At 62.8% G+C, this 54,199-nt stretch carries 61 protein-coding genes and 1 tRNA gene (2 of these 62 cut by a window edge); 36 read left to right on the forward strand and 26 right to left on the reverse strand.

The genetic code is table 11. The features are described from left to right. Positions 1 to 106, forward strand: partial view of an IclR family transcriptional regulator gene (locus NKI38_RS00870; protein WP_352654008.1) — the final stretch only. The gene continues 686 nt to the left of window position 1, outside the view; only the last 106 of its 792 coding nucleotides appear in the window; its start codon lies off the left edge, out of view; the stop codon is at positions 104 to 106. A 21-nt stretch (positions 107 to 127) separates the two neighbouring features. On the opposite strand, the gene NKI38_RS00875 is transcribed toward NKI38_RS00870, so the two are convergent. Then, a complete protein-coding gene (locus tag NKI38_RS00875) occupies positions 128 to 331 on the reverse strand; it encodes a YdcH family protein (RefSeq protein WP_023757446.1) in 204 nt (67 codons plus the stop codon). A gap of 240 nt (positions 332 to 571) precedes the next feature. Here NKI38_RS00875 and NKI38_RS00880 point away from each other — a divergent pair, with 240 nt between their 5' ends. The 4 genes from NKI38_RS00880 (at position 572) to NKI38_RS00895 (ending at position 4,243) form a co-directional block, all read left to right on the forward strand. Beyond that, a complete protein-coding gene (locus NKI38_RS00880; RefSeq protein WP_013529217.1) occupies positions 572 to 751 on the forward strand; it encodes a YdcH family protein in 180 nt (59 codons plus the stop codon). A gap of 334 nt (positions 752 to 1,085) precedes the next feature. Continuing rightward, complete coding sequence (gene ispG / locus NKI38_RS00885) at positions 1,086 to 2,336, forward strand: flavodoxin-dependent (E)-4-hydroxy-3-methylbut-2-enyl-diphosphate synthase (RefSeq protein ID WP_352654010.1); 1,251 nt, start codon at positions 1,086 to 1,088, stop codon at positions 2,334 to 2,336. A 157-nt stretch (positions 2,337 to 2,493) separates the two neighbouring features. Further along, positions 2,494 to 3,348 (forward strand): lytic transglycosylase domain-containing protein, encoded by an 855-nt coding sequence (locus NKI38_RS00890; protein ID WP_352654012.1) that lies wholly within the window; start codon positions 2,494 to 2,496, stop codon positions 3,346 to 3,348. Between the two features lies 1 nt (position 3,349). Then, positions 3,350 to 4,243 carry a Stf0 family sulfotransferase gene (locus NKI38_RS00895; protein ID WP_352654014.1) on the forward strand — a complete coding sequence of 298 codons (894 nt, stop codon included), beginning with the start codon at positions 3,350 to 3,352 and terminating at the stop codon, positions 4,241 to 4,243. Positions 4,244 to 4,261: 18 nt separating this feature from the next. Here NKI38_RS00895 and NKI38_RS00900 read toward each other — a convergent pair whose 3' ends face one another. From NKI38_RS00900 to NKI38_RS00910, 3 genes are all read right to left on the reverse strand, one after another. Next, complete coding sequence (locus NKI38_RS00900; RefSeq protein WP_352654015.1) at positions 4,262 to 6,592, reverse strand: response regulator; 2,331 nt, start codon at positions 6,590 to 6,592, stop codon at positions 4,262 to 4,264. Between the two features lie 229 nt (positions 6,593 to 6,821). Continuing rightward, entirely contained in the window at positions 6,822 to 7,628 is an 807-nt protein-coding gene (locus NKI38_RS00905; RefSeq protein ID WP_352654017.1) for a class I SAM-dependent methyltransferase, read from the reverse strand. A gap of 160 nt (positions 7,629 to 7,788) precedes the next feature. Continuing rightward, on the reverse strand, positions 7,789 to 8,706 hold the full coding sequence (locus NKI38_RS00910) for a polyprenyl synthetase family protein (RefSeq protein ID WP_352632800.1): 918 nt from the start codon (positions 8,704 to 8,706) through the stop codon (positions 7,789 to 7,791). A 77-nt stretch (positions 8,707 to 8,783) separates the two neighbouring features. Between NKI38_RS00910 and NKI38_RS00915 the strand changes: the two genes are divergently transcribed. The 3 genes from NKI38_RS00915 to NKI38_RS00925 all read left to right on the forward strand — a co-directional run bounded on the left by NKI38_RS00915 (position 8,784) and on the right by NKI38_RS00925 (position 10,516). After that, positions 8,784 to 9,545 (forward strand): biosynthetic peptidoglycan transglycosylase, encoded by a 762-nt coding sequence (locus NKI38_RS00915; RefSeq protein ID WP_352632799.1) that lies wholly within the window; start codon positions 8,784 to 8,786, stop codon positions 9,543 to 9,545. Positions 9,546 to 9,686: 141 nt separating this feature from the next. Further along, a complete protein-coding gene (gene rpmF / locus NKI38_RS00920; protein ID WP_008834724.1) occupies positions 9,687 to 9,869 on the forward strand; it encodes a 50S ribosomal protein L32 in 183 nt (60 codons plus the stop codon). Between the two features lie 245 nt (positions 9,870 to 10,114). Next, a complete protein-coding gene (locus NKI38_RS00925; protein WP_013529226.1) occupies positions 10,115 to 10,516 on the forward strand; it encodes a hypothetical protein in 402 nt (133 codons plus the stop codon). 20 nt (positions 10,517 to 10,536) lie between these two features. On the opposite strand, the gene NKI38_RS00930 is transcribed toward NKI38_RS00925, so the two are convergent. The 3 genes from NKI38_RS00930 to NKI38_RS00940 form a co-directional block, all read right to left on the reverse strand. Then, the gene (locus NKI38_RS00930; protein WP_136618350.1) at positions 10,537 to 10,968 is read right to left on the reverse strand and encodes a GlcG/HbpS family heme-binding protein; all 432 of its coding nucleotides are present in this window, start codon (positions 10,966 to 10,968) and stop codon (positions 10,537 to 10,539) included. Between the two features lie 173 nt (positions 10,969 to 11,141). Further along, positions 11,142 to 11,375 carry a hypothetical protein gene (locus NKI38_RS00935; protein ID WP_127296851.1) on the reverse strand — a complete coding sequence of 78 codons (234 nt, stop codon included), beginning with the start codon at positions 11,373 to 11,375 and terminating at the stop codon, positions 11,142 to 11,144. 78 nt (positions 11,376 to 11,453) lie between these two features. Beyond that, complete coding sequence (locus NKI38_RS00940) at positions 11,454 to 11,975, reverse strand: winged helix-turn-helix transcriptional regulator (RefSeq protein ID WP_352654019.1); 522 nt, start codon at positions 11,973 to 11,975, stop codon at positions 11,454 to 11,456. 99 nt (positions 11,976 to 12,074) lie between these two features. Between NKI38_RS00940 and NKI38_RS00945 the strand changes: the two genes are divergently transcribed. Further along, a complete protein-coding gene (locus NKI38_RS00945; protein ID WP_352654021.1) occupies positions 12,075 to 12,911 on the forward strand; it encodes an alpha/beta fold hydrolase in 837 nt (278 codons plus the stop codon). A 118-nt stretch (positions 12,912 to 13,029) separates the two neighbouring features. Then, positions 13,030 to 13,686, forward strand: coding sequence for a glutathione S-transferase family protein (locus NKI38_RS00950; RefSeq protein WP_352654023.1), 657 nt, complete (start codon positions 13,030 to 13,032; stop codon positions 13,684 to 13,686). 111 nt (positions 13,687 to 13,797) lie between these two features. Here the strand turns inward: NKI38_RS00950 and NKI38_RS00955 are convergent, their stop codons facing one another. The 3 genes from NKI38_RS00955 to NKI38_RS00965 form a co-directional block, all read right to left on the reverse strand. Next, positions 13,798 to 14,061, reverse strand: a complete 264-nt coding sequence (locus NKI38_RS00955; RefSeq protein ID WP_352654025.1) for an ArsR/SmtB family transcription factor — start codon at positions 14,059 to 14,061, stop codon at positions 13,798 to 13,800. Positions 14,062 to 14,093: 32 nt separating this feature from the next. Next, the gene (locus NKI38_RS00960) at positions 14,094 to 15,341 is read right to left on the reverse strand and encodes an MFS transporter (RefSeq protein WP_352654027.1); all 1,248 of its coding nucleotides are present in this window, start codon (positions 15,339 to 15,341) and stop codon (positions 14,094 to 14,096) included. Positions 15,342 to 15,431: 90 nt separating this feature from the next. Continuing rightward, entirely contained in the window at positions 15,432 to 15,623 is a 192-nt protein-coding gene (locus NKI38_RS00965) for a DUF1192 domain-containing protein (RefSeq protein WP_023757432.1), read from the reverse strand. 113 nt (positions 15,624 to 15,736) lie between these two features. Here NKI38_RS00965 and NKI38_RS00970 point away from each other — a divergent pair, with 113 nt between their 5' ends. From NKI38_RS00970 to NKI38_RS00980, 3 genes are all read left to right on the forward strand, one after another. Continuing rightward, positions 15,737 to 16,747, forward strand: a complete 1,011-nt coding sequence (locus tag NKI38_RS00970; protein WP_352654029.1) for an NAD(P)H-quinone oxidoreductase — start codon at positions 15,737 to 15,739, stop codon at positions 16,745 to 16,747. Between the two features lie 180 nt (positions 16,748 to 16,927). Next, entirely contained in the window at positions 16,928 to 17,068 is a 141-nt protein-coding gene (locus tag NKI38_RS00975) for a DUF1127 domain-containing protein (protein ID WP_352654031.1), read from the forward strand. Between the two features lie 497 nt (positions 17,069 to 17,565). Continuing rightward, on the forward strand, positions 17,566 to 18,261 hold the full coding sequence (locus NKI38_RS00980; protein ID WP_023810957.1) for a DUF1013 domain-containing protein: 696 nt from the start codon (positions 17,566 to 17,568) through the stop codon (positions 18,259 to 18,261). 58 nt (positions 18,262 to 18,319) lie between these two features. Here the strand turns inward: NKI38_RS00980 and NKI38_RS00985 are convergent, their stop codons facing one another. The 4 genes from NKI38_RS00985 to NKI38_RS01000 form a co-directional block, all read right to left on the reverse strand. Further along, complete coding sequence (locus tag NKI38_RS00985) at positions 18,320 to 19,039, reverse strand: helix-turn-helix transcriptional regulator (protein ID WP_013529238.1); 720 nt, start codon at positions 19,037 to 19,039, stop codon at positions 18,320 to 18,322. A 150-nt stretch (positions 19,040 to 19,189) separates the two neighbouring features. Then, the gene (locus NKI38_RS00990) at positions 19,190 to 19,384 is read right to left on the reverse strand and encodes a hypothetical protein (RefSeq protein ID WP_352654033.1); all 195 of its coding nucleotides are present in this window, start codon (positions 19,382 to 19,384) and stop codon (positions 19,190 to 19,192) included. Between the two features lie 74 nt (positions 19,385 to 19,458). Further along, positions 19,459 to 20,049 carry a DJ-1/PfpI family protein gene (locus tag NKI38_RS00995; protein ID WP_352654035.1) on the reverse strand — a complete coding sequence of 197 codons (591 nt, stop codon included), beginning with the start codon at positions 20,047 to 20,049 and terminating at the stop codon, positions 19,459 to 19,461. Between the two features lie 96 nt (positions 20,050 to 20,145). After that, positions 20,146 to 20,313, reverse strand: a complete 168-nt coding sequence (locus NKI38_RS01000; RefSeq protein ID WP_352654037.1) for a hypothetical protein — start codon at positions 20,311 to 20,313, stop codon at positions 20,146 to 20,148. Between the two features lie 308 nt (positions 20,314 to 20,621). Between NKI38_RS01000 and NKI38_RS01005 the strand changes: the two genes are divergently transcribed. Together NKI38_RS01005 and NKI38_RS01010 are read left to right on the forward strand one after the other, a co-directional pair. After that, on the forward strand, positions 20,622 to 21,569 hold the full coding sequence (locus NKI38_RS01005) for a ring-cleaving dioxygenase (protein ID WP_352654039.1): 948 nt from the start codon (positions 20,622 to 20,624) through the stop codon (positions 21,567 to 21,569). Positions 21,570 to 21,686: 117 nt separating this feature from the next. Further along, entirely contained in the window at positions 21,687 to 21,848 is a 162-nt protein-coding gene (locus NKI38_RS01010) for a hypothetical protein (RefSeq protein WP_082525434.1), read from the forward strand. A 36-nt stretch (positions 21,849 to 21,884) separates the two neighbouring features. Here the strand turns inward: NKI38_RS01010 and NKI38_RS01015 are convergent, their stop codons facing one another. The 7 genes from NKI38_RS01015 to tkt form a co-directional block, all read right to left on the reverse strand. Then, positions 21,885 to 22,598, reverse strand: coding sequence for an SGNH/GDSL hydrolase family protein (locus NKI38_RS01015; RefSeq protein ID WP_352654041.1), 714 nt, complete (start codon positions 22,596 to 22,598; stop codon positions 21,885 to 21,887). Positions 22,599 to 22,659: 61 nt separating this feature from the next. Next, on the reverse strand, positions 22,660 to 23,400 hold the full coding sequence (locus tag NKI38_RS01020) for a DUF899 domain-containing protein (RefSeq protein ID WP_352654043.1): 741 nt from the start codon (positions 23,398 to 23,400) through the stop codon (positions 22,660 to 22,662). A 257-nt stretch (positions 23,401 to 23,657) separates the two neighbouring features. Beyond that, positions 23,658 to 24,683 carry a class I fructose-bisphosphate aldolase gene (locus tag NKI38_RS01025; protein WP_352654045.1) on the reverse strand — a complete coding sequence of 342 codons (1,026 nt, stop codon included), beginning with the start codon at positions 24,681 to 24,683 and terminating at the stop codon, positions 23,658 to 23,660. A gap of 161 nt (positions 24,684 to 24,844) precedes the next feature. Further along, entirely contained in the window at positions 24,845 to 26,041 is a 1,197-nt protein-coding gene (locus NKI38_RS01030; protein ID WP_352654047.1) for a phosphoglycerate kinase, read from the reverse strand. A 147-nt stretch (positions 26,042 to 26,188) separates the two neighbouring features. Beyond that, positions 26,189 to 28,078: a potassium/proton antiporter gene (locus NKI38_RS01035; RefSeq protein WP_352654049.1), complete on the reverse strand. Its 1,890-nt coding sequence runs from the start codon at positions 28,076 to 28,078 to the stop codon at positions 26,189 to 26,191. A 216-nt stretch (positions 28,079 to 28,294) separates the two neighbouring features. Next, complete coding sequence (gene gap, locus NKI38_RS01040; protein WP_352654051.1) at positions 28,295 to 29,305, reverse strand: type I glyceraldehyde-3-phosphate dehydrogenase; 1,011 nt, start codon at positions 29,303 to 29,305, stop codon at positions 28,295 to 28,297. 154 nt (positions 29,306 to 29,459) lie between these two features. After that, complete coding sequence (tkt, locus tag NKI38_RS01045) at positions 29,460 to 31,451, reverse strand: transketolase (RefSeq protein WP_352654053.1); 1,992 nt, start codon at positions 31,449 to 31,451, stop codon at positions 29,460 to 29,462. 263 nt (positions 31,452 to 31,714) lie between these two features. Between tkt and NKI38_RS01050 the strand changes: the two genes are divergently transcribed. The 4 genes from NKI38_RS01050 (at position 31,715) to NKI38_RS01065 (ending at position 34,279) form a co-directional block, all read left to right on the forward strand. Then, complete coding sequence (locus NKI38_RS01050; RefSeq protein WP_013529251.1) at positions 31,715 to 31,987, forward strand: DUF4164 domain-containing protein; 273 nt, start codon at positions 31,715 to 31,717, stop codon at positions 31,985 to 31,987. Positions 31,988 to 32,007: 20 nt separating this feature from the next. Beyond that, positions 32,008 to 32,373, forward strand: coding sequence for a cell division protein ZapA (locus NKI38_RS01055; RefSeq protein WP_352632778.1), 366 nt, complete (start codon positions 32,008 to 32,010; stop codon positions 32,371 to 32,373). Between the two features lie 220 nt (positions 32,374 to 32,593). Beyond that, the gene (locus NKI38_RS01060) at positions 32,594 to 33,253 is read left to right on the forward strand and encodes a peroxiredoxin (protein WP_352654055.1); all 660 of its coding nucleotides are present in this window, start codon (positions 32,594 to 32,596) and stop codon (positions 33,251 to 33,253) included. A 153-nt stretch (positions 33,254 to 33,406) separates the two neighbouring features. After that, entirely contained in the window at positions 33,407 to 34,279 is an 873-nt protein-coding gene (locus tag NKI38_RS01065) for an MBL fold metallo-hydrolase (RefSeq protein ID WP_352654057.1), read from the forward strand. Between the two features lie 340 nt (positions 34,280 to 34,619). Here the strand turns inward: NKI38_RS01065 and rpoH are convergent, their stop codons facing one another. Next, positions 34,620 to 35,531, reverse strand: a complete 912-nt coding sequence (gene rpoH, locus NKI38_RS01070) for an RNA polymerase sigma factor RpoH (protein ID WP_013529255.1) — start codon at positions 35,529 to 35,531, stop codon at positions 34,620 to 34,622. Between the two features lie 189 nt (positions 35,532 to 35,720). Beyond that, positions 35,721 to 36,761, reverse strand: a complete 1,041-nt coding sequence (locus NKI38_RS01075) for an RluA family pseudouridine synthase (RefSeq protein ID WP_352654059.1) — start codon at positions 36,759 to 36,761, stop codon at positions 35,721 to 35,723. Positions 36,762 to 36,788: 27 nt separating this feature from the next. Between NKI38_RS01075 and NKI38_RS01080 the strand changes: the two genes are divergently transcribed. The 8 genes from NKI38_RS01080 (at position 36,789) to tolA (ending at position 40,966) form a co-directional block, all read left to right on the forward strand. Then, on the forward strand, positions 36,789 to 37,166 hold the full coding sequence (locus NKI38_RS01080) for a fimbrial protein (protein ID WP_352654061.1): 378 nt from the start codon (positions 36,789 to 36,791) through the stop codon (positions 37,164 to 37,166). Further along, the gene (locus NKI38_RS01085) at positions 37,163 to 37,570 is read left to right on the forward strand and encodes a VOC family protein (protein ID WP_352654063.1); all 408 of its coding nucleotides are present in this window, start codon (positions 37,163 to 37,165) and stop codon (positions 37,568 to 37,570) included. The genes NKI38_RS01080 and NKI38_RS01085 overlap by 4 nt, the downstream gene beginning before the upstream one ends. Before the next feature lie 91 nt (positions 37,571 to 37,661). Then, positions 37,662 to 37,736 (forward strand) — tRNA-Glu (locus NKI38_RS01090). A gap of 212 nt (positions 37,737 to 37,948) precedes the next feature. Then, on the forward strand, positions 37,949 to 38,125 hold the full coding sequence (locus NKI38_RS01095) for a Flp family type IVb pilin (protein ID WP_352633422.1): 177 nt from the start codon (positions 37,949 to 37,951) through the stop codon (positions 38,123 to 38,125). Positions 38,126 to 38,262: 137 nt separating this feature from the next. Then, the gene (locus tag NKI38_RS01100; protein WP_352654065.1) at positions 38,263 to 38,595 is read left to right on the forward strand and encodes a hypothetical protein; all 333 of its coding nucleotides are present in this window, start codon (positions 38,263 to 38,265) and stop codon (positions 38,593 to 38,595) included. Between the two features lie 239 nt (positions 38,596 to 38,834). Continuing rightward, positions 38,835 to 39,416 (forward strand): VOC family protein, encoded by a 582-nt coding sequence (locus NKI38_RS01105; protein WP_352654067.1) that lies wholly within the window; start codon positions 38,835 to 38,837, stop codon positions 39,414 to 39,416. 22 nt (positions 39,417 to 39,438) lie between these two features. After that, a complete protein-coding gene (locus NKI38_RS01110; RefSeq protein ID WP_352654069.1) occupies positions 39,439 to 40,296 on the forward strand; it encodes a glutathione S-transferase family protein in 858 nt (285 codons plus the stop codon). A 301-nt stretch (positions 40,297 to 40,597) separates the two neighbouring features. Further along, the gene (gene tolA, locus NKI38_RS01115; protein ID WP_352654071.1) at positions 40,598 to 40,966 is read left to right on the forward strand and encodes a cell envelope integrity protein TolA; all 369 of its coding nucleotides are present in this window, start codon (positions 40,598 to 40,600) and stop codon (positions 40,964 to 40,966) included. 61 nt (positions 40,967 to 41,027) lie between these two features. Here the strand turns inward: tolA and NKI38_RS01120 are convergent, their stop codons facing one another. Then, positions 41,028 to 41,243: a hypothetical protein gene (locus NKI38_RS01120; protein ID WP_352654073.1), complete on the reverse strand. Its 216-nt coding sequence runs from the start codon at positions 41,241 to 41,243 to the stop codon at positions 41,028 to 41,030. 314 nt (positions 41,244 to 41,557) lie between these two features. Here NKI38_RS01120 and NKI38_RS01125 point away from each other — a divergent pair, with 314 nt between their 5' ends. Together NKI38_RS01125 and NKI38_RS01130 are read left to right on the forward strand one after the other, a co-directional pair. Beyond that, a complete protein-coding gene (locus tag NKI38_RS01125) occupies positions 41,558 to 42,472 on the forward strand; it encodes a DUF2865 domain-containing protein (RefSeq protein WP_352654075.1) in 915 nt (304 codons plus the stop codon). A gap of 117 nt (positions 42,473 to 42,589) precedes the next feature. Beyond that, complete coding sequence (locus tag NKI38_RS01130) at positions 42,590 to 42,826, forward strand: hypothetical protein (protein ID WP_352633406.1); 237 nt, start codon at positions 42,590 to 42,592, stop codon at positions 42,824 to 42,826. Between the two features lie 44 nt (positions 42,827 to 42,870). Here the strand turns inward: NKI38_RS01130 and NKI38_RS01135 are convergent, their stop codons facing one another. Further along, entirely contained in the window at positions 42,871 to 43,221 is a 351-nt protein-coding gene (locus NKI38_RS01135; protein ID WP_352654077.1) for a hypothetical protein, read from the reverse strand. Between the two features lie 187 nt (positions 43,222 to 43,408). On the opposite strand from NKI38_RS01135, the gene NKI38_RS01140 reads away from it, so the two are divergent. From NKI38_RS01140 to phoB, 7 genes are all read left to right on the forward strand, one after another. Continuing rightward, positions 43,409 to 47,977 carry a PAS domain-containing protein gene (locus NKI38_RS01140; protein WP_352654079.1) on the forward strand — a complete coding sequence of 1,523 codons (4,569 nt, stop codon included), beginning with the start codon at positions 43,409 to 43,411 and terminating at the stop codon, positions 47,975 to 47,977. A 568-nt stretch (positions 47,978 to 48,545) separates the two neighbouring features. Then, entirely contained in the window at positions 48,546 to 49,601 is a 1,056-nt protein-coding gene (gene pstS, locus NKI38_RS01145) for a phosphate ABC transporter substrate-binding protein PstS (protein WP_352654081.1), read from the forward strand. A gap of 64 nt (positions 49,602 to 49,665) precedes the next feature. Then, positions 49,666 to 50,649, forward strand: coding sequence for a phosphate ABC transporter permease subunit PstC (gene pstC / locus NKI38_RS01150; RefSeq protein WP_352633398.1), 984 nt, complete (start codon positions 49,666 to 49,668; stop codon positions 50,647 to 50,649). 3 nt (positions 50,650 to 50,652) lie between these two features. Then, positions 50,653 to 51,504, forward strand: a complete 852-nt coding sequence (gene pstA, locus NKI38_RS01155; protein WP_352633396.1) for a phosphate ABC transporter permease PstA — start codon at positions 50,653 to 50,655, stop codon at positions 51,502 to 51,504. Then, positions 51,501 to 52,304, forward strand: a complete 804-nt coding sequence (gene pstB, locus NKI38_RS01160; protein WP_126070813.1) for a phosphate ABC transporter ATP-binding protein PstB — start codon at positions 51,501 to 51,503, stop codon at positions 52,302 to 52,304. The genes pstA and pstB overlap by 4 nt, the downstream gene beginning before the upstream one ends. Before the next feature lie 25 nt (positions 52,305 to 52,329). Beyond that, positions 52,330 to 53,037, forward strand: coding sequence for a phosphate signaling complex protein PhoU (gene phoU, locus NKI38_RS01165; RefSeq protein ID WP_352654083.1), 708 nt, complete (start codon positions 52,330 to 52,332; stop codon positions 53,035 to 53,037). 16 nt (positions 53,038 to 53,053) lie between these two features. After that, entirely contained in the window at positions 53,054 to 53,743 is a 690-nt protein-coding gene (gene phoB, locus NKI38_RS01170; protein ID WP_140509737.1) for a phosphate regulon transcriptional regulator PhoB, read from the forward strand. Between the two features lie 104 nt (positions 53,744 to 53,847). On the opposite strand, the gene NKI38_RS01175 is transcribed toward phoB, so the two are convergent. Beyond that, positions 53,848 to 54,199, reverse strand: the end of a protein-coding gene (locus NKI38_RS01175) for an IS3 family transposase (RefSeq protein ID WP_352654222.1). 386 nt of this gene lie beyond the right edge of the window; 352 of the gene's 738 nt are visible here — the last part of the coding sequence; its start codon lies off the right edge, out of view; its stop codon occupies positions 53,848 to 53,850.

The raw sequence follows: 54,199 nt of genomic DNA on the forward strand, positions 1-54,199 counted from the left end.
GACGATGTGCCTGGTGGTCCCCATCGATACGTCCGAGGAGCGGACCGGCGAGCTCATCGGCCTGCTGCGTGATCGTGCCGCGAAGCTTTCAATCGCCGCCGGATAGCGCTCGAAAGCGTACGCGCCTTCAGGCAATGATGTCGGGAATGATCTTGTCTTCCAGCGCCATCAGCCGGTCCTTGAGGAACAGCTTTTTCTTCTTCATGCGCTGGATCTGCAGTGGATCGCAGGCCATGGCGATCATGGCGTTGATGGCCGCATCGAAATCGGCGTGTTCCTGCTTCAGCCGGGAATATTCGAGCCGGATATCAGCCTGTTCCTGATCGGACATTATCTACCGTCTGCACGTCTGCGGCGCCCAAAAATGGGCCTGATTGGGCGGGGCCGGTGGAATTTTGCAACCGGCGCGCAGCCCATATCACATTTCACATTGTCGTGGAATGCTACCACGGATCATTCGACATCGCTGCCGGAAGGTGACACACTGTCATCATGCCGTCACAGAAGCGAACCTGCGGTGGACGCGCCATGACGGCTGCAATCGAGGAAACCATGAAAGGGAGAACCAATCATGTCTCTTGCATCCCATCTTGATGAGTTGCAGCGGAAACACGGCGACATCGAACGTGAAATCGATGACGCGATGAACCATCCATCGGTCGATGACCTCGAAATCGTGAATCTCAAGCGACGCAAGTTGGCACTCAAGGACGAGATTGAAAAACTGAGAGGGAAACCGACCACGCATTGATGTCCTCCTGACATAGTCGCTTACCATCCGCGGCCTCTTTTTCCCGGCGGCACCTGCCGCCGGCGCGATGGGTTTTGATTTCCAGCACTGGCCACCAGCCTGAGCCGGACTTCCGCCCGGCTTTAATTTCCGCTCGGCTGTCGCCAGATTTCGCCAGATCATCGATTGTTTCTGGCCCCTGGCGGCGGGCCGATTCCGGCCAGTGGCGACCTGTCGCCATTGACAAGCCATCTTTGCTCCTCCACCTCATGCCCGGACTTTAGCGCATCGGCCCGGAGCGCACTTTGTGCGTTCAAGTGGACGCATGGCGCTCCAAAGACAAAAGGCTGCCGGCATGACCGGATATTTTTCCTCTCCTTTCCCCCGCCGCACCTCGGTCGGCGTCGATGTGGGCGGCGTGGTCGTCGGCGGCGGCGCGCCCGTTGTCGTGCAGTCGATGACCAACACCGACACGGCCGATATCGACCAGACCGTTGCGCAAGTTGCAGCACTCCACCGTGCCGGCTCCGAGATCGTGCGCATCACCGTTGATCGCGACGAGAGCGCTGCCGCCGTGCCGCGCATTCATGAGCGGCTTCAGCGGCTCGGCATCAACGTGCCGCTGGTCGGCGATTTCCACTATATCGGCCATAAGCTTTTGGCGGACCATCCGGCCTGCGCCGAGGCGCTGGCCAAATATCGGATTAACCCCGGCAATGTCGGCTTCAAGGACAAGAAGGACCGGCAGTTCGCTGATATCGTCGAGATGGCGATCAGGCATGACAAGCCGGTGCGCATCGGTGTCAATTGGGGCTCGCTCGACCAGGAGCTTTTGACCCGGCTGATGGACGACAACCAGGACAAGGGTTTTCCGCTGACGGCGCAAGAGGTGATGCGCGAGGCGATCGTACAGTCGGCGATCCTGTCGGCCGAGATGGCGGAAGAGATCGGCCTTGGCCGCGAGAAAATCATCCTGTCGGCAAAGGTCAGCGGCGTGCAGGACCTGATCGCCGTCTATGCCGAACTCGCCACCCGCTCCAACCATGCGCTGCATCTCGGCCTGACCGAAGCCGGCATGGGTTCGAAAGGCATCGTCGCTTCGTCGGCCGCCATGGGCATCCTGCTCCAGCAAGGCATCGGCGATACCATCCGCATCTCGCTGACGCCGGAGCCGAACGGCGATCGCACTCGCGAGGTGCAGGTGTCGCAGGAATTGCTGCAGACCATGGGGTTCAGGCAGTTCGTGCCGATCGTCGCCGCTTGCCCCGGCTGCGGCCGCACAACCTCCACCGTGTTCCAGGAACTCGCCCAGAACATCCAGGCGGATCTGCGCAAGAACATGCCGGTGTGGCGCGAAAAATATCCCGGCGTCGAGAACCTGAAGGTCGCCGTGATGGGCTGCATCGTCAACGGTCCGGGCGAGTCCAAGCACGCCGATATCGGCATTTCGCTGCCCGGCACCGGCGAGACGCCGACGGCGCCTGTCTTCGTCGACGGCAAGAAGGCGGCGACGCTGCGCGGGCCGTCGATCGCGGCGGATTTCGAGAAAATGGTCGCCGACTATATCGAGCAGAGGTTTGGTCGCGGCAAGGCCGCGGCCGAGTGAGCCCATGCCGAAACTCTACTCCGGCGGCCATCTGAAGGCGTCTTCTGCGCTTCCGGTGCTCACGGATCAAATGTCTGCTGCGCGCGTCGCGGGGGCGACCCCGAAGCCACCAGCATCTGGGTCGCCGGAGCGACCTTCGGCACGGGCTCGGCGTTCGATGCAGCGTTTCCTCTGGGCGACGCTGATCCTGTTGTGCGGGCTGGGTTGGTCGACGCTCGCTCAGGCAGATCCGCCGCAATCCGCCAAGCAAAGGCTGATCGACAAGGTCTGCAGCCTGATCCAGGCGCATGCCGACCAGAACGGTCTGCCCAGGGATTTCTTCGCCCGGCTGATCTGGAAGGAAAGCCGTTTCGATCCCAACGCCGTCAGCCCGGTCGGCGCCGAAGGCATCGCCCAGTTCATGCCGGGCACCGCCAAGATGCGCGGGCTGGCCAATTCCTTCGACATCAACCAGGCGATCCCGGCATCGGCGAAATATCTCGCCGAAATGAAAACCGGCTACGGCAATCTCGGGCTGGCAGCGGCCGCCTACAATGCCGGCGAAAGCCGAGTGTCGCGCTGGCTCAGTTCCGGCGGCTTCCTGCCGATGGAGACCGAGAGCTATGTCTTCGACATCATGGGCGAGCCGGCCGACAAGTTCACCGACCGGGCCTATGCCGGAAAGATCGAGCCGCTCGACACAAAGTCGGATTTTGCCATCGCCTGCCGCAGGTTGCCGGTGATCATGTCGCGGACCGTGGCGATGGCCTCGATCAACATAAAGCCGTGGGGCATCCAGGTGGCCGGCAACTTCCGCCGCAGTGCCGCGATCAACCAGTGGCTCAGGGTAAGAAGCCGGTTTCCGGCCTTGCTCGGTGGACATGATCCGGTAGTCAGCCGGGTGCGCACACCAATCGGCCGGCGCGGTATCTACGCGGTCCGGATCGGGGTCGACCGCCGCGCCGATGCCAACGTCATCTGCCAGAGATTGCAAAGTGTCGGTGGGGCGTGCGTGGTGGTGCGCAACCGGTAATTTGGCCGCTGCCGACAGGGTGTTTCGTCCGAGAGACTTTGAAGGCGACGGCCAGGACGTCGCATCCAGCAAAGATTTCAGCTATAGCGGCGGCCATCATTTAGCCGCGGGCCCCGCCTCCGGCGAGCGGCACGGGCGTTACATGTTTGACGGCTACATTCTCTGCGGCACGCCGAGGACCGGGAGCACTTTGCTGTGCAAGCTCCTGGCGTCCACGAAGACGGCCGGCGATCCTCACTCGTTCTATCGGCGACAGGACGTGCCGGAGTGGGCCGAAGAGTGGAACCTGCCTGACCGTGACACGATGAGCGAACTCGACTTCAATGTCGCCTATCTCAATGCGGCAATCGCTGCCGGCAAGGGTGGCACAAGCATTTTCGGCCTTCGTCTGATGCGCGAAAATCTGGATGAGCTTTCGGCAATCCTCGACCGGATTTTCCCAAAGCTGCCATCTGACAGAGCGCGGTTCGAAAGAGCATTCGGCAATGTTCTCTACATACACCTCTCGCGGGAGGACAAGCTTGCGCAGGCTGTCTCCCTGATCAAGGCAGAGCAGACCGGTCTTTGGCATATCGCTCCCGACGGCACCGAGATCGAAAGAGTCGCACCACCGAAAGAGCCCCAATATGATTTCGAGCGTATCAAACGAGAGGTCACGGAACTTGAGACCTATGACGCAGCCTGGAACATTTGGTTCGAGGACCAAGGCATAATCCCGCTTCGAATTGGCTATGAACGCCTTTCAGCCAATCCGGCTATGACCTTGGTGTCCATCTGCGAAGCCCTCGGCGTTCAGCCACCCAATGCCGGTGATGTAAGGCCTGGCGTTGCAAAGCTCTCCGACGCCACAAGCCTCGATTGGATGCGCCGCTATCAACTGGACGCGGCCGTCTGAGGCATTGGCGGATGCAGGCTACGCCGTCTTCGCCACCACCGTTTCGCTGAGCCAGGTGCCGATCTTGGTGCCGAGGCGGTCAGGCGAAACCGGCTTCGGCAGATAGTCGTCCATACCGGCTTCGATGCACTTGTCGCGATCGCCCTTCAGCGCATGCGCGGTGACGCCGATGATCGGTATGTGGGTGCCCGTCGAGACCTCCATGGCCCGGATGGCGCGGGTTGCTTCGTAGCCGTTCATCTCCGGCATCGAGACATCCATCAGGATCAGCTTGGGGCGCAGCGCCCGGTACATCTCGACCGCCGTGCGGCCGTTGCCGGCGATGCGGTAGCTGAGGCCCAGCCCGTTGAGGATCTGGCCGAACACCAGCTGGTTGACGTCATTGTCCTCGGCAATGAGGATGTCGATTGGACCATTCGGCGTGGCCGTCGATTCCGGCACCAACGCGACCGGCATCGCCGGACCGCGAATGACGGTGAAGGCAGGCGGCGCTGCCGGCGGAGCCGGTTCGCGGACGAACTGGGCCTTGCCGACCTGCGAACGGGCCTTCTGGACGACCGAGATGACGGTGCCGAGCAGGACCGCGGAGCGCGCCGGCTTGGTCAGGTGCGCGGCAATACCGAAGTCGATGATCATCTTGCCGAAATCGACCTGGTCGACCGAGGTCAGCAATACGACCGGGATGGAAGACAGCCGGCTGTCGGAAGCAATGGCCCTGGCGACATCGGCGCCGTTCATGCCCGGCATCTGGTAGTCGAGGATGATGCAGTCGACGGCGGCTCCCAGCTGGCAGGCGCGATCGAGGAAGGCCAGCCCCACGGCGCCGCTTTCGGCGGCGGCGCAATCGAAGCTCCAGCTTCTGAGCTGCTCGAGCAGGATTTCGCGGTTGACCGGATTGTCGTCGATGACCAGCACGCGCGCGCCGGTGACGTCGACCGGCACGATCTCGTCGCGAGCTGCTGCCTGATGCGCCGGCAGCGGCACCGCGAACCAGAAAACCGAACCGCGGCCGATCTCGCTCTCGACGCCGATCTTGCCTGCCATCAGGTCGACGAGGCGGGCGGCGATGGCGAGGCCAAGGCCGGTGCCCTCGTGGCGGCGGGTCGACGAGCCGTCGACCTGGGCGAATTTTTCGAACACGTTCTGCAGCTTTTCGGCCGGGATGCCGATGCCGGTGTCTTCGACGCGGACCTTGAGCTGGACCACGTCATTGACGATCTCGCCGCCGACATCGATCAGCACATGACCTTTTTCGGTGAACTTCACCGCGTTGCCGAGCAGGTTGGTGATGATCTGCCGGAACCGGCCGGCGTCGCCGACGACATGGGCCGGCAGGCGCGGGTCGACACGCACGATCAGTTCGAGGTTCTTTTCGGCGACGCGCGCCGAGACCAGCGTCGCCACATCCTCGACCGCCTCGGAGAGACGGAAGGGAGCAGGATCGAGGGTGAGTTGCCCGGCATTGATCTTCGAGAAATCGAGAATGTCGTTGATGATGGTGAGCAGCGCGTTGCCGGATTTGACGATGACGTCGGTGAAGGTCTTCTGACGCGCCGTCAAATCGGTCTTGGCCAGCAGTTCGGCCATGCCGAGCACACCGTTCATCGGCGTGCGGATTTCATGGCTCATATTGGCCAGGAATTCCGACTTGGCGCGGTCGGCGGCCTCGGCCTTGAACAGGGATTCGGCGGATTCGGCAAAGGCGCGGCGGATCGCCACTTCCATCGGCCGGAAGATCCAGAAGGCGACGATGGCAAGGGCTGCGAACAGGATGCCGCTCGCCCACAGCAGCAGCCTGTCGCTGGAGGCATCGGCCAGATGGCGCTCATCGTCCATGGCGGTGCGGACGCGGACCAGCATGGGCTGGGCGAACAGGTCGTTCTGATTGCGGATTTCGCGATAGCTCCATTCATCGACCTTCTGCGCCACCGACATCAGGTTGAAGTTGCGCACCATGTCGCGCGGCGACCAGAACAGGTCGCCGTTAACGGAAGCGGATTGGAGTTCGTTGACGGTCTTGCTCGACAGGCGCGGCCGGACCGCTGCAAACTGTGCGGTCAGTATCTCGATCTCGCCGGTCAAGCGTTCTGAATGGCCGCGCGCCGATGTGGTCAGCGCATCGCGTGTCTCCGCCCGCCAGGCGGTGCCGGTCGTCTCGGCGAAGCTGGTCGCGTTGCGCAGGTCGCGGGTGAAGACGACGAGGTTGCTGCTCAGCGCATCGATGTCCCGGCGAAAGGAATTGACACGATCGAGCGCAAGCACGATGCCTGCGGAAGCCAGCGCGAAGATTAGCAACCCTGAAATATAGCGAATCCGGACCGACCGGATGAAGGACGAATATTCAGGCATGCGCAACCCCAACACATACGCACCATTTTAATGGTCGGGATTACGCTTCATTTACATTAAAATTTCGTGTGGATAGGCGAAGCTTGCAGACCACCGGATAGATGACAGCTTTTTGACCGTTCTTTCGTCGCAAAAGCGTGTGTCGTCTGAACGGAATTCAGGCGATCCGCTTCAGGTGTTTGTTTTTATGCATGTCTCCCAAACCGAGGTTGCTTTTGGGCGACATGCATCAGGCCGCCACCACGACGAGGGCGCGGATGCGGCCGCTCACCGCGCCTTCCCCGAACCGTTTCCCCATGGCATTCGCCACGTGTCGCGTTACCTCCTCCAGCGAGCCGCCGCGGGCCTCGATCTCGGTCCGCAGGGGCGTGCCCTGGCAATAAGCCGCGGCCACCTCATGCGGCGACGGAGCGGCGCTCACGGCACCCAGAGGCTCGATGGTGACGTCGCGAAATCCGGCGGCATGCAGGTCGGCGCGGATGACGTCCGCATTGTGATAGCCGTGCGGGGTCCTCGCCATGAAGCGAGGTGGATCGGCGGGGAAGAAACCGCCGAGCGCCCGCGTTACTTCTTCGGCGAACTCGTTCTCTTCGATGGCACTCCAGACGTTGAACAGGAAATGCCCGCCCGGTCGCATCACCCGCCGAACTTGGCCATAGGCGGCTACCCGATCGGGGAAAAACATCGCGCCAAATTGGCAGACCACGGCGTCGAACCGGGCGTCCTCGAAGGGCAGCGCCTGAGCGTCGGCCTGCTGCCAGATGATACGAGGATCGTCCGCCATCCGCGTGCGCGCGTGGTCGAGCATCGGCTGATTAAGGTCGGTGGCCACGATGCGTGTTTGCGCCGGCAATCTTGCTGCCAGCGCACGCGTCACCACACCGGTGCCCGCCGCCACCTCGAGCACCGATTGCGGCCCGAGCTTCGACACTCTCTCCGCCAGATCCTGCGCATAGGGCTCGAAGATCAGCGGCACCATCGCCCGGTCGTAGACCTCGGGAATGGAACCGGTGAACAGCTTGTCGGTGGTAGACATGGCATCCCTCCAACTGTGTCCGCACCGCGTGGTTGCCGTGTGGATGGCAAAGCCGTATCGATCCTCTGCTTCGGCAGGCTTCCACTCAAGTTCTATTTATGAACCGGCCGGCGGAGGACGAGCGGCTTAAATCGGCCCGATGTCCTGGTTGGGCCCAACCTCAGCTGTTGCGCGCCGCCACGAACGTCGCCGCTTCCTTCAGAAGCTGGGCACCGTCGCCATAGGGCTCAAGCAGTGCATGGGCCTGTTCGACGAGGCCGTGAAGCTGGCTGCGCGCCCAATTCGCGCCATGCAGCGCGACCAGCGTCGCCTTGCCGGCGGCAGCGTCCTTGCCGGTCGCCTTGCCCATCTGGCTGGCATCCGCGGTCAGGTCGAGCAGGTCGTCGGCGAGCTGGAAGGCAAGGCCGATCGCGGAACCGAATTCGGCCAGCCGCTCGCGATCCTCGGCGGAGGCGCCGGCAATGAGTGCGCCTGCCTCGCAAGCGAAGCGGATCAGCGCGCCGGTCTTCATCGCCTGCAGCCGGATGATGCCGGTCTCGTCCGGCGGCGCCTGTTCGGCTTCGAGGTCGAGCTTCTGGCCGCCGACCATGCCACCGGCTCCGGCCGCACGGGCAAGCGCCAGCACCAGGGCTACCCGCCGTTCCGCCGGCAGAGCGGTCGCCTCGCCGGCGATGATGTCGAACGCCAGCGTCAGCAAGGCGTCGCCGGCCAGGATGGCGGTCGCCTCGTCGAAGGCCTTGTGCACCGTCGGCTGGCCGCGGCGCAAATCATCGTCGTCCATGGCGGGCAGATCGTCGTGGATCAGCGAATAGCAATGCACGCATTCAAGTGCTGCCGCGACGCGCAGTGCCGCCTCGCCGTCAGCGGAAAAAAGGGCCGCACTTTCCATGACCAGGAAGGGGCGCAGGCGCTTGCCGCCGTTCAGCACACCGTGGCGCATCGCCGCCATCAGCCGGTCAGGCCGGGCGATCTCGCCCGAAAGCGAGCGATCGTCGAGCAACCGCCGCAGCAGCACCTCGACGGCGGCTGCCCGTCTGATAAGCGCCATTTCGAACGCCATTTCGTCGTCATTCGTCATGGTCGGGACCGGTAGCCGACACTCAGACGTTGCGCAAGAAGCCAAGCGCCATTATGCCGGGGCAGGGAGAGCACGGGTTGGGCGGCTTGGCGGAACCGATCGTCGATCATGAAACCGAAAAGCTGGACATGGCGACGAGATCGCGAGGCGTGAACCGCCGCAGTCTCAAACGCTGGGTCCGGCGCGGTATCACCGTGGCCGCGGTGCTGGCGTTTATACCGACGGTGCTGACGCTCCTGTACCTGCCATTCTTCGTGCATCCGGTCTCGACGCTGATGCTGAAGGACCTGGCGACATTCTCCGGCTATGAGCGCCGCTGGGTATCGATCGATGACGTGTCGCCGGTGCTGGCCAATTCCGTCATCATGTCGGAGGACGGACAGTTCTGCTTCCATCGTGGCGTCGATCTCGGCGAATTGCGGGGCGTCGTCGACGACGCGCTGGCGGGTGAAGCAACGCGCGGCGCCTCCACCATCACCATGCAGACGGTGAAGAACCTCTTTCTCTGGTCGCGGCCGCTGGGTTCGGTGCGCAAAGTGGTCGAACTGCCGCTGGCCGTCTATTTCGACGCGGTGATGTCTAAACGGCGCATCATGGAAATCTATCTCAACATCGCCGAGTGGGGGCCGGGCATTTACGGTATCGAGGCTGCGGCACAGCATCATTTCGGCGTTTCGGCAAAACAGCTGTCACGACGGCAGGCCGCCCTGCTCGCCGTCTCCTTGCCAAATCCGATCGCCCGCAACCCGGCCAAACCCGGACCGGGCCTGAGACGGCTGGCCAATCTGATCGAGCGGCGCGCCGGCCGCTCCGGCGCCTATGTCGGTTGCCTCCGCTAGCCAGCTCAAAAAAATTCGCGCCAGTGCTGGCCAAAACGGCACAGGGCGTGTATAGGCACCCGACTTTCTCAGATTCCGGCCCCGACATGGCCCTTTCACGAGGGCGGGCGGGGCTTTTTGACCATGTAGTGGAGCATATCCATGGCCGTTCCGAAACGAAAAACCTCTCCGTCCAAGCGCGGCATGCGCCGCTCGGCCGACGCACTCAAGGCCCCGACCTATGTCGAGGACAAGAATTCCGGCGAAATGCGCCGTCCGCACCACATCGACCTGAAGACCGGCATGTATCGCGGTCGCCAGGTGTTGACGCCCAAGGAAAGCTGAGACCAGCTTTTCCAAAGGCTTGAATTACAAAATGACCGGCCAGTGGCCGGTCTTTTTGCGTTTGGCGGAGGGATAGCGCGCATTTCGAAGCGTGGGCGGCAATCGTCGCGGTTCTCCAGCCGGGCAACCGGCTGACATGGATGTTGCGTGCGGTCTTCGACCGTGTTCAGCGCTGCCACCGAAACATCTTGACGGCGTGCCTGTGGCGCATTCTACAAAGGATTGCCCCCACATGGAGACGCCAGATGTTCGGTGCCATTCCGCTGCTGATCGTGCCTTTCGTGCTCTACAATCTCGGCCTGCTGGGAATATTCGGCAGCGGTGACGATCCGTGGGCGAGCGAGGTCTTCTCGTTCAGCATGATGTCGGGCGGGGTGTTCTCGATGACGCTGGGCGACCTGATGGTGCTGATCGGGCTTATCTTCCTTTTCCTTGAAATGGCGAAGTCGGTGCGCACCACCAATGCCTCGATCATGGACCACCTTCTGTCGACCCTGGTCTTCGTGGCGTTCCTGGTCGAGTTCCTGCTGGTGAAGGGCGCCGCCCATTCCGTCTTCTTCACGCTGATGGTCATCGCGCTGTTCGATGTGCTGGCCGGATTCGCGGTGTCGATGCGGTCGGCCAGCCGGGACATCAATCTGAATTAGAGCCGGACCGGCGCCGATGCTCAGCCCGGATCGGCGGTGAAACCGGCTGCCTCGATGCCGGCGATGGCCGCGGCCTCGTCATTGTCCGACGTATCGCCGGAAATGCCGACGGCACCGATGATGGCACCGGCCTTGTCGCGGATCAGCACACCGCCGACGACCGGCAGCACGCGCCCGCCCGAGACGTCCGAGATGCCGGCGACGAGATGCGGGCGCTCCTTGGCGAAGGCCTCGACTTTGCGCGAACCCATGCCGATGGCCAGTGCGCCATAGGCCTTGCCGGCCGACATTTGCGGGCGCAGGAACGAGGCGCCGTCCTGGCGCTGGAAGGCGACCAGATGCCCGCCGGCATCCAGCACCGAGACGCCGAGCGGCTTGAGCTTGAGATCGGCGCCCTTGGCAAAGGCGGCATCGATGATTTGCCTGGCTTTTTCGAGCGGCAGTACGGTCATGGCAGTCTCCTGTTTGAAAACGCGTCGATCATTGACCGTCGACGGGCGAGATAACATCCCCGTTTCGGTTGAAATTGCTTCGCGTGAAGAGGCGAGATGGAAAGCGGCCTTCGCTGATACCATCCGGATACGGCGTTGCCGCTTGTGGGGCTCCAGACGTGTCTGGAGGACGGCTATTTTTTCTTGGCGCGGGTCGGCTTCTTGGCGGGTGCCGCCGGCGCATTGGCAAGATCTTCGGCTTCCTTGGCGAGACGCAGCGCCCGCAGCTTGTTGGTCTTGGCCTGGCGGGCGTCGCTCTCGGCGACGTATTCGGCCATTGCCTTCTGACGGACGGTTGCCGCCTCTTCCTGCTTCTTGAAACGCAGGTCGGCGCGCGCGCGGGCAGCATCCCGAGAGTTTTCAACCAAGACCTTATCCAATCCCGTAAATTGTGATTTTCCGCCTCTTCTAGCAGAGCGGGGCCCCAGACGGGAAAATAAAGTTGGCTACGCGGCCGTGCCGGCGGCGAGCACCTTGCTGGCAACCACCGCCTCATAGGCGGCCTGCAAGGTCGCGCGTACGGAAGGACCAGAAGCTGTGTCGAGCGGCATGCCGAGATGTTCGTGGCGCAACTCGTCCATGAACTTGTCCCACATGGGCTGTCCGCCCTTTTCCAAGAGTTCGGCGCGGATCGATAATTCGTCGCTGACCGGCAACCAGACGCGGCCCCAGGCGCCGAGATGGGCCAGGATCGGCACCAGCGTGATCGCCATCTCGGTCAGGCTGTAGATCGCCTTCTGCTTGTGCGAGGGATCGTCGGCCTTGGTCAGCATGCCCAGCTCCATCAGCCGCTTCAGCCGGTCGGCGAGGATGTTGGATGCGATGCCTTCGATCGATCCGTTGAGCAGTTCGCGAAAGTGGCGTCTGCCGCCGAAGATCATGTCGCGAAGGATGATCAAGCTCCAGCGGTCGCCGAACACTTCCAGCGACAGGTTGATCGGGCATCCGGACCGGCGATCCATGCTCATGAGATTTTTCTCCAAAACCGGTTGCATTATCGTATCAGTTTTATTATCGTGCAACTGATTGCAAAATGCAATCAGTATTGCGAAGAGGGAGACCGCGCCATGACGACGATCGAACGTCCCATAATCATGTCCGAGTCCTTTGGCGATCCGGCAAACCCACCGCTGTTGCTGATCATGGGAGCGATGGCCTCCATGCTCTGGTGGCCGGAAGCATTGTGCCGGAAACTGGCCGATGCCGGCCTGTTCGTGATCCGCTATGACAATCGCGATACCGGCCGTTCGACCAAATACAGGCCGGGCGAGCCGCCCTATACATTCGACGACATGGTGGACGATGCGATGCATGTCCTCGACCAGCACGGCATTGGCAAGGCGCATGTCGTCGGCATGTCGATGGGCGGCATGATCGCACAGCTTGTGGCGCTCAAGCACCCATCCCGCGTCGCGTCGCTGACCGTGATCAGCAGTTCGCCGGTGGGGACAGACACTTCGCATCTGCCGCAGACGAGCGAAGCCTATCTCAAGCATTCGGCCGAGGGCGCCAAGGTCGATTGGTCGGATCGTGGCCAGGTCATCGATTTCATCGTCAGGGATGCGCGGGCAATCGCCAGCATCGCGCACCCATTCGATGAGGCCCGGATGCGTGCCTTCGTTGAGCGGGACTACGATCGTTCCGGCGGCTTCCTGAGCGCGACCAATCATTTCATGCTTCGGGGCGGTGACGCATGGAAGGGCCGGCTGCACGAGATGACGGCGCCGCTGCTGGTCATCCATGGCACGGCGGATCCGATCTTCCCGGTCGAGCATGGCGAGGCGCTGGCCGAGGCGGTCTCCGGCGCGAAAATCATTCGCATCGAAGGCGGCGGCCATGAGCTGCATCCGGACGACTGGACGAAGATATCCGCCGCTATCGTCGCCCACACCCAAGCCGCTTAGGGCGACAAAAGCAGGCCTTGACGGACAGCGCCTGTCGCAAAGTTAATGCTTCAATATTTGCCTCCGGTTGGCAGCACGGCGCCGGCCATCGATGAACCACGAGACCGACGAGCAAGACATGTCCCTGACACTCCATTTCCATCCGCTGGCCTCCTTCTGCTGGAAGCCGCTGATCGCGCTGTACGAGAACGGCACGCCGTTCTCGCCGGTCATTGTTGATCTCGGCGATGCCGAGTCGCGCGCGGCCTTCCTGAAGATTTCGCCGACCGGCAAGATGCCGGCGCTGCGCGACGATGCGCGCGACCGCACAGTGCTGGAATCGACCATCGTCGTCGAATATCTGGCCGCGCACTATCCGGGGCCGGTCGACCTCGTTCCCGCCGACATCGACCTGGCGCTGGCGATCCGCCAAACCGATCGCTTCTATGATTTTTATGTGCAGGAGCCGATGCAGAAGATTGTCGGTGACAGGCTACGGCCGCAGGACAAGACCGATCCGTTCGGCGTCGAGCAGGCTCGTGCCCAACTGCGCACTTCCTACGCCATCATCGAGCAGGAGATGCTCTCCAGGACCTGGGCGATGGGCGACGCCTTCACCATGGCCGATTGCGCGGCATCCCCCGCGCTGTTCTATGCCAACAAGGTCGAGCCGTTCGGCGACAACTACCCGGCCGTGAAGCGCTATCACGACCGGCTGCTGCAGCGGCCTTCCTTCGCCCGGGCGATCGAGGAGGCGCAGCCTTACTTCAAGTTCTTTCCCTACAACAACGGCTGATCGCGATGCTGCACGACCCCGCCCGCATGCGGCTGGTGCTGACCGAGCGGGGCGCCTTCTTGCGCAGCGAAGCTTGATCTTCGCAGCGCGTGTTGCGGCTGGCCGAACGGGTCAGGCGTCCCAGAATTGATCGAGCCAGATGTTGAGTTTGAGGAAGCCGTTGTTGCTCACCGCATAGACGCGCCTCGTCCCTTCCGGCTTGGCGTTGACCAGGCCGGCATCGAGCAGCACTTTCAGATGTTGCGAGACGGCCGGGCGTGAAACCGGCAAGCCGGCGGCCAGTTCGGTGACGGTTTTCGGGCCGCGGCGAAGTTCTTCCAGAAGATGGCGCCGATTGGGATCGGCAATCGCCATGAAGGCGTCGGAAAACATCATGCCTGTATTAGTGAGGCAAAGCCTTTCGAATCTCAACCGTCTGCTTCTGCTTTTCTTCTGGGATCAAGCCGCAATGCTTCCGGTGTCACCGAACGGTCGGCCGGTTGCGTCTTGAAGGCGTCACGATCGCCGATCGGCACCGGAGCACGGCGGCTGATGCGCAGCAGCGTATAGCCCGCCAGGCAAAGATGCGCGAAGGCGGTCGCCAGGAACAGGCCTTCCGGGCGCATCCAGCCCATCAGGGCGGCGGCCAGCAAGGGTCCGATCATCGTGCCGAAGCCGTAGAGCAGCAACAGGCCGCCCGACACCTTGACGAAATCCTCCGAGCGCGCGTGGTCGTTGGCATGCGCCACGGCGATCGAATAGAGCGTGTAGGCGAAGGCGCCATAGGCTGCGGTGAAGACGATGACAAAGACGCCGGAGCGTGGCTCGAACAGGAAGATCAGGAGCGCGAACAAGGCCGCGCCGAAGGCGGCACCCGCCAGCACGAAACGCCGGTCGGTCTTGTCGGACAGACGCCCGGCGGGAAGCTGCATGGCGGCACCGGCAACGACCACAAGGCTCATCATCAGGGCGATCTCGGCCGTGGAGATGCCGATACGGGCGCCGTAGACCGCGCCAAGCGTGCCCCAGGCCCCGTTGGCAATGCCGATCAACACGCAGGCGACCGCCGAAACCGGCGAATTGGCATAAAGGCCTTTGACGTCGAGCGAGACATCCTGCAGCGGCTTGGGGTGGGAGGCGGTCGAGACCGCGGTCGGAATGAGCGACAGGCAAAACAGGATGCCGGTGATCATGAACAGCGACGCCGATTTCACGTCGCCGCCGGCGACGATCATCTGCCCGCCCATGATCGAGGCATAGGTGACCATCATGTAGAGGCCGAAGACGGTGCCGCGATTCTCGTTGGTGGCCTTCTCGTTCAGCCAGCTTTCGATGACCATGAAGGCGCCGGCCATGGTGAAGCCGGTGAAGGCGCGCAGCAGGATCCAGACATATTCGTCGATGATCAGGCCGGTGAGCAGCGCCACGATGGCGCCCGACGCGGCAAAGGCGCCGAAGGCGCGCACGTGGCCCGCGCGGCGCACGATGCGCGGCGCGAAGAAGCAGCCGGTGACGAAGCCGCCGGCCCAGGCCGTGCCCATCAGGCCGAGCGATGCGGTCGAGAAGCCTTCCAGCTGACCGCGCAGGGGCAGCAGCAGCCCGTGCAATCCAGACGCCGCCAGCAGGAAGGCGGTGCCGCGAAGCAGCGAGAGGATCGGACGGTAGGTTGCGAACATTGTTTGATCCGGCTCATGTGTGACAGGGGCGCTGGGTCTGAAGACAATCGCATTCGGGTTTTTCGGCGGCGGGCTTTTGCGCCCGCGCTTCTATCCGCGGCGGAACAGCGCCTCGGCAGCCGATTTGGTGGTGTCCTTGGCCTTCAGCTCGGCCTCCAGCCTGGCGATCTCGTCGCGCAAGATGCCGATGCGTTCCGACAACTCGCCAACGGAAAGCAGCGAGAGGTCCTGCCCGATCTCGTGCGGGCGCGCCTTCTTGGGTTCGTCGTCGAAGATCGCCATCGTCGCTCCTCCCTGATTTGGCCATTTGCCTGATTTGGCAATCAGCATACATAGGGCAGGGGCGTCGATGCAAACAGCCGATCGGGTAACGGCGAGGAAAGACGGGAAATGTCATGGCGAACGGACAGAAAATTCCGGCAAGAATGACGGCCATCGCGATCTCGGAGCCGGGCGGCCCAAGGGTGCTGAAGCCGGAAACGCGCGACGTGCCGCAGCCCGGTCCCGGCGAGATCCTGATCAAGGTGCATGCCGCCGGCGTCAACCGGCCCGATATCCAGCAGCGCAAGGGCGCCTATCCGCCGCCGCCCGGCGCGTCGGACCTGCCGGGCCTCGAGGCGTCGGGCGAAGTGGCGGCCGTTGGCGATGACATATCGCGCTGGCGCATCGGCGACCGCGTCTGCGCGCTGACGCCCGGTGGCGGCTATGCCGAGTATGTCAAGGTTCATGCCGGCAGCGTGCTGCCGCTGCCGGCCGGTTTCACCCACACCGAAGCCGCGGCCGTGCCGGAAAACTACTTCACCGTCTGGCACAATGTGTTCGAGCGCGGCGGCCTGAAGCGCGGCGAGACGCTGCTCGTCCATGGCGGTTCGTCCGGCATCGGCACGACGGCAATCCAGCTTGCCTCGGCCTTCGGCGCCTATGTCATCACCACCGCCGGCAGCAAGGAGAAATGCGACGCCTGCCTGAAGCTCGGCGCCGACCGCGCGATCAACTATCGCGAGGGTGATTTCGTTGCCGCGGTGAAGGAGGCAACGGGCGGCAAGGGCGCCAATGTCATCCTCGACATGGTCGGCGGCGACTACGTGGCGCGCAACTACGAGGCCGCGGCGGTCGAAGGCCGTATCGTCCAGATCGCCGTGCAGGCCGGTGCTGTCGCAAGCGCGGACTTTTCGAAGATCATGGTCAAGCGGCTTGTCCACACCGGTTCCACGCTGAGGCCGCGCACCGTGGAGTTCAAGGCGGCGATCGCGGCGGCGCTGGAAGCGCAGGTGTGGCCGTTGCTCGGTACCCGCAAGGTCGCTCCCGTCATGGACATGATCTTCCCGCTCAGCGAAGCCTGGCGGGCGCATGAGCGCATGGAAGACGGCGAGCATATCGGCAAGATCGTGCTCGACGTCGGCTAGGCCGGCATCGCTTGGATCTCGACACGTCCCGAGTGTGCGCCTCACTGCCTACAAGATGAACAGAAGCTTAATGCTGCAATGCAGCATTTGCATCATTGCTATGCAAAATCAGCCATTCAAGTCCTCATCGATGATGACTATTTGAGCATCATCGAAACGAGCAATCCTTGGAGGACTACCATGAACCCGATCCGTGCTTACCGTAACTGGCGCATGTACAACGAGACCGTGCGCGAACTGAACCGCCTCAACGCACGTCAGCTCAGCGATCTCGGCATCAACCGTGGCGATATCGAAAAGATAGCCCGCAGGGCCATCTGATTTGAGCATGGTCCGCTCCAAAGAGCGGACCATGCCGTAGAAGCAAGAGCCGAAGCAGACGGTTTTGCCGTCGCCGGTTCCGAGCCCGCTGGACCCTGTCCGGCGGGTTTTGTCGTTTTGGGCGCAGTTTCGCTCGCGGCAATGGCGCGAGTGCCCTGGCGACAGCCAGTTCGGCGGTGTCGGCAGCTTTTGTGCCGGCAGCTTTTCACGATAGGAATTTTTTCTTGACTCCGTGCCCTCAGCTATGGTACATATTCGTCCATGGTGCTGATTTGCGCCAGTGACCCGCCGCACAGGCGGGTTTTTCGTTTCCGTCAGCCAACGCGCCGGCGAAGGCTCCGAAGGAACCCGTTAACCCGAGTTCGTTGCCCTGCCGTTGCTTCCAAAAACATTGCGAAACAACAATGGAACGGTTATACAGGCCGCGAATTTCCCATTTTGGTGGCTCTAAACCACCGCCCGCGCGGGAACGCGGGCGAACGAGAAGGATTTTTTAAATGGCCAATACGCTGCTTATGCCCAAGGCGACCGCCGTCTGGCTGGTCGACAACACCGCGCTTTCCTTCGAGCAGATCGCGCAGTTCTGCGGGCTGCATCCGCTCGAGGTCAAGGCGATCGCCGACGGCGAATCGGCGCAAGGCATCAAGGGCATGGACCCGATCATGACCGGCCAGCTGACCCGCGACGAGATCGCGCGCGCCGAGAAAGACCCGAACCAGCGCCTCAAGCTTTCGGATCCCAAGGTGCGGGTACCCGAATCCAAGCGCAAGGGTCCGCGCTACACGCCGCTTTCGAAGCGCCAGGACCGGCCGAATGCAATTCTCTGGCTGGTGCGCAACCATCCCGAACTCAAGGACGCGCAGATCTCGCGCCTCGTCGGCACCACCAAGTCGACGATCGAGCAGATCCGCGAGCGCAAGCACTGGAACTCGGCCAATCTGCAGCCGATGGACCCGGTGACGCTGGGCCTTGCGTCGCAGATCGACCTCGACATGGAAGTCAATCGCGCCTCGCGCGGTCGCGAACAGGCGCAGCCGGTCGGTGACACGTTGTTGCCGGCGGCCTTGACCGAGCGGCTGGTGCCGGCTCCCGAGAAACCGAAGGACGAGGATGCCGAACTCGATGCCAACGCCGTGTTCGCCAAGCTCTCGGCGCTGAAGTCGAAGAACACGGACAATGACGACGACGAGTGAGACGTCGCACGCCCTATGAAAAAAGCCCGCTTCGAGCGGGCTTTTTTGTGCCGTTTTCTCAGCTGCGCGCGGCGCGGTCCGGGGCCATGCCGTAATCCTCGCTGCGCTCCACCGCCCGATAGAAGTCGGCAAGCTGCTTGCCGCGCTCCGGTTTGAAGATGCGGCCGGCGATGACCACCGAGGCGATGCGATCGATGCGGAAGGCACGAAAATCATCGCGCATCTCGCACCAGGCGACCAGCGTCCACACCTTGCCCCAGAACCACAAGCCAAGCGGGCGGATATCGCGGGCGGTGCCGCGGCCGGCCTCGTCCGAGTAGTCGATGGTCAGCACCTGGCGCTTTTCGACCGCGCGCTCGATCAGGTCGATCGCCTCGCGGGCGGCGTCGCTGACCACCCACATCGGCGTATGGATCTCGGTGCGGGCGATGCGGTCCTTTTCGGCGTCGGGCAGCACGGCACCGATCTTGACCAGTGCCTCATCGGCGGCGCGCGCCATGGCAGCGCCGCCAAAGGCGCGCACCATGCGGGCGCCGGCAACCAGCGCGACGATCTCGTCACGCGTGAACATCAGCGGCGGAAGGTCGAAACCCTCCCTCATCATATAGCCAACGCCGGCCTCGCCGTCGATCGGCACGCCGGTCGACTGCAGGTCGGCAATGTCGCGGTAGATGGTTCGCTCGGAAACCTCGAGCCACGTGCCGAGCTTCTGCGCGGTGACCAGACGGCCACCACGCAGATGCTGCACGATCTGAAAGAGCCTGTCGGCGCGGCGCATCGTTTGCTTCCCCAGTGTTGTTCCCATGCATGGCGTGGCTCCGAGACCGGATCCACTTTCAGATGACATGCATTACGGCTTCAGCCCTTCGCGCTTGCGCTGCGTGGCGACGAATTCCGCGCCGAAGGACATTTTACTCGTTGTCGACGTCTACGCATCAAGCACGCGCCAGAAAGGGGTACGCAGATGATAGCCTATGGTGACCGGACATGTCACTTCGGCGCCATGCTCGACGGCGAGCGGCGTGCGCAACGCACGCAGCATCGGCTGACCTTCGACGGCGCCGGCCATCGTGCGCGCGCCGTTGATGCCTGGTGTGTCCAATCTGCCGTTCCAACTCTTCATCGATCGTCCTTTCGACCGCCGATGCGCAGTGTCTGATACTCGCACCATCGCACGCCCCTCCTGACAGCATACTGTCAGGAGGCTTCAGCATACTCCTTGGCGAACAGCGTTCGCATCTGGGCGAGGTCGCTGCCTCTTTCTGGATAGAGTGCGTTGAGAAAGGCGAGCGCGAAGGTGCCTGGCGCCGAACCGGGCGCGGAAACAATTTTGCCGTCAGCCACGGCATACGGCACATCCTGATAATTGCTGTCGCCGGCATAGCCGGCCTCATGATCGTTGATCCAGTCGCGACCATTGCTGGTGTGCCTGGCTTTCTCGAACAGGCCGGCACGGGCCAGTGCCAGCGTGCCGGCGCAGATACCGCCGACCATGCCGCCGCGCGACGCAATGGCGGTAAGCAGTTCCGCCGCATCCGGCGGCGCCTTGCCGAACCACAGATCGGAGCCGATGACGGCGATGGCGTCGAGATCGGTATTCTCATCCGCCTCGGCCGAACGGTCAGGCGTCAGCCGAAAGCCGCTGATGCCGGTCACCGGCTTGCCGTCAGGCGCTAGCGATACGGCGCGGGCGCCGAACCATTCGACCGCAGAAGCCGCCAGCAGCCCGTACTCCCAGTCGGCAAAACCTTCGATGAAAAGAAAGCCGATTGTCTTCTGTTCGGGCATAAGCTCGCTCCATCCCTCGCGCGCCAAACCTGCTATTTGGTTTCTTATCTGGGCGTCGCAGCGCCCACATCCAACCGCAGGGTCGAAAAATTCGTCTCAATTGCCGCGAAAGCCACGGTCGGCATACATATCCGGCCAGCCGATATCCTTGCGAATGTCCGCTGGCAGCGAGTTCATGAGCCGCCGGGTGCGGATCTCGTTGCGCATCGTCCGGATCTTGCCGGCATAGTGCTGCATACCGCGCAAAATGGTAAAACCGTTCATGGCTGGTCTCCTCTCTTCTGATGGAGACACTATCGCATACCCCTCCTGACAGCAGTCTGTCAGGAGGATGGCAGGGCATGCGATGATAGTTCGGCCGCCGCGCTCGCCCGAGGAAAGCATCGCTTTCGCTGCATCGCATTCTGCCCGCGGCAGGGCCACAGCTATGCAATTGTTCACCGAGGCAATTAAATCGAGACGCTATTGTTCATTCTGCGGCGACGGACCGTCCGGATAGGCAGGCCTTCAGCGACGTGGCCGCAGTTCTGATATGAAGGGAGAAAATTCTTCTCCAAACAGGGAGACGACCCATGAGCTTGCAACTGACAGGTATCCACCATCTGACCGCGATCACCGCCAATGCGCCGGGCAATCTTCACTTCTACACGAAGGTGCTGGGTCTGCGGCTGGTCAAGAAGACCGTAAACCAGGACGATACCTCGGCCTACCATCTCTTCTATGCCGATGGCGAAGCCACACCGGGCACCGATCTCACCTTCTTCGACTGGCCGGTCGGACGGGAGCGGCGCGGTACCCACAGCATTGCGCGGACCAGCCTCAGAGTCCGTAGCCAGGAGAGCCTTGCCTGGTGGAAGCAGCACTTGGCAGACGAAGGCATCGTAACAGGAGAGATCGCCGACATCGGCGGCTACCCCAGTCTGGATTTCGAGGACCCGGAGGGCCAGCGCCTGCGGCTCATCAGCGACGGCGGCAAGGGCGACAGCCATCCCTGGGCGCAGAGCCCGGTGCCGACCGAGCACCAGATCCGCGGGCTCGGGCCGATCGTCATCAGCGTCCCTGATATCACCAACACCGAGGCGGTGGTGACCAGGGTGATGAACATGCGCAAGGCACGCGAGTATGCTTCGCCGGAGGGCCAGGTTCACGTCTTCGAAATGGGCAAGGGCGGGCCTGCGGCGGAATTGCATGTTCTGGTGCAGCCGGGACTGGCGCCGGCACGGCAAGGCGCGGGTGCGGTTCACCATGTGGCCTTCAGGGCGCCGGACCAGGAGACGCTGCATCAATGGACGGCGCGGCTGGCCGAATTCCGGCTGCCTTCGAGCGGCGAGGTAGAACGCTATTACTTCCGCTCGCTCTATTTCCGCGAGCCGAACGGCATCCTGTTCGAGATCGCCACCGACGGGCCGGGCTTCACCGCTGACGAGCCGCTGGAAACGCTGGGTGAAAGCCTCGCCCTGCCGCCGTTCCTCGAACCGAAGCGCGCCTCGATCGAGGCCGGCCTCAAGCCGCTGAAGTAGACCGTCTCCCGGTCAAGGGCGGGCGCCGCGTTCCGGTTCGGGATCGCGACGCCCATTCTTTCTCAGGCAACGAACGAGGTGCTTTGACAGCCGGCCGCGTTGCTGGTCAAAGGCGGCATGTCGAAACTCCTCGCGCTCGTCATTGTTGGCATCATGGTCATTCAGCTGATCAAGCCGCTCGGCTGGCCCGGTCTGAAACGGCGCAGCGACTTCTGGAAGCTGGCGCTGCTGGCGATGGCGGCGATTTCCATAACAGCCGTGCTTGGGCACTGGACATAGGCCTCGCATCGGGCGAGGCCAGCTACTACCAGCCCTTCAGATGGCCAGCACCGGACCGACGAGATGTTCGGCCCAGGCGCGGTAGCCGGCTTCCGAGGCGTGAAAGCCGTCGGAGGCAAAACCGGCCTCAGGATTTGTGATCGGCAGGCGCGGCGCCGGCACCGCGCCGCGCTCCAGGCAAAGGCGTTCACCCATCCGGTTCATTTCGGTGGCGCGGATTTCAAGAATTTTTCCGAGCAGCGGCGGCATGGCCGGCGCCCGCGTGAACTCCAGCACGGGCGACCACACCACGCGCGCTTCCGGCCATTTGGCGCGCAGCGCGTAGAGCAGGCCGCCGAACTCCTTCTTGAAGCGCGGCACCGAGTGAAAATTCTTGGTGTCATTGGTGCCGATGGCCAGCACGATATGCGTCCATGCATCGGCCGACAGATTGGGCAGGACATGGTCGCGGATCTGGCCAGACGTCGCCGAATTGAAGCCGGCGGCGCGCCAGCGCACGGCGCGGCCTGTGCTCTGCCAAATCAGCACGGCGAGTTGCGCGGCAAGCCCGTTTTCCGAATTGCCGATGCCGACCGAAGCGGCGGAGGAATCGCCCAACACCAGAAGCGAGATCGCCGGCGCTATGCCGGCGATTTCGTGCATGACCGGCCCCTGAGCCGGCAGCATGCGCGTGGTGCGGCGTCTCACGCCGAGGCCCTGCCAGATATAGACAGGGAAGGCGAGCCAGGTGAGGAGGGCCGGGAGGCGCATGACAATACCGTTAAACGATCAGCGGCAGACTTAGCGCAGGTATGTGCTCGGTTGAAAGGCTTCAGTCGCAGCAATTCGGCTTTGCCGCCCGACCTTCCTGATATTCGTCGTGCAGCCGCACCCAGTCCATCAAACTGTGATACGGGCCGTTTTCGTTGCGGCCCTTCGGCGTCATGTCGAGATAGTCATAGGTGCCGATCAGCGCCTCGCCGCCGCGGGCGCGCGACAGGAAGGTGAGGAAGATGTCGCCGTTCTCGTCCCTGTAGAAAACACTGGTGCCGGGAAGCTCCTTGGAGGTCCGGGGACGGGTCTCGAAATTGTAGGTGGTGTCGCCGGCGGCGATCTGCCTGTCGGTGAAGGAAACCTGCATGTCGAAGTTGAAATCCGAGGCATAGGACGACACCCAGTCGAATTTCCAGCCCATGCGCTGCTTGTAGGGCAGAAGTTCCGCCAGCGGCGCGCGCGAAACCACGACCAGCGACACGTCGTGATGCCTGAGGTGCTGATTGGCGCCGTCGATATGGTCGGCAAGGAATGAGCAGCCTTGGCAATGATGGCTGCAACCCGGCCCGAACATGAAGTGATAGACGATCAGCTGGCTGTTGTTGGCAAACAGATCGGCCAGTTTCCTCGGTCCTTGCTCGGTCTCGAAGACATAGTCCTTCCTGATCTTCAGCCAGGGCAGTTCACGCCGCTCAGCCGCGATCCGCTCACGAAGCCGTGTCAGTTCCTTCTCGCGCGCCAGATGCGCCTTGTGCGCCTGGAACCAGTCTTCGCGCGAAACGACCTTGTTGCGATGCATGAAACTCTCCCTGTCTGTCATCCCCAAGGACGTTCGGGGCAGGCGCAAACCGACATCGCCGGCTGTTTGTTTGAGCATGATCTCTGACAAACGGTTTCCGCTTGTCAGAGAAAACCGGATTCCACTTTTCGGGATCATGCTCCAGCGCGCCGATTGGCAGATAGGGACGACGAGGCTCCGCCCCAAGTCCGGCCAAGCCGCAAACAAAAAACCCGGGCGCATCGGCCCGGGTTCGAAGGAAGACGGAAGGACTGCAATCAGGCAGCCTGTTCCAGGCTCGCCTTCCATTTTCCAAGCGCCGCCAGGTGGTTCATATGGGCGCGATGGGTGAAGGCGGCCTGGCCGGCGGCAACGTTCGACGCCTTGCCGCTCCAGGCTTTCTGCGGCGCGGCCTGCAGCGCGCGGCCGTAGGAGAAGGTCAGCTTCCACGGATGCGGGCCGATGGCGTTGATGGCGTTGAGGTTGGCGGTCGCCTCCTCGTCCCCCTGGCCGCCGGAGAGGAAGGCGATGCCCGGCACGGCTGCCGGTACGGTCTGGCGAAACAGTTTTATGGTCTTTTCCGCGACTTCTTCCGGGCTGCTCACCTTGCCCGATTTCTTGCCGGCCAGCACCATGTTGGGCTTCAGGATGGTGCCTTCGAGCACGACGCGCGCGGCATGGAGCTCGTCGTAGAGCTTGATCAGCGTGGCCTTCGAGATGTCGTAGCAGGTGTCGATGTCGTGTGCGCCGTCCATCAGCACTTCCGGCTCGACGATCGGCACGATGCCCGCCTCCTGGCAAAGAGCCGCATAGCGGGCGAGTGCGTGGGCGTTCGAACCGATCGAATTGGCCGAGGGCACGCCCTTGCCGATGTCGATGTCGATCACCGCGCGCCATTTGGCGAAGCGGGCGCCGAGCTTGTAGTAGTCGGCAAGGCGCTCACGCAGGCCGTCGAGGCCCTCGGTGATGGTGTCGCCGGGAAAGCCGGCCAGAGGCTTGGCGCCGGCGTCGACCTTGATGCCGGGGATGGCGCCGGCCGCCTTGATGATGTCGACCAGCGGCGTGCCGTCGGCGGCTTTCTGGCGGATCGTCTCGTCGTAGAGGATGACGCCGGAAATGTACCGGGTCATCGCGTCCCTGGTGCGGAACATCATCTCGCGGTAGTCGCGGCGGCTGTCGGCGGTCGATTCGACGCCGATGACGTCGAAGCGCTTCTTGATGGTGCCGGAACTTTCGTCGGCGGCCAGCAGGCCCTTGCCATCGGCGACGATCGCGGCGGCAATGTCTTCGAGACGTTCGCTCATTCTGCTTCTCCTGAAGGGTTCGTTCCGCGCTTAACGGAAGTCTACCGCCAAAGGAATGGCATCGGAAAGCTCGAATCGATTGAAAGTCTCGGGCGACCCTGCCCGTTCTCCATGTGTTGATCGGCTTATCCGGTTCCCGCGTTCCGCGACGCCAAGCGCGTCTAGCGTTTCAGCACATCGACGCCGGGCAGCGGCTTGCCTTCCATCCATTCCAGGAAGGCGCCGCCGGCGGTCGAGACATAGGTGAAGTCGTCGGCGACGCCTGCATGGTTGAGCGCCGCCACCGTATCGCCGCCGCCGGCAACGGAGACCAGCTTGCCGGCCGCGGTGCGCTGAGCCGCGTGCTTTGCCGCCGCCACCGTCGCATGGTCGAAGGGTGCGATCTCGAAGGCGCCGAGCGGGCCGTTCCAGACCAGCGTCGCGGCGCGGTCGATCCATTCGCCGATGGTCGTCACGGTTTTGGCGCCGACATCGAGGATCATGCCGTCGGACGGCACGTTCGAGATGGCGACGGTCTCGCAGGCCGCGCCCGCCTTGAATTCCTTGGCGACGACGCCGTCGACCGGCAGGATGATGGCGCAGCCGGCCTCGGCGGCCTCGATCATGATCTGCTTGGCGGTCGTGGCCAGATCATGCTCGCACAATGATTTGCCGACATCGGTGCCGCGCGCCGCAAGGAAGGTGTTGGCCATGCCGCCGCCGATGACGAGTGCGTCGACCTTCTTCACCAGGTTCATCAGCAGGTCGATCTTGGTCGAGACCTTGGCGCCGCCGACAATGGCGACAACCGGGCGGACAGGATTGCCCAGACCCTTCTCCAGAGCTTCGAGTTCGGCCTGCATGGTGCGGCCGGCAAAGGCCGGCAGCAGATGCGCCAGCCCCTCGGTCGACGAATGGGCGCGGTGCGCGGCGGAAAAGGCGTCGTTGACGAAGATGTCGCCATTGGCGGCAAGCTTTTCGCTGAAGGCCGGATCGTTCTTTTCCTCGGCCTTGTAGAAGCGGGTGTTTTCAAGCAGCAGCACATCGCCCTTGTTCATGGCGGCGACGGCGCTTGCCGCGGTGTCGCCGACGCAGTCACTGGCGAAGCCGACGGGGCGGCCGAGCACGTCAGCCGTTGCCCTGGCTATAGGCTCCAGCGAGAATTCAGGCGAGGGGCCATCCTTGGGCCGGCCGAAATGCGCAAGCAGGATGACCTTGGCGCCCTTGGCGGACAGTTCGGCGATGGTCGGCGCGATGCGTTCGATGCGGGTGGCGTCGGTGACCTTGCCCTCGGCGACAGGCACGTTGAGGTCGACGCGCACCAGCACGCGCTTGCCGCTGATGTTGCCGATATCGTCGAGTGTCTTGAAGGCGGCCATGCGGGTTCCTTTCCGTGGAAAATCGCCGGGACCATACCTCGCATCGATGATGATGCAAGGCTTGAGCCCGGCTTCGAAACGAATTTTCGAAGCCGGCACGATTTTGTGCCGTGAGCGGATTAAGGGCAGCGCTCACAATCGAAGCTGTCAGTTTCCGGGTGCCGCCTTTTCAGGCGCGGGTTCCGGCGTCGGTTTCTCGTCCGCCCGCGCCTCGGTCATCTTCGTCTGGGTCGGCTTGCGCCAGTTGCGGATGAAGGTGGAGAGACGGTCGGCGATTTCGCCGGCGCTGAGGAAAACCGGCACCCGCGCCACCGGCGCGGTCGGCTCGAACGAAAGGCCGAGGCCTGTGATCTTGCCCTTGTCGTCGACGTCGCGAACGATCAGCTCGATCGGGCCGATCAGCACGCGGTCGGCATATTCCGCATGGCCGCCGAGCCGCGCCGTGACCAGCGCGCCGACGGTCAGTTGCTGCTCCGCGTCGGTGAGGCCGGGCGCATAGGCCGCTTCCAGTTCGGCGGCGGAGCGTGCCGGATCGACGGCGAAGGCACCGAAGAAATCGGCGTCCTCGGGATCGACCACGGCGCGGCTGGCGAACAGCTTGTCGAGCAGGCGCGGATAACGGTCCGGCACGAAGATGTAGACCTGGTCGCCGGCGGCGAGCCGGCCCATGTCCTGAAAGCGCATCGAGCGGCCGTCACGCAGCACCAGCGAAGGCCGTGCCCAGCGCGGTATGCGCTCGCCGCGCGCCACCGGGCTGCCGGGGGCGACGCGATAGGCAAGAAGCTCGTGGTGGGCCGAGCCCGGTAATTCCAGTTCAACCTTGTCCAGCGGGCCAAGGCGGGCCGGGACGATCAGGCCGAGCCGGCGGGCCAGCGGTCCGACCGTCCAGCCCTGGATGACCAGCGACACCAGCACGATGATGAAGGCGGTGTTGAAGATGACGCGGCCGTTTTCCAGGCCGCCGAGCAGCGGGGTGATGGCGAGCAGGATCGACACCGCACCGCGCAGGCCGACCCAGGAGACGAAGGCGACTTCGGGGCGCGGCAGACGGAACGGGATCAGGCACAGCCAGACCGCGATCGGCCGTGCCACGAACATCAGGAACAGGCCGAGCAGCACCGCCGGCACCATGATCGCCGGAAACTGCGATGGCGTCGCGAACAGGCCGAGGATGAGGAACATGATGATCTGCGCCAGCCACGACATGCCGTCCTGGAAGCGCTTGAGGATGGTGACAGCGCGGATGTCGGAATTGCCGGCGATGAGGCCGGCGATATAGACCGCCAGGAAGCCCGAGCCGCCAATGGCGCCGGCGGCGGCAAAAACCATCAGCGACAAGGTCAGCACGAAGATCGGCAGCAGGCCGTGATCGAGATTGAGCCGGTCGACGAGGCGCACGATGGCGAGGCCGCCGAGCACGCCGACGACGGCGCCGAGGCCCATGTTGAGCAGGAAGCCGAGGAACAGGCTGGTGACCAGGACATTGGTCTCGGGGTTGGCATGGGCGGCGATGATCTCGACCAGGGTGATGGTCAGGAAGATGGCAATCGGGTCGTTGGTGCCGGATTCCACCTCGAGCGTCGAACGCACGCGTTCGCGCAGATTGATCTCGCCGGCGCGCAACAGGAAGAACACGGCCGCGGCATCGGTGGAGGCGACGGCGGCGCCGAGCAGGAAGGATTCCAGCCAGGTGAGGTGGAGCAGATAGTGGGCGGCGGCGCCGAACAGGCCGGTCGTGACAAGCACGCCGAAGGTCGCCAGCGACAGAGCCGGGCCCGCAGCCTGCCGCAAGGCGTTGAGCGGCGTGCCGAACCCGGAATCGAACAGGATAACGGCCAGCGCCAGTGAGCCGGCAAAATAGGCGATGCGGGCGTTGTCGAACTGGATGCCGAGACCGTCGGTGCCGGTGGCCAGGCCAATGCAAAGAAACAGGAGCAGAAGAGGGGCGCCGAAGCGGAAGGCGATCAGGCTCGAAAAGGCGGCGGCGACGACAAGCGCTGTACCGACCAGCGTGACGAGATAGATCGCGTGCTCCATCCGTGATTTGCCCCTCGAATTCCTCTTTCTCTCGCTTCACGGCAGAGTGGGGCGAAGACATGACCAGTGCAAGGCAGCGGGGTGGTTTTTTGCTCTATGCTGCTGATTTTCGGATGTTTTGGCGCTCAGGCACCAATTGTGAAGGCGCAAGCCGCCCTCATGAAAAACGCCCGGACAAAGCCGGGCGTTTCTGGTCTCGAAAAGAAAGCTTTGCGATCAGGCGATGGTCTTGCCGAAGGCGACTGCTGTATCGCCCATGCGGTTGGAGAAACCCCATTCATTGTCGTACCAGGACAGCACCGAAACGAAGTTGCCGTCCATCACCTTGGTCTGGTCGAGCGCAACGATCGAGGAGCGCGGATCGTGGTTGAAGTCGATCGAGACGTTTGGGTGATGGGTGACGCCGAGGATACCCTTGAGCTTGCCGTTGGAGGCGGCGATCACCGCGTCGTTGATCTCCTGCACCGTGGTCGAACGCTTGGCAATGAACTTGAAGTCGACGACCGAGACGTTCGGGGTCGGCACACGGATCGAGATGCCGTCGAGCTTGCCCTTGAGATCAGGGAGCACCAGGCCGATCGCCTTGGCGGCGCCGGTCGAGGTCGGGATCTGCGACAGGGCCGCGGCGCGGGCGCGGTAGAGATCCTTGTGCATGGTGTCCAGCGTCGGCTGGTCGCCGGTGTAGGAATGGATCGTCGTCATCATGCCCTTTTCGATGCCGACCGTCTCGTGCAGCACGGCTGCAAGCGGCGCCAGGCAGTTGGTGGTGCACGAGGCATTCGAGATGACGATGTGGTCCTTGGTCAGCTGGTCGTGGTTGATGCCGTAGACGACTGTGAGGTCGGCGCCTTCGGCCGGGGCCGAGACGATGACGCGCTTGGCGCCGGCGGTCAGATGCGCGGCCGCCTTGTCGCGGGCGGTGAAGATGCCGGTGCATTCGAGCGCGATGTCGATGCCCAGTTCCTTCCACGGCAGCTGCGTCGGATCCTTGATGGCGGTGACCTTGAACGTCTCCTTGCCGACGGTGATCTGGTCGCCGGACACCGAAACTTCGTGCGGGAAGCGGCCATGCACGCTGTCGTAGCGCAACAGGTGCGCATTCGTCTCGACCGGGCCGAGATCGTTGACGGCGACGACGTCGATGTCCCTGCGGCCGGATTCATGGATGGCGCGCAGGATGTTGCGGCCGATGCGGCCGAATCCGTTGATTGCAACTCTGACGGTCATTATTCTCTCCCTGGGAGCTGAGGGCAGACGATGGGTCCGCAGTTTCATAGCGGCGGAAGCGGAAAGAATCCAGCCGCGGCGACGTGGATTTAAATCGATTAGGTTGGGCCAGTCCGGCGAAAACCGCTTTGCACGGTTTCGCCGAACTCTGAACCTACTTGGTATGCAGGCGGGCTTCCGCCGCGTTGGCCGCCGCTTCGGCGGTAATGCCGAAATGCGGATAGAGTTGCTCGATCGTGCCCGAAGCGCCGAAGCCGGTCATGCCGACGAAGATGCCGTCGGAACCGATGAAATGATCCCAGCCCTGGCGGATGCCGGCTTCGATCGCCATTTTCACCGGCGCGTTGCCGATCGTCTTCTTGCGGTAGTCGTCGCCCTGCCTGTCGAACAGTTCGAAGCAGGGAACCGAGACGACACGGGTGGGATGGCCATGCTTTTCCAGCAGGTCGCGGGCGCCGAGCGCGATCTCGACCTCGGAGCCGGTGGCGAAGATCGTCACCGCCGCCTCGCCGCTGGCTGCGGCCAGTTCATAGGCGCCCCGGCCGCTGAGATTATCGGCGACGAATTCGGTGCGCACCGTCGGCAGGTTCTGGCGAGTCAGCGCCAAGGTCGACGGCGTCTTTTCCGACTCGATCGCCAACTGCCAGCATTCGGCGGCCTCGACCGCATCGGCCGGCCGGAAGACATTGTGGTTGGGGATAGCGCGCAATGCGGCCAGATGTTCGACCGGCTGGTGGGTCGGACCGTCTTCGCCCAGACCGATTGAATCATGGGTCATGACGAAGATCGAGCGGATGCCCATCAGCGAGGAAAGCCGCATCGACGGACGGGCATAATCGGAAAAGCAAAGGAAGGTGCCGCCATAGGCGATCAGACCGCCATGCAATGTCAGGCCGTTGATAGCGGCGGCCATGCCGTGCTCACGGATGCCGTAGTGGACATAGCGCTGGCCGTAGTCGTCTGATGTGATGTTCTTGGTCTGGCTGGTCTTGGTGTTGTTGGAGCCGGTCAGGTCGGCCGAACCGCCGATGGTCTCGGGCACGGCGCCGTTGATGACTTCCAGCGCCATCTCGGACGATTTGCGGGTGGCGACCTTCGGCTTGTCGGCAGAGAGCTTCTTCTTGTAGTCGGCAATGACGGCGTCGAAATTGGACGGCAGCTTGCCATCGATACGGCGCTCGAACTCGGCCTTCAGCTTTGCGTCGGCCTTGGCCAGGCGGCCTTCCCAGTCTGTGCGCGCCTTGACGCCGGCTCTGCCGGCGGAGCGCCAGGCGTCGAGGATGTCAGCCGGAATCTCGAAGGGCGGCGAATCCCAGTTGAAGAACTTCCGTGCGCCGGCGATCTCGTCGGCACCGAGCGGCGAACCGTGCGCCTTGTTGGTGCCGGCCTTGGTCGGCGCGCCGAAGCCAATGGTCGTCTTGCAGGCGATCATCGTCGGCTTGTCGGAATGACGGGCGGCTTCGATGGCATAGGCGATGGCTTCCGGATCGGTGCCGTCGATATGGCTGGCGTTCCAGCCGGAGGCCTGGAAGCGGGCGACCTGATCGGTATTGTCGGACAGCGACACCGGACCGTCGATCGAGATGTTGTTGTTGTCCCAGAAGACGATCAGCTTGTTAAGCTTGAGGTGGCCGGCAAGCGCGATGGCTTCCTGGGAAACACCTTCCATCAGGCAGCCGTCGCCGGCGAGCACATAGGTGTAGTGATCGACGAGGTCATTGCCGAATGCCGCGTTCATGATGCGTTCCCCGAGCGCGAAGCCGACCGAATTGGCGAGGCCCTGGCCGAGCGGTCCGGTCGTCGTCTCGATGCCGGTGGCATGGCCGTATTCGGGGTGTCCGGCGGTCTTCGAGCCCAACTGGCGGAAGTGCTTGATCTGGTCGATTGTCATGTCTTCGTAGCCGGTCAGATGCAACAGCGAATAGAGCAGCATCGAGCCATGGCCGGCCGACAGGATGAAACGGTCGCGGTCGGCCCAGTGCGGGGCCTTGGAATCATATTTCAGGAAGCGCGTGAACAGCACCGTGGCGATGTCGGCGCAGCCCATGGGCAGGCCGGGATGGCCGGAATTTGCCTTCTCGACGGCGTCCATGGAGAGAAAGCGGATCGCATTGGCCATCCGGTCATGTTGTTCACGCGACGTCATGGTTCCTCCAGAAGTGGGGGTTTGGGGGCTTGGGAGAGCCCTTGAAAAGGGTGCGCGACACATAGCAGGCGCGCGCTTTTAGTCAACAAATCGGGTGCACATTTGCCGGTCTTGTGATGCCGGCAGCGGGTCTACATTAGCGTTAGCAGGGGACAGTCGCGAGAGCTTTGTTGACGTTGCCTTCACCCGGTGCCTAATGTTTCCTGGATAACGCGTTCTGAACGCGAACGATTCGGTGATGGGCAGGGCACAGGACGAAGGCCATGACCGGGGAAGCCACACTCAAGGAAGTTATCGCCAGGCTGGGCAAGGCCATTGAGGGGCTGGAAAACGCCGTCGCGGCCAAGCTTGAGCATGAACGCGATTACTCGGAAGCCGAGGCCGAAGTGCAGCGGATGAATGCCGATCGCTCCCGGCTGGCGCAGGAACTCGACAATTCCGAAGCACGCGCCGAACGGCTGGAAGACGCCAACAAGGAAGTGTCGCGACGGCTGGTGACCGCCATGGAAACCATCCGCGCTGTGTTGGACAGGTAGGGGGCTGGACAGGTAGGCTCATGGCTCAAGTCACCGTTTCCATCGACGGCAAACAGTATCGGATGGCCTGCGACGAGGGCCAGGAAGAGCATCTGATCGACCTTGCCGAACGTTTCGACCGCTATGTCTCGCATCTGAAGGACTCCTTTGGCGAGATCGGCGACCAGCGGCTGACGGTGATGGCCGGCATCATGGTGATGGACGAGCTTTCGGAGCTGCAGAAACGCGTCAAGGGCATGGAAACCGAAGTGCTGACCTTGCGCAAGACGCGCGACGATGCGCTGACCAAGGCCGACAAGAACGACAGCGTGCTGACCAACGCGCTTGGCGCGCTGGCACAGCGCATGGAAGACCTGACGGCGACCCTGGCGGTCAACAAGACCTGAGGCAGCGCGCACTTCGAGTTCAAACCACAGCTCTCGTCCGCTGGCGTTGCCCCCGGCAGCATGAAAATTCTCGCTCTGCCGCCGACAAGAGTTTGATATTATCTCGCGGCCGCAATTTTTGCGCTAATATGCGGCGATTGCCGGAGCGTGGACATGTGATGGCGGCCATGATTTGCCGCCGCTTGCTTCTGGCGGAATCTGTTTACAGGGGAGATGTGCCATGAGCCTTCGTATCAACGATATCGCGCCGGATTTCACCGCCGAGACCACGCAAGGGACGATCAACTTCCATGAATGGATCGGTGACGGCTGGGCGATCCTGTTCAGCCACCCGAAGAACTTCACGCCGGTCTGTACGACCGAGCTTGGCGCGATGGCTGGGCTGGAGGGTGAGTTCAAGAAGCGCAACGTCAAGATCATCGGCATTTCGGTCGATCCGGTCGCGAGCCATGACAAGTGGCAGGCCGACATCAAGACGGCGACTGGCCAAACGGTGCAGTATCCGCTGATCGGCGACAAGGACCTCAAGGTCGCCAAGCTCTATGACATGCTGCCCGCCGGTGCCGGTGAAACGTCGGAAGGCCGCACGCCGGCCGACAACGCCACCGTGCGCTCGGTCTACGTCATCGGGCCGGACAAGAAGATCAAGCTGGTGCTGACCTACCCGATGACTACGGGCCGCAACTTCGACGAGATCCTGCGCGCGGTCGATTCCATGCAGCTGACCGCCAAGCATCAGGTGGCGACGCCGGCGAACTGGAAGCAAGGCGAGGACGTCATCATCACCGCCGCCGTTTCCAACGAGGATGCGATCAAGCGTTTCGGCGCTTATGAGACCATCCTGCCCTATCTCAGGAAGACCAAGCAGCCATCCGCCTGATCGCTTCGGAACAGTTTTTGGCTTTCTCGCCGCTGCGAGCGAAATGAAACTTGACTGGGCCGCCCGAGCGGACAACCATGCTCTTCTCGGGTGCAGTCAGAGAAAATCATTTCTGCGAGCCGAGGGTTGGACCGAGGGTTGGGGAAGCCGAAATTGGACGTAGCTTTGGCCAGGCCACAGGTCAGCGGCTTCTACGACAAGCCGACCGGGGCCATTCAGTATGTCGTCGCCGACCAGGCGACGAAGCGATGCGCCATCATCGATCCGATCCTCGATTTCGACGAGAGATCCGGCGCCACGGCAACAACGAACGCCGATGTCCTACTCGATTTCATCGGCGAGCAGGGGCTGAGCGTCGAATGGATCCTCGACACCCATCCGCATGCCGACCATTTCTCGGCGGCGCATTATCTGAGAGAGAAGACCGGTGCGCCGACGGCGATCGGCGACAGGGTCGTCGGCGTCCAGAAACTGTGGAAGGCGATCTACAACTGGCCGGATTTTCCCGCCGACGGTTCGCAGTGGGACAGGCTTTTTGCGGAAGGCGAAACCTTTCAGGTCGGCACACTTCCGGTCAAGGTGCTGTTCTCGCCCGGGCACACGTTGGCCTCGATCACCTATGTGGTCGGCGATGCCGCCTTTGTCCACGATACACTGTTCATGCCCGACAGCGGCACGGCGAGGACGGATTTTCCCGGCGGCAGCGCCGCGCGGCTCTGGCGCTCGATCCAGGATATCCTGGCGCTGCCGGACGAGACGCGCGTCTTCGTCGGCCATGATTATCAGGCCGGCGGCCGTGAGCCCTTATGGGAAAGCACGGTCGCCACACAGAAGGCGACCAACATCCATCTTGCCGCCGCGCGCAGCGAGGCCGATTTCGTCGCCTTGCGAGAGGCTCGTGACAGGACGTTGCCGATGCCGCGGCTGATCCTGCATGCGCTGCAGGTCAACATGAATGGCGGACGGCTGCCGGAGCCCGAGGCGAATGGCCGACGGTATTTGAAGTTTCCGCTGGATGGGCTTTGAGGAGCTTTGCCGATCGCCGTGCCTTTCAGAATCTGGGTTCCTCGCCCCACGTAGTGGGGAGAGGTGGCTCGGCGTAGCCGAGACGGAGAGGGGAGCGACGTCCGCGAAGTCAATGCCGGATCGAGACAAGGCACATAGCGAGAAGCGGGCTTGGGAACCAGTGAATGAGCAAACCCCCAACCGCCGCGCTGCCCCCTCTCCGTCTCGGGCTTCGCCCGAGCCACCTCTCCCCCGCGTTGCGAGGGCGAGGAAGCGCCAATCGCGAAGGCAGAACCCACAAGAGAAAAACGGCGACAGTTTCCTGGCGCCGCCTTTGATGTTTTCATTACCTATCCCGGCTTTACGCCGCCGGCTGGGCCTCGATGGTGCGCAGCGCCTGGGTCTGGCGCTTGGCGGCGGCCTTGACCGCGTCCTGTACCTTCTCGAAGGCGCGCACCTCGATCTGGCGCACGCGCTCGCGGCTGATGTCGAACTCGGACGACAGCTCTTCCAGCGTCAGCGGCTCCTCGGCAAGGCGACGGGCCTCGAAGATGCGCCGCTCGCGCTCGTTGAGCACCGCAAGAGCGCCCGACAGCATGCCGCGCCGGTTCTCCAGCTCGTCCTGCTCGATCAGCATCTCTTCCTGGCTTTCGTGGTCGTCGACCAGCCAGTCCTGCCATTCGCCGGACTCGCCTTCGCTCGCCCGGATCGGGGCGTTGAGCGAGGCGTCGCCGGACAGGCGGCGGTTCATCGACACCACTTCGGCTTCGGAAACGTTCAGCCTGGTGGCGATCTCGGCGATCTGGTCGGGCTTCAAGTCGCCGTCGTCGAGCGCCTGGATCTTGCCCTTCACCTTGCGCAGGTTGAAGAACAGGCGCTTCTGATTGGCTGTCGTGCCCATCTTGACCAGGCTCCACGAGCGCAGGATGTACTCCTGGATCGAGGCCTTGATCCACCACATGGCATAGGTCGCGAGGCGGAAGCCGCGCTCGGGTTCGAATTTCTTGACGGCCTGCATCAGGCCGACATTGCCTTCCGAGATCACTTCGCCGATCGGCAGGCCGTAGCCTCGATAGCCCATGGCGATCTTGGCGACGAGCCTGAGGTGGCTGGTGACGAGCTTATGCGCAGCGGAGGTGTCTTCATGCTCGGCGTAACGCTTGGCGAGCATGTACTCTTCCTGCGGCTGCAGCATGGGAAAGCGGCGGATTTCTTCCAGGTAGCGGCTGAGGCCGCCTTCGCCGGAAACGATACTGGGTAATGACTGGGCCATGATAGCGCCCCCTCTCTATTGGAGTGATGCCCCCGAAACGCGGCGGGCATGTGACGCGAGCACCAAATGGCTCGCTCGCGACGCAGTTGTTATACAGGAACAAAACCAGAAAAGACAGGCATTTGTTCAACACGAAACAGTGTGTCACGTTGAAGTGAACAATGCCGCTCAGGTTTTTCTGGGGCAGGTTCAGAGCTTGCGAAAGCCGCCTACGAGTTCCTCCATGTCGCTCGGTATAGGCGCCTCGAACCTCATCGTTAAATGGGTAGTGGGGTGACGAAATGCAAGGAGCCAGGCATGCAAAGCTTGCCGGGAAAATGCCTTGACCTGACTTTTCAGCGGTTCGGGCAGCCGGTTGGCCTTGGTGCGGAAGGCCAGGCCATAGTCGGGGTCGCCGATCACCGGATGGCCGATATGCGCCATGTGGACGCGGATCTGATGGGTGCGGCCGGTCTCGAGCCGACATTCGACCAGGCTTGCGGTGGCGAACTCCTGTTGTGTCTGGCCGAAACACTCCTGCACGGCAAAGTGGGTGACCGCATGGCGGGCGTCGTCGCGTCCTTCCGGCACCACGGCACGGCGCACGCGGTCGGCGGCGCGGCCGAGCGGCGCATCGACCTTTCCGGTCGGTCTCTGCGGTATGCCCCAGACCAGCGCGAGGTAGGCGCGTTCGAGATCGCCGGTCAGGCCGTGATCGGCGAAAGCTTCGGACAGCGACTTGTGGGCGCGGTCGGTCTTGGCCACCACCATGACGCCGCTGGTCTCCTTGTCGAGCCGGTGCACGATGCCCGGCCGGCGCACGCCGCCGATACCTGAAAGACTGTCGCCGCAATGATGGATCAGCGCGTTGACCAGCGTGCCGGTCCAGTTGCCGGCGCCGGGATGCACGACAAGCCCCGCCGGCTTGTTGATGACGATCAGCTCGTCGTCCTCATAGAGGACGTCGAGCGCGATGTTTTCGCCTTGCGGTTCGGCCGGCTCCGGCTCCGGCATGATGACCGACACGCTTTCGCCTCGCGTCATCTTGCGCTTGGTCTCGTCGATGCGCTTGCCGTTGACGCTCACCGCGCCCTGCCTGATCAGCATCTGCACGCGGCTGCGCGACATGTCCGGACCGAGGCTGGCCGCCAGCCACTGGTCGAGGCGCTGACCGGCCGCATCCGCGCCCGCTACCAGCACGGTCGGCGCCGCCTCTATCAATTCAGGGGCCTCTTCGCTATGAGCGCTCATTGAAAAACCGTTCCGGACTATTTTGCAATGGCCAATGCCGAGGAAGACCAAGAGAAGCCGCTCGACCCCGAGATCGACAAGGTGCGCGGCAAGCTCATCCGCTTCATGGCCATCAATCTCGGCCTGCTTTTGCTGGCTCTTATGGTGGTGATCGCGGCGGTTGTCTACAAATCCCGCAAAGCATCTCCTGAGAACCCGCCAGTGACCGGCGATATCCAGACACCCGCCGGCGAACCGGTCAGCGGCGATATCGTGCTGCCGGTCGGCGCCAGGGTGGTCAGCCAGTCGCTGTCCGGCAATCGCGTCTCGATCGACGCCGAGCTTGCCGACGGCAGCCGCACGATCTTCATCTATGATATCGCCGCACGCCGCCTGATTGGCCGTTTTGCGATCCGCAACAAATGAAAGGTTTCGCCGAACACCGCCGCGTCGCGACCGTCGCCCTGGTCGTCGCCAGCTATGACGAGGCAATTGCATGGTATGTCGAGCGGCTTGGCTTCCTGCTTACCGACGATATTGATCTCGGCAGCGGCAAGCGCTGGGTCACGGTCGCGCCGGCCAGCGGGCAAGGCGCTAGGCTGCTGCTGGCCAAGGCTTCCGACGAGGCACAAAGCAAAAGCATCGGCAACCAGACCGGCGGCCGGGTCTTCCTGTTCCTCGAAACCGACGACTTTGCCCGCGACCATGCGACGATGCTGGAGAAAGGCGTCGAATTCCGCGAAGCACCGCGCTTCGAGCCCTACGGCACGGTGGCCGTTTTCGCCGATCTGCACGGCAATCTCTGGGACCTGATCGAGCCGAAACGATAGGTTTGTGGCCGGCTTTCTACCGATGTGGCAAAGCTGGTCGAACCCCGGTTGCTTTTTCCCAGCGCGCAGCCTATATCGCCGGTTCTTGAACGCGCCCATCGTCTAGCGGTCAGGACACCGCCCTCTCACGGCGGGAACAGGGGTTCGATTCCCCTTGGGCGTACCAAGGAATTTCAACAAATTCGCAGAATGCCATCGCGCCATCCCGGGCGTCCACCATGTGGCTGCAGCTTGAAGCGCCCAATGGCACCTCAGGCTCCAGCCTTCATTTCATTTTTCCGGCAAATATTAACGGACCCGAAACCGAGAACCTTAACTGCTCCGCAACCCGCGCGGCAGCATATTAGTGCTGTCTTTAATAAGCCCAGGAGGTTGAAAATGCAGAAAATAGTCTACCGTTTCGCGCGGGACGAGTCTGGCGCGACGGCGATCGAGTATGGCTTGATCGCGGCTCTTATCGCGCTGGCGATCATCACCGGCGCCGGCGCGGTTGGCAATTCGCTCAACGGCATATTCACGACCGTCGGCACTACGGTCAACAGCAGCGGGTCGTAAGTCATCTATCCGGTCGGCCTACCGGCCGGAGTCGTTTGCAGCTCGGGAATAGGGGTTCGATTCTCCTTGGGCGTACCAAGATATCTTCGTCACATATGATGCTTGCGCCGCACGGTACGTTGCAGCAAGTTGTCCGCATGAAACAACTGGCCTTGGTCCTTGTCGTCTCCGTATCCCTGTTCGCCCAGTGTGGTCCGTCCTTCTCCAAGGATAGGAAGATCACCGGCACCATTCGAGGTTTCGAATGCGGCGACAATTGCTACCTGACCATTGTCGACGGCAAGAGGGCCGAGCAAGTCGGCCTGTGTGCCGCTCCCGAGTGCGAAAGCTGGAACGAGAAAACCGTGATGCCGTCCCGCTACAAGGGAAAACGTGTGACGGTTACGGTCGGGCAAGGCCAGCAGGTCGATGACAGCGGGAACGTCATGGGAGAGATGATGGCTTTCAAGAAGATCAAATTTCTCAACTAGCGTGCCGAGATTGGGTAGCGTGCCGAGATTGGGCAGCGTGCTGGGATTGGGCGCAATTCGCTTTCGACCCTAGACCACGGATCTCTCAGAGCTTCTCCATCAATCGTCCGAACCTGGCCACGTTCGTCGCTTCTGGCGCAGCGGGGCCGATTGCATTAGCATTGCGTCATGAATCCTGAGGCACGGCTCCAGCGGCGCATAGAAATGCCGGGTGCCGGATAGATCGGGGGAGAAGGCCAATGCAGAAGCTGCAATCGCAGGGCGTTCATCACATCACCCTGGTCGGGGCCGGGCGCCAGACCTCGATCGATTTCTGGGAAGGCGTGCTCGGCATGCCGTTCATCTTCGAGCAGCCGAACCTCGACAAGGCGAGCGAAAGCCATCTCTATTTCGATCCGGGCGACGGAAGGCTGATCACTATCTTCACCGATGAGAGCCGCACGCCGGAAAAACGGCGCACGCCGACCGATCCGGGTTGCGTCCACCACATCGCTTTTTCGGTGTCGCGCGTCACCTTTCTGCAGGCCGTCGCGCGGCTCGACGAGCGCGACATCAAGCACAGCGGCGTCAAGGATCGCGGCTTTATGGATTCGATCTATTTCGAGGATCCGCTCGGCCTGCTGATCGAACTGGCCTCCTACCGCTTCGAACCGCCGGCGGGCTTCACCCATGCCGACGTGCTGATGGAAGCGCACAGGCTGCGGGTGGCACGTGGCGACTATAACATCGCGGAAGTGCACCTCGCCGATGCGATCCAGTCGCTCGTCGAGCGTTCCCGCGCAACTCTGTCGGACGACCGGGCGCCGAAGAACCCATACTGAACAGACCAGAGGGAGGAACAAGATGGCCAAGACAGCGACGAAGAGTGCCAGGAAACCGGCAGCCAAAGCAGCCGTCAAGCCGGCGGCGAAAGCTGCGGCAAAGCCCACGGCCAAGGCAGCCGCCAAGCCCGCCACGAAGGCGACGGCAAAAGCCGCGTCTGGGGCCAAGGCGAAGCCGGCGAAGAAACCTGGCGTAAAGCTCAGCATGCTGAAGCCCAGCGTCAACAACATGACGGTTCGGGTGTTCGCGCGCGCGGCCGGGCTGGATGCCGCCGAGACCGATGCCTGGGGCCACACCCGTTCGCCGGAATTCATGGCGCGCAACCCCGCCCATTTGACGCCGATGATCGAGGACAAGGGCCTTCCCAGAGGCGTGTTGTGGGAAAGCTGCGCCATCATGCAATACCTCTCCAACAAGCACGGGCTGGAGAAATTCTATCCGAAGGCGCCGGCCAAGCGGGCGATGATCGACAGCGCCATGTTCTACCTGGTCGGTACGCTCTACCCCTATGTGGCGCGCGCCACCTATCCGTTCCTCGGTTTTCCGCAATATGCCGGCGAGGTCGGCCACAGCGACGCCCACCCGGACAAGAAGTCCGAAGCCCAGAAGGCGGCGATGGCGGCGATCGCCGAGCCGCTGGAGGTCTTCCACAGCTTCTTCAGGGACGGCAAGCCGTTCATCGGCGGCAAGAACCCGTCCATCGCCGATATCCGCCTGGCGGCGACGCTCGAATTTCTGGCCGTCATCGACTATCCTCTGCCCAAATGGGCGAAGGACTATGTAGCGGCGGTCGAGAAGAAGCTCGGCAAGGCCTATAGCGAGCCGGCCGGCGACGTACGCGGCTACATCGCCCATGTGAAGTCGCAGGCCAAGGCCTGAGGTTAGGGATTCGTTAACCAAAGCCCTGTCTACTGCCGGTAATTCGCTTTCGGCCCGCGACCACGGATGTACTGGCGCAGAACGTCGTAGCGATAGGAAAGGTCGGCGCAATGCCGGCCTTTTTTTGCTTTTTGCGCGCTATCGCCGAGTGTGAACGGGCACCGGTCTGGCGCGCCAGCCTCTGTGTCGCTTTTTTGGCGTCAACTTTTGCCGGAGATATTGTCATCGCCTGCTTTGGCCCTACCATCCATTTTGGCAGTCCGGCACGGATTGTCGATCAGGCATGAGATGAGGGCTGGCGATGAAAAGCGTTGCGAGGCGGGTTGCGGTTGCGGGCGTGATGCTGGCGAGCGCCATTCATCCTTCAAATGCGGCTGAACTCAACACCATGAGCGATGTCGGGGCCGCCATCCAGGCATGCTGGACGCCACCGGCGGACGCCGGAACCGCCAGCGTGACCTTGAGCTTCAGCTTCAAGCGAGACGGCACGCTGATCGGCCCACCGAGGCCGACGGCCATCAAGGTGGATGGCGATGCCAAGGCGAAAAAATCGTTTGTCGACGCCGCAACAACGGCCTTGCAGAATTGTCTGCCGCTGACCTTTTCACCGAAGCTGGCGCAAGGGATCGCCGGCAACGTATTCACGTTGCAATTCGCCTCTCCCAAGTAGGCCCGCAAAAGTAAGTCCGCAAGCAGCTGTGCCACGCACGGCTCGTTGCGGTATGCCGGGCTCAGTGGTGACTGCGCCTTGCCTCGGCATGCCGGGCGAGGTCAGGCGTCTCGAAGACGTAGTCGTTCCAAGCCGACTCCGGAACCTGGCCGGCCAGATAGCATTCCAGTAGCAGGCTTTGCTCGGGGTTGAGAGGCCTTGGCGCGCGCCCGTGATCCAGCCCCAGCGAGTAAAACAGGTTTCTTGTCAGGTCCGAGACCGTGAAGTGGATCGACATCTGCGTTCTCCTTTGACCATCCAACGCCCAAGACCAGGCAAAGGTTTCAAAGGCGCCTGGCGGTAACGGCGGATTGATCACGGGTTCGTCGCGCTGCGGACCCTCGACGATCGTCGCCGCATTGTCTTGGAGCTCGTCTCAATCTTGAAATAAAAATGTAATATCGAATTTACAGGAGGCGACCTAATACACTAGGTAAAGGTCTCTTCAGGTAGAAAAGCTTGAAAGAATTAGAATTTACTCATTTAGCCGAAGCTTGCCGAAGTCAAGGACTGTAATTCCAGGTTCTCAGCGACAAGGACCAAGTTGTTTCGATGACCCGTTTCTCACCCCTCATGATAATCGCGCTGATATCGATGTCGGCGGTTTTGCTCGGCATGCTTTCGTCGCACGCGGACAGCTGCGGCGCGATCAGAAGCCAGTTGCTTTCGGCCGGCCGCAGCGGCGGGGCAAGCCCGGAGCTTGCCCAGTTGCGCCGGCAGCTTGCCGCCATCCAGAATATCGAGAGACAGCGCCAGTGCATCGCGAAAAGTTCGCTCGGTGGCCTCTTCAACGCTTGCGCCGACCTCGCCAGGAGCCGCACGGATGTGCAGCGCCGGATCGCTGCCGCGGCGAATTCGGGCCAGGACACATCGGGCCTGCAGGCGCGCTTCGTCGCGCTTGGCTGCGCACCTCTGGCAAAGCAACGGCCGGCGCGCGCCGCACCCAGCACCCAATCGGCCGGGGCCGCGCTCGGCGGCAATGCGATGCTGTTTTGCGTGCGCCTGTCGGATGGCTATTTCTTCCCGGCGCCAAAGTCGCAATTCGCCGCCGGCGGCGATCTGAAGGAGACGGCCGATCAGTGCCGTTACATCTGCGATGATCCCGGTGTCGACCTCTACACGTTGAGCGACGCCAGCCTCGAAACCGACCAGATGACCGCGCTCGATACGCGCAAGCCCTACACCGAGTTGCCGGCGGCCTTCAGATACCGCGATGACGCGAATTTCAAGGCATGCGACGTCAAGCGCTATTACCAGCGGGTCACCGAACTGCGAGCCAGGACGGTGACGCCCGCCAACATGAGCAACGCCATCATTCCGCTGCCGACGGCAAAACCGGATCTTGGCACCGTTGCGGCCGTTCCCAGGACCGATGCCGAAGCTCCGGGCGCCGCCCAGCAGCAGTCGATCGAGGCCGGCACGCGATCGGTGCGCGTGGTCGGCCCGGCCTTCTTCCCGGCCGACTGACCGCCAGCCTTCCGACTTGGCGGATGGCCGTAGCGAGCCTTGTTTCGATCCGGCTGAGCACGGAGGAACAGAGAGGCGCTCACGGCGTTGTGATCGACATCAGCCAGGAGAAACGCCATGGCCACGTTCAGGGAAATGCGGGTGCTGGAGATCGTCGAAGATGGCTCCCTGACCACCGAACAGAAAATCGCTGAACTGCGCGAGATCGAATCCGAGGCGCGCGGGCTGCAGCGGGCAGCCTCGGAGAGTCCGATGGACGACGATGACGGCTGGCAGGACGATTTGCGTCAGGTTCGTCTTGCACTCGACAAGCTCGGTGCGAAACAGCCGAAAAAGGGCGCAGCCTCGCTGTGAAGGCAAGCCGCGCCATTTGCTGATCGTGCTTGTTTGAGCGCGATCTAGTCGCAGACCATGCGAGCCCTCTTGCCGGGTTCGCTGACGTTCTTGCATACCAGCGGTTTCGCCGGCGAGGACAGGGAGGCTGACGCGGGCAGCTTCGTCTGGTGCCGTCTGGGCGCGGCATGCGTCATGACCCTGCGCTCGGAAAATCGCCTCGGCTGTGGCGCCACCGGAAAGGCGCTGTTCTCGACCTGGGATGGCCCGTAGTCGACATTCGGAGGCGGCCGGTCCCAGAAACGCCGGACATCGAGCGGCCTCGGGATGACGACGGTGCCGTCATAACTGCGCGAGCAGCCGCTGCCGAAAAGCAGCGCCAGCCCCATGAAAAAAGGCACAATCCGTCCGAACATCCGCAAATACCCCTTGGAGCTAATATAGCGGCTTCGGTCCCGCCGACAACCGGCGGAATAACGCAGGCCGTGTCGGCCGATTTATCCAACCGGCCGTTAAGGTTAGCGGATCGTTAATGCTTCTCGGGCACATTCCGCCGGCGAACCGAGAGGAGGGTTCGGCCTTGGTTTTCGGGGTGGGGACGGCATGGCGGAAGCGGACGATGCAATTGGCGCGCGCGGCAAGCGCGGGCCTCGCAAATCGACGGCGCATGGCGACGATGCATCATCGTCCGCCACAGGTATGGATTCGACCGATGCGCTTCGCCAACTTGTCGAAGCCGGTTCGGACTGGGTCTGGGAGACCGACGCCGAACTGCGATTCTCCTGGCTTTCGCAAAACTACCAGGCAGCCACCGGCATCGATCCGGCAAACGTGCTTGGCCGGTTCCGCTTCGACTTCCTCAACCAGGTCCTGAACGGCGACCGCAGCGGTGCCGCGCATCTGGAGGATCTGCAGGCGCACCGGCCGTTTCGCGACTTCGTTTATGAACTGAAAGGTGGCAGCGCCGACTGCCGCTGGGTTTTGACGTCAGGCTTTCCAAGGTTCGACGGCGAGGGACGGTTTGCCGGCTATCGCGGCATCGGCCGCAACGTCACCGCACTGGCAGGCGCCTTCCAGACCCCGGGGCGGGAACCGTCGGCGGGCGGCGAGAGCGACCAGCATCTGGTCGATCTCGAGCGGACGATGGACGCCATGCACATGGGCGTCGTGCTTCTCGATGCCAGGCTCGACACGCTGATCATCAACAAGGCCTATCGCGACCTTTCCAGGATTCCGGATGGCACTGTCACCGTCGGCGCTCCGTTCAGCCTGTTGATGGAACTCAACCGCCGCAACGGCATCTATGGCGACATCGACGAAGGGCAATGGCAGCGCTACCTCGCCATCCGCATCGAGGAGATTCGCGCCGGTTCCGTCGCGCCACGCGAGTTTCTCCACGCCAACGGCAGGACGATGATGTTCTCGGTGACAGCGCTGTCCGGGGGCAAGCGGCTGTTGACCTACTATGAGGTCATCGAAATCAAGAATCGCGATGCCGAGATCGAGAGCGCCAACGCCAAGATCGCCGAGACCTTCGCCAATCTCCACACCATGGTCGATCAGATGCCGATCGGCGTCCTCGTCCTCGATGCCGATATGCGCGCCGAAGTCGTCAACCGTGCCTTCTACGATTTCTGGCAGATCGACGCTCGCCGCGCCGGGATCGGCTGCGGCTTCCGCGATCTGATGGACGCCAGCCGCGACATCGACCCGTTTGGTTCCGACGACGCGACATGGCGGCGCCATATCGCCGAGCGCGAGGCGGAAATCAGGGCCGGCACCGCCGGATCGCGGCAGTTCCCACGCAATGACGGCCGCACGCTGATATCGTCGATGGCGCCGCTGGCCGGCGGCAAGCGTCTGATCTCCTATGTCGACGTCACCGACATGAAGGACCGCGAGGCCGAACTTGCCGACGCGCTGGAGAAAGCGCGACTGGCGGAAGCGGTGATCAACGCCGTCAAGGATCCGATCTTCGTCAAGGACGATCATCTGCGCTTCGTCTTCGTCAACGAGGCGTTCGCCGCTTTGTTTGGTCAGACGCCGCAAGCCATGCTCGGCAAACCCGGCGGCGATTTCCTCTCGCCGAACGCCGTCGCGCTTTTCGAGCAGAGCGAACGGGACGTGCTTGCCAGCGGGCGCCCGTACGAAGTGGAAGAAAATTTCGAGGCCGATGGCGCCAGCCGTTCGCGCATCGTCAGAAAAAGCCGCGTCGGCATGGCCAGCGGCCGCAACTACGTTGCCGGTTTCCTGTTTGACATTTCCGACATGAAGCGCCGCGAGACCGAGGCCGAAGATGCGCGTCAGCATCTCGCCAGCGTGCTGGAATCCTTGCCGGCCGCCGTGATCATCTACGATCGCGACGACAGGTTCGTTTTCGCCAACCGCAAGATCCAGGATACGCTGCCGGCCCTGAAGCCGGCATGGCAGCCCGGTCGCACATTGCGCGAGGCGCTCGTCCTCGGCCATGCGAACGGCTATTTCCGCAGCAGCGGCGACCCGCAAGTCGACAAGCTCTACGACGACGATCCCGACCGCTGGCTGGATGCGATCCTCGCCCGCTACCGCTTGCCCAGTTCCTCGTTCGAGCGCCACAATCCCGACGGCCGCTGGTATCAGGTCTACGACATGCGGACCGGCGATGGCACCTTCATCGGCGTGCGGGTCGACATCTCCGAGATCAAGAGCCGCGAGGCGGCGTTGCGCGACTCGATGCGCCAGATCGATCTGTTCCGGCACGTGCTGGACGAGCTGCCGGTCGCCGCCTTCATCAAGGCGCAGGACCTGAGCATCGAGTTCGTCAACAAGGCCTGGTGCGCGATCACCGGTTTCGCCAAGGAGGAGGTCATCGGCCGCACCGACCGCCAGCTGTTCGGAGTGCAGGACGCCGATGGCTACAGCCATGACGACACGCAAGTCGCCGTGACCGGCGCCTTCAAGGAGGTCGAGGAACCCGTCACCCATCGCGACGGCACGGTTCGGCAATTGATGACGCGAAAGAGTCGCCTGGTGGCGCTGGACGGATCGGTGCATCTGGTCGGGTCCAGCACCGACATCACCGAGGTCAAGGCACGCGAGCGCGCGCTGGAAGAGAGCATGCGCGAGAACGAGGTGTTCCGCAGCCTGATCGACAACGTGCCAGTGTCGATCTACGCCAAGCGCTCCGACCTCAGGCAGTTCTACGTCAACAAGGGCTGGAGCGATCTCACCGGCTTCGGCAGGGATGAGGCGATCGGCAAGACCGACATCGAGATCTTCGGGCCGGACGGCGAAGCCTTCGTCAATGGCGACCTCGCCGTGCTGCGCACCGGCGAAACCCAGGAGGTCGAGGAGACGGTGACGCTTGCCGACGGCAGCGTCAGGCATCAATTCGCCCGCAAGGGCGCGATGATCGCGTCCGACGGTTCGCTCTACCTGATCGGCTCGACTACCGACATCACCGAGCTGAAGATGCGCGAGGCCGAACTGCGCGAGGCGCGCCAGCGCGCCATACTCGCCGACCGCGCCAAGTCGGAATTCCTCGCCAATATGAGCCACGAGATCCGAACGCCGATGAACGGCGTGCTCGGCATGGCCGAACTCTTGGCCAAATCGGACCTCGACCCCAAGCAGAAGACGTTTACCGACATCATCGTCAAATCGGGCAACGCGCTGCTCACCATCATCAACGATATCCTGGACTTCTCCAAGATCGACGCCGGTCAGCTGGTGCTCGATCCGGCGCCCTTCAATCTCGCCGAAGCGATCGAGGACGTGGCGACGCTGGTGTCGACACGCGCCAAGGAGAAAGATCTCGAACTCATCGTGCGCGTCGAGCCTCGTCTCGAGAGCCTGTTCGTCGGCGATGTCGGCCGCATCAGGCAGATCGTCACCAACCTGCTCGGCAACGCGGTGAAATTCACCGATGAAGGCCATGTGCTGGTCGACGTCACCGGCGAGAGGGTTCCGACCGGAACGAAACTCACGATCTCGGTCACCGACACCGGCATAGGTATCCCAGAGGAAAAACTGAAACTCGTGTTCGAGAAGTTCAGCCAGGTCGACACCTCGTCGACGCGGCGGCACGAGGGAACCGGCCTCGGCCTCGCTATCACCTCGCGGCTCGTCGAGCTGATGGGTGGCGACATCGGTGTCGAGAGCGCCGAAGGCAAGGGCTCGACCTTCTGGTTCACGGTAACGCTGCCGAGGGCCGGGGAGCAAAACGGGCAGCGCATCATGCCGATCGACGTGACCGGCGCGCGTGTACTGATCGTCGACGACAACACCGTCAACAGGGCCATCCTGACCGAGCAGATGACATCGTGGACGTTCGATTCCTGCGCGGCAGAGAGCGGCGCCGAGGGCCTCAAGGTGCTGGTCGCCGCCGCCGCTTATGGCGTGCCGGTCGATTGCGTCGTGCTCGACTACCAGATGCCTGAGATGAGCGGCGCCGAAATGGCGCGTATCGTGCGCAACACCGCAGGCCTTGCCGGCACGCCGATCATCATGCTGACCTCGGTCGACCAGTCGCTCGCCAACACCAGCTATCGCGATCTCGGCATCGATGCCCAGCTGATCAAGCCGGCGCGCTCATCGGTGCTGCTGGAAACGCTGGTCGCCACCATCCAGCGGCATCGCCACACCACGACCGGCAGCGACGTCCCGCCGCTCGCCGGCACCGTCCCTCCAGGCAATGTGGCGCGGCCACAGCCGTCGGCGCCGGCGGAGCAGCGGGCGCTGCTGCAGCCGCCTTCGGTACGCCCCCGGCTACCCGCGACGGGTGGTGGCGAGTTCAGGCTGGATATCCTGGTTGCCGAGGACAATGAGGTGAACCAGATGGTGTTCACCCAGATTCTCGGCGAGACCGGTTATGGTTTCGAGATCGTCGGCAATGGCCGCAAGGCGCTCGATGCTTTCGGCCGGCTCAATCCGTGCATGATCCTGATGGATGTCTCGATGCCGGAGATGAACGGGTTGGAGGCGACCGCCGCGATTCGCCGGCTGGAGGAAGAGACCGGCACGCATGTGCCGATCGTCGGCGTCACCGCGCATGCGCTGAAGGGCGATCGCGAACGCTGCCTGGAGGCCGGCATGGACGACTATCTGCCCAAGCCGATCAGCCCCAGAGCCCTGCTCGAGAAAGTCGAGCGCTGGGTCGGCGCCAGCCGCCAGGCTCAGCGCAACGCCGGCTAAAGGCCGGCGTCGCACACCCCCAAACCGCGTTGCGCATGTTGTGCTCCCAAAGCCGGAGCCCTTCTGGGCGACATGCATTTGCCCATTCGGCGAAGATTCGCGGCTACCGCCAACGCCAAGACTATGGCGCGATCGCGCCATATCAAAGGCGGCACGCAGCCGAGAGAATGACCACATTCGAATTCCGCTCTTTCCAGTTACGGGCGGGAGCAGCGACCGCCGGCATGAGACAGCGTCAACCTACCCCAACGGACCTGTTTTCGGCGATGGCCCGGCCACGACACCGTGGCCGAGAGCAACGCGCTCCCGTCCGGCTTTTCTTTATAAAATCCTGTTGAAACCCAAATCGCCGGCCACCTACGGCCTAAATGTAGCAAGTCCCTGATTCCGGGGGCAAAGCCGCGTTCCATCGGGAGCGCCGGCCAGGCGGCATTTTGCTCGTCCCGGACACGCGTTACCGGGGTGACATCAAACTGTCATGCGACTGTAATAATCGAAGGCTATTGGCCTCAGCGGGCGCCGAGAGGAATGGCGCCGAGAGACCATCTTCCGAACAGGAGCAGGCCACATGAGACATTTCATCCGCTCAGCGGCCGTTGCGATTGCAATGGCTACGGCGTCCACTTTCACCCTTTCCGCGGCAATGGCAGCTGATCTTTCCGGCGCCGGCTCGACCTTCATCTATCCAGTGTTCGCCAAGTGGGCCGACACCTACAAGAAAGACACCGGCGTCGGCCTCAACTACCAGTCGATCGGTTCGGGCGGCGGCATCAAGCAGGTCATCGCCAAGACCGTGACCTTCGGCGCCACCGACAAGCCGATGTCCGATGCCGACCTGGAAAAGAACGGCCTCATCCAGTTCCCGATGGTGATGGGCGGCATCGTGCCGATCGTCAACCTCACCGGCGTCAAGCCGGGCGAACTGGTTCTTGACGGCGCGACCTTGGCCCAGATCTACCTCGGCGCCATCACTAGCTGGGATGATGCGGCGATCAAGGCCTTGAACCCGACCCTCACCCTGCCGTCCACCGCGATCGCCGTCGTGCATCGCTCGGACGGCTCGGGCACGACCTTCAACTTCACCGACTACCTGGTCAAGCTGTCGCCCGACTGGAAGGACAAGGTCGGTTCGGACACGGCGGTCGAATGGCCGACCGGCGTCGGTGCCAAGGGCAGCGAAGGCGTTGCCAACACCGTCAAGCAGACCGACGGCGGCATCGGCTATGTCGAGTATGCCTATGCCAAGCAGAACAGCCTGTCCTACTCCAAGCTGGTGAATGCCGCAGGCAAGGTCGTCGAGCCGTCGCTCGAATCCTTCGGCGCCGCTGCTTCGAATGCCGATTTCAAGGGCGCGAAGAACTTCAACGTCATCATCACCAATGAGCCCGGCGACACCACCTGGCCAATCGCTGCCTCGACCTGGGTGCTGATCCACAAGGTTCCCGACGATGCTGCAGCCACCGGCGAAGCGCTGAAGTTCTTTGCCTGGGCCTACAAGGACGGCAAGGAAACCGCCAAGGCGCTCGACTATGTGTCGATCCCCGACAGCGTCGTCGACCTGATCAAGACCTCCTGGAAGGCCGATATCCAGGCCGACGGCAAGCCCGTCTACGCCGGCGAGTAACTTCCTTTGAAGGAGCGCCGCGCCGCGGCGCTCCTTTTCCTCAACTCAAAGAGCCGAGCTTCACATGAGCGCTGTCCAGGAAGCCTTGCCAGCCATTCGAGGTTCGCGCGACGCGATTGTCAGACGATTCGCGCTGACTGACGCGATCTTCCACGGAATGACCCGGGCTGCCGCCATATTGGTGCTGGTCCTGCTTGGCGGCGTTGCGATCTCGCTTTTTGCCGGTTCCTGGCAAGCCCTGTCGACCTTCGGCTTCTCCTTCCTGACCAGCGAAAGCTGGAACCCGGTGACAGAGAAGTTCGGCGCGCTGGCGCCGATCTACGGCACCATCATCACCTCCGCCATCGCCATCCTGATTGCCGTGCCGCTCGGCATCGGCATCGCCATCTTTCTGACCGAACTTTGCCCACGCCCGCTGCGGCGGCCGATCGGCATGGCGGTGGAGCTGCTCGCCGGCATCCCCTCGATCATCTACGGCATCTGGGGCCTGTTCGTGCTGGCGCCGTTCCTGCAGACGACGGTGCAGCCCTTTATCATCGGCGTTTTCCACGGCATTCCCGGCCTCAGCAGCCTGTTTGCCGGTCCGCCCTACGGCATTGGCCTGCTGACCTCGTCGCTGATCCTTGCCATCATGGTGCTGCCCTTCATCACCTCGATCACCAAGGACGTCTTCGACACGGTGCCGCCGGTGCTGAAGGAATCGGCCTACGGCATCGGCTGCACAACCTGGGAAGTGACCCGCCGCGTGGTCATTCCCTACACCAGGATCGGCATCATGGGCGGCGTCATGCTCGGACTTGGCCGCGCGCTCGGCGAGACCATGGCGGTGACCTTCGTCATCGGCAACGCGCACCGCATCTCGACGTCGCTGTTCGCGCCGGCAACGACGATCTCCGCGACCATCGCCAATGAGTTCACCGAAGCCGTCGGCGACCTCTATACCTCTTCGCTGGTGGCGCTCGGCCTGATCCTGTTCGTCATCACCTTCCTGATCCTTGCCATCGCCCGCTACATGCTGATGCGCATCGATGCCCGCACCGGAGCCTGACCGATGTCGACAGCCACATCGCTTCACCAGAGCCGCAAGAGGAAGAATGCCGTGATGATGACGCTGTGCGTCACCGCGGCGGGCATCGGACTTGCCTGGCTGGCACTCATCCTCGGCGCGCTGGTCTACAAGGGCGCCGCCGGCCTGTCCCTTGACGTCTTCACGCAGATGACGCCGCCGCCCGGCGACGCCGGCGGCCTGCTCAACGCCATCTATGGCAGCGTGGTGATGACGATCATCGCCGTCATCGTCGGCACGCCGATCGGCGTGCTGGCCGGCACCTACATGGCCGAATATGGCCGCTTTTCCAAGCTGACCACCGTGGTGCGCTTCATCAACGACATCCTGTTGTCGGCGCCGTCGATCATCATCGGCCTGTTCGTCTACGAACTGATGGTGCGGCCGATGGGGCATTTCTCGGCAATCGCCGGTGCTGTCGCGCTCGCCATCCTCGTCATTCCGGTCGTCGTGCGTACCACCGAAGACATGCTCAACCTGGTGCCGAACGCCTTGCGCGAAGCCGGCACCGCGATCGGCGCGCCGCGCTGGGTGGTCATCAAGTCGGTCGCCTACCGCGCCGCGCTTTCCGGTATCGTCACCGGTATATTGCTGTCGATCGCCCGTATCTCCGGCGAGACGGCGCCACTGCTCTTCACGGCGCTCAACAACCAGTTCTGGTCGAGCAATCTCAACGCGCCGATGGCCAGCCTGCCTGTCACCATCTTCCAGTTCGCTCTCAGCCCTTACGAGGAATGGCAGCAACTGGCCTGGACCGGCGCACTCATCATCACATTGACGGTTCTCGCGCTCAGCATCGTTGCTCGCAGCCTGACCGGACGCAGAGAGGACAAATGAGCCAGATGTTGTCTCCAGACATGACGATTGCCGCCGAGGCCACCGCCAAGGCCAAGATCGAGGTCAAGAACCTCAACTTCTACTACGGCCAGTCGAAGGCGCTGAAGGACATCACGCTGTCCTTGCCGGAGCGCAGCGTCACCGCCTTCATCGGGCCTTCGGGCTGCGGGAAGTCGACGCTGCTGCGCGTCTTCAACCGCATCTACGAGCTCTATCCCAAGCAGACCGCCGAAGGTCAGGTGCTGCTCGACGGCCAGAACGTCCTCGACCGCTCGCAGGATCTCAACCTTTTGCGGACCAAGATCGGCATGGTGTTCCAGAAACCGACACCATTTCCGATGTCGATCTATGAAAACATCGCTTTCGGCGTCAGGCTCTATGAGAAGCTCAGCAAGTCCGAGATGGACGGTCGCGTCGAGCAGGCGCTGAAGCGGGCAGCACTCTGGACCGAGGTCAAGGACAAGCTCAACGCCAGCGGCCTCAGCCTCTCCGGCGGCCAGCAGCAGCGGCTCTGCATCGCCCGTACCGTGGCGGTGAAGCCGGAAGTCATCCTGCTCGACGAGCCGGCCTCGGCGCTCGATCCGCTGTCGACCGCCAAGATCGAGGAGCTGATCGACGAGTTGCAAGCCGACTACACGATCGTCATCGTCACCCACAACATGCAGCAGGCGGCGCGCGTGTCGAAGCAGACGGCCTTCATGTATCTGGGCGAGCTGGTCGAGTTCGACCGCACCGAGAAGATCTTCACGTCGCCCCGCGAGAAGCGCACGCAGGATTATATCACCGGCCGGTTCGGCTGAGTTCAGGCATACGAGGGACAGGATCATGAGCGAACACACAGTCGCTTCTTTCGACGAGGATCTCGGTCAGATCAGCAAGCTCATCAGCGACATGGGCGATCTCGCCAGCTCGATGGTCGGCGGTGCGACCAAGGCGCTTTTGAATTCCGACAACGCGCTGGCACAGCGTGTCGTCTCCGACGACGCCATCATGGATGCGCGTCAGCGCGAGCTCGACGATCGCGCCATCACGTTGATCGCCAAGCGGCAGCCGATGGCCGACGATCTGCGCCATGTCGTCGGCTCGATCCGCATGGCCGGCGATCTCGAACGCATCGGCGACCTTGCCAAAAACATCGCCAAGCGCGTCGGTACTGTCGGCCTCAGCGTCACGCCGCGCGACCTTTCGCACTCGATCGATGGAATGGCGCAACTGGTGTTGATCCAGGTGCAGGGCGTCATCGAGGAATATGCGGCCCGCGACGCCGAGGCGTTGGCAAAACTACGCGCCGACGACGAGCGCATCGATGTCAAGTACACGTCGGTGTTCCGCGAACTGCTGACCTACATGATGGAAGATCCCCGCAACATCACGGCGTGCACGCATCTGTTGTTCTGTGCCAAGAACCTCGAGCGCATCGGCGACCACGTGACCAACATCGCCGAAAATGCCTATTATGTTTTGACCGGTACGCAGCTGCCCGCCAATCGTCCGAAGCAGGACGAGACGGCAATGTCCGCGCCGGCGGCATGACAGGAGTGACCGGCCGATGATCGCGCCACGCATCATGGTGGTGGAGGATGAGGAGCCGCTAGGCGTGCTGCTCCGCTATAATCTGGAGTCCGAAGGTTACCAGGTCGAGGTGGTGACGCGCGGCGACGAGGCCGAGATCCGGCTGCAGGAGAACGTTCCCGACCTTCTGGTGCTCGACTGGATGGTGCCGGCGGTTTCCGGCATCGAACTCTGCCGGCGCCTGCGAATGCGCTCCGAGACCGAGCGGCTGCCGATCATCATGCTGACCGCGCGCGGCGAGGAGAGCGACCGTGTGCGCGGCCTCTCGACCGGCGCCGACGATTATCTGGTCAAGCCGTTCTCGACACCGGAGTTCATGGCCAGGGTCAAGGCGCTGTTGCGCCGCGCCAAGCCGGAAGTGCTGTCCAGCGTGCTCAAGGTCGGCGACATCGTGCTCGATCGTGAATCGCACCGGGTCTATCGCAAGAAGAGCGAGATCCGGCTCGGACCGACCGAATTCCGCCTGCTCGAATTCATGATGCGCCATCCCGGCCGCGTGTTCTCGCGCAGCCAGCTGCTCGACAATGTCTGGGGCGAGACGATCTACATCGACGAGCGCACGGTCGACGTGCATGTCGGCCGGTTGCGCAAGGCGGTCAACAATGGCCGCATGCCGGACGTGATCCGCACCATTCGCGGGGCGGGCTACGCGATCAGGGAAGACTAAAGCGCGTCGCGGTTGAACGGATTTAGGCGACGCGCTTTAGGTGTTTGTTTTTTATGCATGTCGTTTTCCCAAAACTGGAGTGCGCCCCTAGGGGTGGACACTGATCAGGCTGCGGTTTTGCCCGTCTGCCGGATGTGTTGATCCTCGAACTGTTGCGGGCTGAGATATCCCAGCGCCGAATGGAGCCTGCGTTTGTTGTAGACCTGGTCGATGAAGTGGGGAAGGTGTTCGGCAACGTCCTCGAAGGTTTCAAGCGCCATCGGATAAACCGCCTCGAGCTTCAGGGTCTTCATGAAGCTCTCCGCTTTGGCATTGTCATAAGGATTGCCCTTGCGGCCCATTGAGCCGGCCAGACCATGGCCGGCGAGAAGCTGCCGGTAAGTCTCGGCGGCATATTGGGAGCCGCGATCGGAATGATGAACGCAGCCTAGCGGTGGCTTTCTGCGCTCGATTGCG

Source organism: Mesorhizobium sp. M0621 (assembly GCF_040320745.1).
In the GTDB taxonomy this organism is placed as follows: Bacteria; Pseudomonadota; Alphaproteobacteria; order Rhizobiales; family Rhizobiaceae; genus Mesorhizobium.

Coding starts and splice junctions, on each gene's coding strand:
- NKI38_RS00875 (WP_023757446.1), bottom strand. CDS start 331: ATGTCCGATCAGGAACAGGCTGATATCCGGCTCGAATATTCCCGGCTG.
- NKI38_RS00880 (WP_013529217.1), top strand. CDS start 572: ATGTCTCTTGCATCCCATCTTGATGAGTTGCAGCGGAAACACGGCGAC.
- ispG (WP_352654010.1), top strand. CDS start 1,086: ATGACCGGATATTTTTCCTCTCCTTTCCCCCGCCGCACCTCGGTCGGC.
- NKI38_RS00890 (WP_352654012.1), top strand. CDS start 2,494: ATGCAGCGTTTCCTCTGGGCGACGCTGATCCTGTTGTGCGGGCTGGGT.
- NKI38_RS00900 (WP_352654015.1), bottom strand. CDS start 6,592: ATGCCTGAATATTCGTCCTTCATCCGGTCGGTCCGGATTCGCTATATT.
- NKI38_RS00905 (WP_352654017.1), bottom strand. CDS start 7,628: ATGTCTACCACCGACAAGCTGTTCACCGGTTCCATTCCCGAGGTCTAC.
- NKI38_RS00910 (WP_352632800.1), bottom strand. CDS start 8,706: ATGACGAATGACGACGAAATGGCGTTCGAAATGGCGCTTATCAGACGG.
- rpmF (WP_008834724.1), top strand. CDS start 9,687: ATGGCCGTTCCGAAACGAAAAACCTCTCCGTCCAAGCGCGGCATGCGC.
- NKI38_RS00925 (WP_013529226.1), top strand. CDS start 10,115: ATGTTCGGTGCCATTCCGCTGCTGATCGTGCCTTTCGTGCTCTACAAT.
- NKI38_RS00930 (WP_136618350.1), bottom strand. CDS start 10,968: ATGACCGTACTGCCGCTCGAAAAAGCCAGGCAAATCATCGATGCCGCC.
- NKI38_RS00940 (WP_352654019.1), bottom strand. CDS start 11,975: ATGAGCATGGATCGCCGGTCCGGATGCCCGATCAACCTGTCGCTGGAA.
- NKI38_RS00945 (WP_352654021.1), top strand. CDS start 12,075: ATGACGACGATCGAACGTCCCATAATCATGTCCGAGTCCTTTGGCGAT.
- NKI38_RS00950 (WP_352654023.1), top strand. CDS start 13,030: ATGTCCCTGACACTCCATTTCCATCCGCTGGCCTCCTTCTGCTGGAAG.
- NKI38_RS00955 (WP_352654025.1), bottom strand. CDS start 14,061: ATGATGTTTTCCGACGCCTTCATGGCGATTGCCGATCCCAATCGGCGC.
- NKI38_RS00960 (WP_352654027.1), bottom strand. CDS start 15,341: ATGTTCGCAACCTACCGTCCGATCCTCTCGCTGCTTCGCGGCACCGCC.
- NKI38_RS00965 (WP_023757432.1), bottom strand. CDS start 15,623: ATGGCGATCTTCGACGACGAACCCAAGAAGGCGCGCCCGCACGAGATC.
- NKI38_RS00970 (WP_352654029.1), top strand. CDS start 15,737: ATGGCGAACGGACAGAAAATTCCGGCAAGAATGACGGCCATCGCGATC.
- NKI38_RS00975 (WP_352654031.1), top strand. CDS start 16,928: ATGAACCCGATCCGTGCTTACCGTAACTGGCGCATGTACAACGAGACC.
- NKI38_RS00980 (WP_023810957.1), top strand. CDS start 17,566: ATGGCCAATACGCTGCTTATGCCCAAGGCGACCGCCGTCTGGCTGGTC.
- NKI38_RS00985 (WP_013529238.1), bottom strand. CDS start 19,039: ATGCGCCGCGCCGACAGGCTCTTTCAGATCGTGCAGCATCTGCGTGGT.
- NKI38_RS00990 (WP_352654033.1), bottom strand. CDS start 19,384: ATGAAGAGTTGGAACGGCAGATTGGACACACCAGGCATCAACGGCGCG.
- NKI38_RS00995 (WP_352654035.1), bottom strand. CDS start 20,049: ATGCCCGAACAGAAGACAATCGGCTTTCTTTTCATCGAAGGTTTTGCC.
- NKI38_RS01000 (WP_352654037.1), bottom strand. CDS start 20,313: ATGAACGGTTTTACCATTTTGCGCGGTATGCAGCACTATGCCGGCAAG.
- NKI38_RS01005 (WP_352654039.1), top strand. CDS start 20,622: ATGAGCTTGCAACTGACAGGTATCCACCATCTGACCGCGATCACCGCC.
- NKI38_RS01010 (WP_082525434.1), top strand. CDS start 21,687: ATGTCGAAACTCCTCGCGCTCGTCATTGTTGGCATCATGGTCATTCAG.
- NKI38_RS01015 (WP_352654041.1), bottom strand. CDS start 22,598: ATGCGCCTCCCGGCCCTCCTCACCTGGCTCGCCTTCCCTGTCTATATC.
- NKI38_RS01020 (WP_352654043.1), bottom strand. CDS start 23,400: ATGCATCGCAACAAGGTCGTTTCGCGCGAAGACTGGTTCCAGGCGCAC.
- NKI38_RS01025 (WP_352654045.1), bottom strand. CDS start 24,683: ATGAGCGAACGTCTCGAAGACATTGCCGCCGCGATCGTCGCCGATGGC.
- NKI38_RS01030 (WP_352654047.1), bottom strand. CDS start 26,041: ATGGCCGCCTTCAAGACACTCGACGATATCGGCAACATCAGCGGCAAG.
- NKI38_RS01035 (WP_352654049.1), bottom strand. CDS start 28,078: ATGGAGCACGCGATCTATCTCGTCACGCTGGTCGGTACAGCGCTTGTC.
- gap (WP_352654051.1), bottom strand. CDS start 29,305: ATGACCGTCAGAGTTGCAATCAACGGATTCGGCCGCATCGGCCGCAAC.
- tkt (WP_352654053.1), bottom strand. CDS start 31,451: ATGACGTCGCGTGAACAACATGACCGGATGGCCAATGCGATCCGCTTT.
- NKI38_RS01050 (WP_013529251.1), top strand. CDS start 31,715: ATGACCGGGGAAGCCACACTCAAGGAAGTTATCGCCAGGCTGGGCAAG.
- NKI38_RS01055 (WP_352632778.1), top strand. CDS start 32,008: ATGGCTCAAGTCACCGTTTCCATCGACGGCAAACAGTATCGGATGGCC.
- NKI38_RS01060 (WP_352654055.1), top strand. CDS start 32,594: ATGAGCCTTCGTATCAACGATATCGCGCCGGATTTCACCGCCGAGACC.
- rpoH (WP_013529255.1), bottom strand. CDS start 35,531: ATGGCCCAGTCATTACCCAGTATCGTTTCCGGCGAAGGCGGCCTCAGC.
- NKI38_RS01075 (WP_352654059.1), bottom strand. CDS start 36,761: ATGAGCGCTCATAGCGAAGAGGCCCCTGAATTGATAGAGGCGGCGCCG.
- NKI38_RS01080 (WP_352654061.1), top strand. CDS start 36,789: ATGGCCAATGCCGAGGAAGACCAAGAGAAGCCGCTCGACCCCGAGATC.
- NKI38_RS01085 (WP_352654063.1), top strand. CDS start 37,163: ATGAAAGGTTTCGCCGAACACCGCCGCGTCGCGACCGTCGCCCTGGTC.
- NKI38_RS01095 (WP_352633422.1), top strand. CDS start 37,949: ATGCAGAAAATAGTCTACCGTTTCGCGCGGGACGAGTCTGGCGCGACG.
- NKI38_RS01100 (WP_352654065.1), top strand. CDS start 38,263: ATGAAACAACTGGCCTTGGTCCTTGTCGTCTCCGTATCCCTGTTCGCC.
- NKI38_RS01105 (WP_352654067.1), top strand. CDS start 38,835: ATGCAGAAGCTGCAATCGCAGGGCGTTCATCACATCACCCTGGTCGGG.
- NKI38_RS01110 (WP_352654069.1), top strand. CDS start 39,439: ATGGCCAAGACAGCGACGAAGAGTGCCAGGAAACCGGCAGCCAAAGCA.
- tolA (WP_352654071.1), top strand. CDS start 40,598: ATGAAAAGCGTTGCGAGGCGGGTTGCGGTTGCGGGCGTGATGCTGGCG.
- NKI38_RS01120 (WP_352654073.1), bottom strand. CDS start 41,243: ATGTCGATCCACTTCACGGTCTCGGACCTGACAAGAAACCTGTTTTAC.
- NKI38_RS01125 (WP_352654075.1), top strand. CDS start 41,558: ATGACCCGTTTCTCACCCCTCATGATAATCGCGCTGATATCGATGTCG.
- NKI38_RS01130 (WP_352633406.1), top strand. CDS start 42,590: ATGGCCACGTTCAGGGAAATGCGGGTGCTGGAGATCGTCGAAGATGGC.
- NKI38_RS01135 (WP_352654077.1), bottom strand. CDS start 43,221: ATGTTCGGACGGATTGTGCCTTTTTTCATGGGGCTGGCGCTGCTTTTC.
- NKI38_RS01140 (WP_352654079.1), top strand. CDS start 43,409: ATGGCGGAAGCGGACGATGCAATTGGCGCGCGCGGCAAGCGCGGGCCT.
- pstS (WP_352654081.1), top strand. CDS start 48,546: ATGAGACATTTCATCCGCTCAGCGGCCGTTGCGATTGCAATGGCTACG.
- pstC (WP_352633398.1), top strand. CDS start 49,666: ATGAGCGCTGTCCAGGAAGCCTTGCCAGCCATTCGAGGTTCGCGCGAC.
- pstA (WP_352633396.1), top strand. CDS start 50,653: ATGTCGACAGCCACATCGCTTCACCAGAGCCGCAAGAGGAAGAATGCC.
- pstB (WP_126070813.1), top strand. CDS start 51,501: ATGAGCCAGATGTTGTCTCCAGACATGACGATTGCCGCCGAGGCCACC.
- phoU (WP_352654083.1), top strand. CDS start 52,330: ATGAGCGAACACACAGTCGCTTCTTTCGACGAGGATCTCGGTCAGATC.
- phoB (WP_140509737.1), top strand. CDS start 53,054: ATGATCGCGCCACGCATCATGGTGGTGGAGGATGAGGAGCCGCTAGGC.